At 66.4% G+C, this 41736-nt stretch carries 40 protein-coding genes, 3 pseudogenes and 1 riboswitch; of the genes and pseudogenes, 18 read left to right on the forward strand and 25 right to left on the reverse strand.

The window, feature by feature from the left end; genetic code table 11:
• The 3 genes and pseudogenes from glyA to DIE08_RS32865 all read right to left on the reverse strand — a co-directional run.
• Positions 1–146, reverse strand: a pseudogene (glyA, locus tag DIE08_RS32855) (serine hydroxymethyltransferase); the annotation flags it as partial.
• A gap of 320 nt (positions 147–466) precedes the next feature.
• Positions 467–1246, reverse strand: a complete 780-nt coding sequence (locus DIE08_RS32860) for an SDR family NAD(P)-dependent oxidoreductase (RefSeq protein ID WP_059608046.1) — start codon at positions 1244–1246, stop codon at positions 467–469.
• 33 nt (positions 1247–1279) lie between these two features.
• On the reverse strand, positions 1280–2527 hold the full coding sequence (locus DIE08_RS32865) for a D-arabinono-1,4-lactone oxidase (protein ID WP_124905942.1): 1248 nt from the start codon (positions 2525–2527) through the stop codon (positions 1280–1282).
• A gap of 261 nt (positions 2528–2788) precedes the next feature.
• On the opposite strand from DIE08_RS32865, the gene DIE08_RS32870 reads away from it, so the two are divergent.
• A complete protein-coding gene (locus tag DIE08_RS32870; RefSeq protein ID WP_124627581.1) occupies positions 2789–3814 on the forward strand; it encodes a helix-turn-helix domain-containing protein in 1026 nt (341 codons plus the stop codon).
• Positions 3815–3959: 145 nt separating this feature from the next.
• Here DIE08_RS32870 and DIE08_RS32875 read toward each other — a convergent pair whose 3' ends face one another.
• The 11 genes from DIE08_RS32875 to DIE08_RS32930 all read right to left on the reverse strand — a co-directional run bounded on the left by DIE08_RS32875 (position 3960) and on the right by DIE08_RS32930 (position 14439).
• Positions 3960–4349, reverse strand: a complete 390-nt coding sequence (locus tag DIE08_RS32875) for a 2-oxoglutarate dehydrogenase (RefSeq protein WP_260436611.1) — start codon at positions 4347–4349, stop codon at positions 3960–3962.
• An 83-nt stretch (positions 4350–4432) separates the two neighbouring features.
• Positions 4433–6283, reverse strand: a complete 1851-nt coding sequence (locus DIE08_RS32880) for a S10 family serine carboxypeptidase-like protein (RefSeq protein WP_124905946.1) — start codon at positions 6281–6283, stop codon at positions 4433–4435.
• Between the two features lie 230 nt (positions 6284–6513).
• Positions 6514–6753 carry a hypothetical protein gene (locus tag DIE08_RS35840; RefSeq protein ID WP_185715936.1) on the reverse strand — a complete coding sequence of 80 codons (240 nt, stop codon included), beginning with the start codon at positions 6751–6753 and terminating at the stop codon, positions 6514–6516.
• Positions 6754–7092: 339 nt separating this feature from the next.
• The gene (locus tag DIE08_RS32895; RefSeq protein WP_124905948.1) at positions 7093–8904 is read right to left on the reverse strand and encodes an ExeM/NucH family extracellular endonuclease; all 1812 of its coding nucleotides are present in this window, start codon (positions 8902–8904) and stop codon (positions 7093–7095) included.
• A 189-nt stretch (positions 8905–9093) separates the two neighbouring features.
• Positions 9094–10035, reverse strand: coding sequence for a copper resistance D family protein (locus DIE08_RS32900; RefSeq protein ID WP_124905950.1), 942 nt, complete (start codon positions 10033–10035; stop codon positions 9094–9096).
• Positions 10032–10412, reverse strand: coding sequence for a copper homeostasis periplasmic binding protein CopC (gene copC, locus DIE08_RS32905; RefSeq protein WP_124905986.1), 381 nt, complete (start codon positions 10410–10412; stop codon positions 10032–10034). The genes DIE08_RS32900 and copC overlap by 4 nt, the downstream gene beginning before the upstream one ends.
• A 14-nt stretch (positions 10413–10426) precedes the next feature.
• Positions 10427–10774 carry a copper-binding protein gene (locus tag DIE08_RS32910; protein ID WP_124905952.1) on the reverse strand — a complete coding sequence of 116 codons (348 nt, stop codon included), beginning with the start codon at positions 10772–10774 and terminating at the stop codon, positions 10427–10429.
• A 73-nt stretch (positions 10775–10847) separates the two neighbouring features.
• Positions 10848–12143, reverse strand: coding sequence for a multicopper oxidase family protein (locus tag DIE08_RS32915; RefSeq protein WP_124905954.1), 1296 nt, complete (start codon positions 12141–12143; stop codon positions 10848–10850).
• A gap of 1 nt (position 12144) precedes the next feature.
• The gene (locus DIE08_RS32920; protein ID WP_124905956.1) at positions 12145–13686 is read right to left on the reverse strand and encodes a TolC family protein; all 1542 of its coding nucleotides are present in this window, start codon (positions 13684–13686) and stop codon (positions 12145–12147) included.
• On the reverse strand, positions 13683–13976 hold the full coding sequence (locus tag DIE08_RS32925; RefSeq protein ID WP_124905958.1) for a hypothetical protein: 294 nt from the start codon (positions 13974–13976) through the stop codon (positions 13683–13685). The genes DIE08_RS32920 and DIE08_RS32925 overlap by 4 nt, the downstream gene beginning before the upstream one ends.
• An 88-nt stretch (positions 13977–14064) precedes the next feature.
• Complete coding sequence (locus DIE08_RS32930) at positions 14065–14439, reverse strand: hypothetical protein (protein ID WP_124627597.1); 375 nt, start codon at positions 14437–14439, stop codon at positions 14065–14067.
• Positions 14440–14705: 266 nt separating this feature from the next.
• Here DIE08_RS32930 and DIE08_RS32935 point away from each other — a divergent pair, with 266 nt between their 5' ends.
• From DIE08_RS32935 to DIE08_RS32945, 3 genes are all read left to right on the forward strand, one after another.
• A complete protein-coding gene (locus DIE08_RS32935; protein WP_124627599.1) occupies positions 14706–15377 on the forward strand; it encodes a heavy metal response regulator transcription factor in 672 nt (223 codons plus the stop codon).
• Positions 15374–16789 (forward strand): heavy metal sensor histidine kinase, encoded by a 1416-nt coding sequence (locus DIE08_RS32940; protein WP_124905960.1) that lies wholly within the window; start codon positions 15374–15376, stop codon positions 16787–16789. The genes DIE08_RS32935 and DIE08_RS32940 overlap by 4 nt, the downstream gene beginning before the upstream one ends.
• Before the next feature lie 139 nt (positions 16790–16928).
• Positions 16929–17112: riboswitch (yybP-ykoY riboswitch) on the forward strand.
• An 84-nt stretch (positions 17113–17196) separates the two neighbouring features.
• Positions 17197–18207: a sodium:calcium antiporter gene (locus tag DIE08_RS32945; RefSeq protein WP_059605168.1), complete on the forward strand. Its 1011-nt coding sequence runs from the start codon at positions 17197–17199 to the stop codon at positions 18205–18207.
• A gap of 18 nt (positions 18208–18225) precedes the next feature.
• Here the strand turns inward: DIE08_RS32945 and gstA are convergent, their stop codons facing one another.
• Positions 18226–18864, reverse strand: coding sequence for a glutathione transferase GstA (gstA, locus tag DIE08_RS32950; protein WP_124905962.1), 639 nt, complete (start codon positions 18862–18864; stop codon positions 18226–18228).
• Between the two features lie 137 nt (positions 18865–19001).
• Between gstA and DIE08_RS32955 the strand changes: the two genes are divergently transcribed.
• The 3 genes and pseudogenes from DIE08_RS32955 to DIE08_RS32965 form a co-directional block, all read left to right on the forward strand.
• A complete protein-coding gene (locus tag DIE08_RS32955; protein ID WP_124905964.1) occupies positions 19002–19358 on the forward strand; it encodes a helix-turn-helix domain-containing protein in 357 nt (118 codons plus the stop codon).
• A 21-nt stretch (positions 19359–19379) separates the two neighbouring features.
• Complete coding sequence (locus DIE08_RS32960) at positions 19380–19748, forward strand: hypothetical protein (RefSeq protein WP_059692500.1); 369 nt, start codon at positions 19380–19382, stop codon at positions 19746–19748.
• Between the two features lie 142 nt (positions 19749–19890).
• A pseudogene (locus DIE08_RS32965) lies at positions 19891–20217 on the forward strand (MFS transporter); the annotation flags it as partial.
• Between the two features lie 12 nt (positions 20218–20229).
• Here the strand turns inward: DIE08_RS32965 and DIE08_RS32970 are convergent.
• The 3 genes from DIE08_RS32970 to DIE08_RS32980 form a co-directional block, all read right to left on the reverse strand.
• Positions 20230–21150: a LysR family transcriptional regulator gene (locus tag DIE08_RS32970; RefSeq protein ID WP_124627606.1), complete on the reverse strand. Its 921-nt coding sequence runs from the start codon at positions 21148–21150 to the stop codon at positions 20230–20232.
• A 137-nt stretch (positions 21151–21287) separates the two neighbouring features.
• Positions 21288–22748, reverse strand: coding sequence for an FAD-binding oxidoreductase (locus DIE08_RS32975; protein WP_124905966.1), 1461 nt, complete (start codon positions 22746–22748; stop codon positions 21288–21290).
• A gap of 240 nt (positions 22749–22988) precedes the next feature.
• Complete coding sequence (locus DIE08_RS32980; protein WP_059447616.1) at positions 22989–23333, reverse strand: cupin domain-containing protein; 345 nt, start codon at positions 23331–23333, stop codon at positions 22989–22991.
• Between the two features lie 197 nt (positions 23334–23530).
• Here DIE08_RS32980 and DIE08_RS32985 point away from each other — a divergent pair, with 197 nt between their 5' ends.
• From DIE08_RS32985 to DIE08_RS32995, 3 genes are all read left to right on the forward strand, one after another.
• Positions 23531–24400, forward strand: a complete 870-nt coding sequence (locus DIE08_RS32985) for a helix-turn-helix transcriptional regulator (RefSeq protein WP_124905968.1) — start codon at positions 23531–23533, stop codon at positions 24398–24400.
• Between the two features lie 165 nt (positions 24401–24565).
• Positions 24566–25516 (forward strand): agmatinase, encoded by a 951-nt coding sequence (speB, locus tag DIE08_RS32990; RefSeq protein ID WP_124905970.1) that lies wholly within the window; start codon positions 24566–24568, stop codon positions 25514–25516.
• A gap of 22 nt (positions 25517–25538) precedes the next feature.
• Entirely contained in the window at positions 25539–27020 is a 1482-nt protein-coding gene (locus tag DIE08_RS32995) for an aldehyde dehydrogenase family protein (protein WP_124905972.1), read from the forward strand.
• Between the two features lie 73 nt (positions 27021–27093).
• Here the strand turns inward: DIE08_RS32995 and DIE08_RS36440 are convergent, their stop codons facing one another.
• Genes DIE08_RS36440 through DIE08_RS33015 form a run of 3 tightly spaced genes read right to left on the reverse strand, consistent with a single transcriptional unit; the run spans position 27094 to position 28987 of the window.
• The gene (locus DIE08_RS36440) at positions 27094–27447 is read right to left on the reverse strand and encodes a nuclear transport factor 2 family protein (protein ID WP_260436612.1); all 354 of its coding nucleotides are present in this window, start codon (positions 27445–27447) and stop codon (positions 27094–27096) included.
• Positions 27448–27495: 48 nt separating this feature from the next.
• A complete protein-coding gene (locus DIE08_RS33010; protein ID WP_124627620.1) occupies positions 27496–28263 on the reverse strand; it encodes a DeoR/GlpR family DNA-binding transcription regulator in 768 nt (255 codons plus the stop codon).
• A 43-nt stretch (positions 28264–28306) separates the two neighbouring features.
• Positions 28307–28987: an MgtC/SapB family protein gene (locus tag DIE08_RS33015; RefSeq protein ID WP_124905974.1), complete on the reverse strand. Its 681-nt coding sequence runs from the start codon at positions 28985–28987 to the stop codon at positions 28307–28309.
• 261 nt (positions 28988–29248) lie between these two features.
• On the opposite strand from DIE08_RS33015, the gene DIE08_RS33020 reads away from it, so the two are divergent.
• The 3 genes from DIE08_RS33020 (at position 29249) to DIE08_RS33035 (ending at position 33756) form a co-directional block, all read left to right on the forward strand.
• Positions 29249–30193: a choline ABC transporter substrate-binding protein gene (locus tag DIE08_RS33020; RefSeq protein WP_124627625.1), complete on the forward strand. Its 945-nt coding sequence runs from the start codon at positions 29249–29251 to the stop codon at positions 30191–30193.
• Positions 30194–30228: 35 nt separating this feature from the next.
• On the forward strand, positions 30229–30909 hold the full coding sequence (locus DIE08_RS33025; RefSeq protein WP_059605227.1) for an HAD family phosphatase: 681 nt from the start codon (positions 30229–30231) through the stop codon (positions 30907–30909).
• Positions 30910–31305: 396 nt separating this feature from the next.
• Positions 31306–33756, forward strand: coding sequence for a phosphocholine-specific phospholipase C (locus DIE08_RS33035; protein ID WP_124905976.1), 2451 nt, complete (start codon positions 31306–31308; stop codon positions 33754–33756).
• A 64-nt stretch (positions 33757–33820) separates the two neighbouring features.
• Here the strand turns inward: DIE08_RS33035 and DIE08_RS33040 are convergent, their stop codons facing one another.
• Positions 33821–34069: a hypothetical protein gene (locus DIE08_RS33040; protein ID WP_260436613.1), complete on the reverse strand. Its 249-nt coding sequence runs from the start codon at positions 34067–34069 to the stop codon at positions 33821–33823.
• A 291-nt stretch (positions 34070–34360) separates the two neighbouring features.
• Between DIE08_RS33040 and DIE08_RS33045 the strand changes: the two genes are divergently transcribed.
• The gene (locus DIE08_RS33045; protein ID WP_059605117.1) at positions 34361–34951 is read left to right on the forward strand and encodes a GNAT family N-acetyltransferase; all 591 of its coding nucleotides are present in this window, start codon (positions 34361–34363) and stop codon (positions 34949–34951) included.
• 41 nt (positions 34952–34992) lie between these two features.
• Here DIE08_RS33045 and tam read toward each other — a convergent pair whose 3' ends face one another.
• Positions 34993–35778 (reverse strand): trans-aconitate 2-methyltransferase, encoded by a 786-nt coding sequence (gene tam, locus DIE08_RS33050; RefSeq protein ID WP_124905978.1) that lies wholly within the window; start codon positions 35776–35778, stop codon positions 34993–34995.
• A gap of 122 nt (positions 35779–35900) precedes the next feature.
• Between tam and DIE08_RS33055 the strand changes: the two genes are divergently transcribed.
• The gene (locus DIE08_RS33055; protein ID WP_059605224.1) at positions 35901–36797 is read left to right on the forward strand and encodes a LysR family transcriptional regulator; all 897 of its coding nucleotides are present in this window, start codon (positions 35901–35903) and stop codon (positions 36795–36797) included.
• Positions 36798–36813: 16 nt separating this feature from the next.
• On the opposite strand, the gene DIE08_RS33060 is transcribed toward DIE08_RS33055, so the two are convergent.
• Together DIE08_RS33060 and DIE08_RS36445 are read right to left on the reverse strand one after the other, a co-directional pair.
• Entirely contained in the window at positions 36814–37248 is a 435-nt protein-coding gene (locus tag DIE08_RS33060; protein WP_124905980.1) for a GNAT family N-acetyltransferase, read from the reverse strand.
• A 62-nt stretch (positions 37249–37310) separates the two neighbouring features.
• Positions 37311–37589: pseudogene (locus DIE08_RS36445) on the reverse strand (putrescine ABC transporter permease PotI); the annotation flags it as partial.
• Positions 37590–37755: 166 nt separating this feature from the next.
• Here DIE08_RS36445 and DIE08_RS33070 point away from each other — a divergent pair.
• The 3 genes from DIE08_RS33070 to DIE08_RS33080 all read left to right on the forward strand — a co-directional run.
• On the forward strand, positions 37756–40308 hold the full coding sequence (locus tag DIE08_RS33070; RefSeq protein WP_124905982.1) for a type VI secretion system Vgr family protein: 2553 nt from the start codon (positions 37756–37758) through the stop codon (positions 40306–40308).
• A gap of 14 nt (positions 40309–40322) precedes the next feature.
• Positions 40323–41354 carry a DUF4123 domain-containing protein gene (locus DIE08_RS33075; protein WP_260436614.1) on the forward strand — a complete coding sequence of 344 codons (1032 nt, stop codon included), beginning with the start codon at positions 40323–40325 and terminating at the stop codon, positions 41352–41354.
• Positions 41332–41736: DUF3304 domain-containing protein (locus DIE08_RS33080; protein ID WP_260436615.1), on the forward strand; the 405-nt coding region annotated here is incomplete at its 3' end. The genes DIE08_RS33075 and DIE08_RS33080, both read left to right, overlap by 23 nt.

Consider the following 41736-nt stretch of genomic DNA (forward strand, 5'->3'; position numbering starts at 1 on the left):
CCCTGTGCGGCCATCACGGCCGGGCTCGTGTAGTTTTCCGACGCGATCAGCTCGATGTGCTCTTCCTGGCGGCGGTTCTCGTCCTGAATGGCAGTCCAGAGTTCCGGATCGACGTTGGCGACGGTGCTGGTAGTGCGATTGAACATGATGATTGATCAAAAGAAAGTGATGGATTGACCCTGGTATGCCGGACTTGCCCGGACCCGCGAAGCCGAGCGCCGGACCGGCGCTCGATGACGTCATCAACCATGCCGCCCCGCGATGCCGGCTGAACGGTGATTCGGCATTGCCATTCCAACAGACGCAAATTCGTTCAGATAGAAGGATTACGACAATCCGCTAGGACGCATCGCGCGGCGAACCCGCAAAAAAAATCGAAGGCCCGCATCGCTGCGGAACCTTCGACGGGACCTGCCGCTCCTGGAGAATTCGTGCCTGCCCTTCGGCCTCCTGCGAATATCGGGGCCTAAACAGCGGAAAAACAGTTGTCGACGAACAAATGGGTACCGTTGACGAAGCTCGATTCGTCTGACGCGAGGAACAGCGCGGCCGCAGCCACTTCCGACGGCTCGCACAGCCGGCCTTGCTGCACCGCGATAGCCGCTTCGGTCGCGTCCACGCCCATCGCCTGCAGATCCTTGAGCTCGCGCATCCCGTGCGGCGTGCGGATGAACCCGGGCGCCAGCGCGTTGCAGCGGATGCCGCGGTCGCGGTATTCGACTGCGATCGCCCGCGCGAACATGTGGCACGCGCCCTTGGTCGCGTCATACAGCACCTCGCCGGGCGTCGCGCAGACGGCCGAGATCGACGACGTGCAGACGATGCTGCCGCGCCCCTGTTCCAGCATCTGCGGCAGGACCGCCTTCGTCATCAGGAACATGCTCTTCACGTTCACGCCCATCAGCCAGTCCCATTCCGACTCCTCGATGTCGAGGAACGGCTTGACGATCAGCGTGCCCGCGTGATTGAACAGGATGTCCGCATTGCCATACTGCCGGCGTGCCGCGTCGACCGCCGCCTGCACCTCCGACTGCTTCGACACGTCGGCGCCGACGCCCATCGCCTGCAAGCCGGCATCGCGCAGCCGCGACGCGAGCGTTTCGGCCGCGTCGCCGTCGCGGTCGATGATCGCCACCTTCGCGCCCTGCGCGGCGAACAGTTCGGACGCGGCGCCGCCGCATCCGCCCGCGCCGCCGCTCACGATGGCGACCTTGCCGGCCAGGCGTCCGTCAATCTTGGCATTCATTCGTCGCTCTCCAGTCTGGTTCGTTCGGACCGCTCAGCTGAACAGCGTCCGAAGATGATCGTTGAGGAAACGGCCTTCCGGGTCCACGCTGCGGCGCAGTTCGCGGAATGCTTCGGCCTTCGGGAACCAGCGATCCACGTCATCGCGGTTCGTGAAGTGCAGCTTGCCCCAGTGCGGACGCGAACCGTAATCGCGCAGGATGTCGTCGACGTCCTTCAGGAACGGCCAGTAGTCGACGCCGTTCGGCCCGCCCGAGCACGAGATGGTTACGCTGTCCTGATTGTTGAACGGGCTGATCCACGCCGGATCGCCCTTCGTGAAGCGGTACTCGACCGGGAAGATGCAGTCGCGATGCTTCGTGAGGATCAGGTCGCGCACGCGGCGCAGCGCTTCCTTGCCGTGTTCGGCGGGCACGGCGTATTCGAGTTCGTGGAAGTTCGCGACGTAGTGAATCGCATAGACCTCGGCGCTGTACGCGATCTTCTCGTGCTCGCCTTCGAAGAACGTGCGTTCGTCGGTGATGTCCATCACCTTGATTTCGCACACGTCGTAGTCTTTCTTCGAGTTCGACACCTTCGCGGTGTCGGGCAGGCAGTACAGGTGGCGGCTTTCGGACGTCGGGCACCAGAAGAAACCGAAATGCCGGTGCGTGGCCGCGAGGTCGTCGTACTTTTCCATCAGCGCCTCGAAGTCCTCGCGCCACACGCGGTCGTGCAGCCAGAACGCGTCGGTCACCTGCAGCGTCAGCTCCGACACCACGCCGAACAGGCCGATGTTCACCTGCGTCGCGTGCAGCAGTTCGAGGTCCTGCCTGTCGCTCACCTCCATGATCGAGCCGTCGGGGCGAACGATCCGCATCCCGACGACCTGCGACGACAGATTGCTCAGCGTCACCCCCGTGCCGTGCGTGCCGGTTGCGAGCGCACCGGCAATGGCCTGCGAATCGATGTCACCCTGGTTGACGAGCGAGAAGCCGATGTCCTTCAGATGACGCGTCACCGCGTTGATCCGCGTGCCGGCCTTCACCGTGACGCGCTTTCGCTGCTCGTCGACCGCGACGATGCCCTGGTGGTCCTTCAGCGACAGCAGCAGGCCGCTCGTCGCGACGACCGGCGTGAACGAATGTCCCGATCCCGAGCATCGGACGTTCTTGCCCTGGCTCGTCGCCGCATGCACCAGCTCGGCGATCTCCGCCTCGCTGGTCGGCGACGCGATGTGCGCGGCAACGCACGACTGATTGCCCACCCAGTTCCGCCAGAATCCGCCACGTGGAAGCTCCATCGACGTCTCTCCAGAAGTGTGCCGCCGGTCCCACGCCGGCAGCCGTGTTCGGTTCGTCCGGCAACGAAGCGGGATGCTCCCGGCGCCGGCGCGATGCGATGCGTTGTGTTCCGTTCGTGCCAAAGGTATTGCGCCAGCCGGCTTTTCACTATCGGATTTCGGCAAGCGAGGGTTTCTTCGGGGAATCGGGCCATCGGGTTTTTTGACCGGCTCGTGCAGCGGCTACAATGCATCGATCCGGCCCGCCCCTTCCCGACTCCGATGACGCCGTCCGCCGATCCGAGCGATTTTTCTGGCGCCCCGCCGTTTGCGCGAACGGTGGCGTTCTGCGCGTTCACCGACGTGGAGGAACAGGCGCGGATCTTCGACGGCTGGGATCTCAACTACACGCAGATCTCGGGCGGCCTGTTTCATGGCTCGTCGTCCATCGTGTCGCTCGGCGGCATCCGGCTCCTGGTCGAGGACCTCGACAAGGTGATCCTGCAGCAGGGCGCGGTGCCGTCCGACCGCATCGCGGTGGCCGTGCCGCTGGAACTCGAAGGCCATGCACGCATGTGCGGGGAGAAGAGCGGGCGCGACAGCCTGCACGTGTTCTCGAGCCAGCCCGTGTTCGAGTTCTATTCGCCCGACCGGCACGTGCTCGTGAACGTCGAGATCGAACCCGACAAGCTGTCGACGGAGGCGATGCGCACACTCGCCGCGTCGCTGCGCGCGCGTACCTTCGCGCCGCTGATCCCGATGACGCCCCAGGTCGCGGACCGCTTGCGCGACCTGCTGCGCCACACGATGGCCGCGGCCGCGAAAAGCACGCCGATCGAGGACGTGACGACGCAGGAGCGGATCGAACTGCTCGAGCGGACCGTGCTGTATGCGATTTCCGAAGCGATGACGATGCCCGCGCCGGACGCGGACGCCCTCGCGACGCGGCGGACGAAGTATTGGTCGCTCGTGAACGCGGTGCAGGAGCGGCTGCAGGATGCGTCGACGTGCCCGCTGTCGATCGCCGAACTGTGCGTGCAGCTCGGCATCAGCCGGCGTACCGCGCAATACGCGTTCAACGACACGCTCAACCTGAATCCGATCGCCTATCTGCGCGCCGTCCGGCTGAATCACGTTCGCCGCGAGCTGCGGCTCGGCGGGTCCGTGACGTCGGCCGCGACGAAGTGGGGCTTCTGGCACCTGAGCAGCTTTGCGCAGGACTACCGCGCGATGTTCGGCGAGTTGCCGTCGGCGACGGCGCGGCGTTACGCGCACCGGGAAGCTGAACATCGATCACGTGATACGTGACGCGGCTTCGCGTTGCCTGCGCATGAACTGAGCTTCCATGAAGAAAGCCGCGGCCGGACATGCGCCGCGGCGGGTTGAAAGCAGGCCGCCGCAGCAGGGAGCGGCCGGCACCGGCCACCACCCTGCGCACGACCTCGCTACACCGTCACTCCTGTTGTTCCTGCTCCGCCTGCACCTGCCGCTGCTGGATGAACTGCCGCACATCGCTCATCGTCACGCGACCGGTGTGTTTCGCATCGATCTCGTCGAAGTGCTTCGCGACGAAGCCCAGCCCGCTGCTCTGCGCCTGCGCTTTCGTCACCGCCGCGCCGTTGCTCAGCACCGTGTTGCCGCCGAGCCGGGCGTCGACGCGCCGCTGCGCCTGCTGCTGCAGCGTCGCGCCGGTCGACGGCAATACCGGCGCCACGCGGGTCGAAGGAAAGAACGGACCGTCGACACCGTGCCCGCCGTGCGGCAGCTTCACCGGTGCCACCTCCTGCGGCGGCAGTGCATGGGCGCTGCTCATCGCGGCACCGAGGACGGTCAACGCAGACATACGCCGCATCAAGTTGATTAGGGACATGATCACTCGCATTCAATGGATGAATAGAGGGTTCCTTTTCGCAAGGAGTCCGTCGTTTACGGTGCCACCGCCAGCGTCGTCGCGGCCGTCGTGCCCGGCACGCTGCCGGTCGGCGTGCCGGCCGGGTTCTCGTCCGGCCACGGCGGCGGCAGTGTGCGCAGCGTCAGCGCCGTCGGAATCCGCCTGCCCTGATAGAAGATCTTCAGGTCGCGCTTCATCTGCGGACGGGCCACGTCATCCAGATACGTCATATGCCCGCCCTGGAAGAAGTTCACCTGCAGCTTCGGGTTCAGGCCCTTCACGGTCTGCAGCCGCGCGAGTTGCTTCTCGGTGTTGAAGAACGGCGTCGCCAGATCGTGAAGGCCGTTTTCCGCGAGCACCCGGAGCTTCGGATTGAGCTGCAGCGCGCCGAGCAGATCGGGGATCGAGTCGGGCATCGGCTGGCCGTCATGCGAGAAGTCCCACACCTGGATGATGTTGTCGTTCAGCGGCAGGTAAGTCGCGTTCGGCGCGGTGTAGCCGAGGTAGTCGGGCATCTGCGTCGCGAGCGCGTTCGTGAACGGCTGCGAGATCAGGATGTCCGACGGATCGCCGTCCGCTTGCAGTCGCGGATCCGAGTTCGGCAACGACACACGTCCGTCGTAGCGGCCGATCGTCGTGCCGGGCAGCAGGCTCGTGCCGAACGGATTCGCGTTGAAGTAGCCGCGCAGCGCCTGCTGCGTGAGGCTCGACGGCAGCGACCACAGCTTCAGCGTCGCATCGCTCGGGAACACCGGCGTGCCGAGCGCATCCGGAATGCCGAGCTGGCTCAGCACCCACGACTGCGAGTACTGCTGCAACTGGTTGTAGATCAGCGTCGTGAACAACTCGGTCTGCAGTGCATACAGATACGGGTTGACCGGCGCCGGCGACACCTGGTTGAAGTACGCCGCTACCGCTGCATAGCCGGGCAGGTAGCCGGCCACGGTATCGGTCTCGAGCAGCAGCCCTTCTGTCGACTGCGTGATCGCCACCGCTTCCACCGCATCGGCGAAGTAGTTCAGGATCGACGACTGCAGCACGATCCCGGTCAGGTGCACGCCGGCCGATTCGAGCGCCAGCGCGAGCATGTCGCTACGCGGCGTGCCGTATGACTCGCCGTACAGGTAGATCGGCGACGTGCCGCGGCTGTTGACGGTCAGGTAGCGCTGGATGAAGTCGCGCATGATGTTGACGTCCGCGTCCGAACCCCAGTACTTCTGGTTGGTGTTCGGCAGCACGGCTTCCGACAGCCCAGTTCCCGGCGGGTCGATGAAGACGAGGTCGGTCGTGTCGATCAGGCTTTCCGCGTTGTCGACGAGCGGATAGTTCGGCCAGTTGTTGCCGAACAGCGGATCGGGCGTGGCGACGCGCGTCGGCGCGAAGGAGCCGAGGCGCAGCCAGATCGACGACGATCCGGGGCCGCCGTTATAGACGAACGTGACGGGGCGCGGCTTGCCGTTCGTGCTCGGCGCGGTGTACGCGACGTATGACATCGACGCTTCCGCGTTGCCGTTCGCGTCCTGCGCGGTCAGGTGGCCCGTGGTCGTCGTGTAGCTGACCGTCGTGCCGCCGGATTTCCACTGGTAATGCATCACCGCCGCCTTCTCCGAGACCTGCGCGGCCGCGAGGCCGTCGGTCGCGTTCATCGAATAGGCGACGGGGTCGACGTAAGGCTGGTTCGCCGCCGGCGACTGGCTGTCGGCCGCCGCTTGCGCGCTGGCCTGCTGGCTGGCTGTGGCCTGCGCGAGGCTCGACGCGCCGACCGACGACGAATCGTCGCCGCCGCAGCCCGCGAGCACGAGCGTCACGACGGTCAATGCGCCTAGCCCGGCCGGCCAGCCGCGACGCGCGCGGCGGCTGCCGGTACTGCTCCTGTCTGGTTTCATCTCTGTCCTTGGGTCGGATACCGCTTCACACGGGCCGCCATCGCCGGCGAAAAACGCGCAGGCATACCCGCCACTCGCGTTGCACGGTCGGCAGACGGCGGTTGGGGACTGGATTTCTTCGAGAGACTGAACTTGATACAGACACAGCAAACTGCTGGCGGAGAATGATGCGGGTAACGCCGCCCCCTTTGCAGTTTCAACGACTTATCGTATGACCAAAATTTACGACATCACAAAAATAGGTGGTGCTGCGCTGCGTTGTCAAAGATCATTCCGATATTAAAAAATCTCTTATGATGCAAACGGCGATCAGTGTCTGGCATTTGAAAGAAAACACGATTGTTCGCGCCTGGCTTGTTATATGAGTCGTTTTTATTGGAATGCGGCGGCGTTCTCGCATGTTGGGCAACCCCTCCAGGCTTTGGCATTGCGCATGGACGCCCTTCAAATCGACAGGATTTTTCTTTCATTTTAATTATCCCGAATCGATTGGCGCGATTCATTGAATAAAAATCGGCATTATCCAAAAAATACCGATTCGGATTATCTCCCGGACACGCAATGGAATTATTTACCCGACATCGTAATTAAACCGCGGAGTGCGCCAAGCGGCATTGATGCGTAATGCGGGGGCATTCACAATGAAGAAGCCGTCATTCGCGCCACGCATTCCGGATCGCATGACAGCGATCGCGAATCGGGCACGTGACGGCCGAGGGGGAGAGAGGCAGCGCGAGCGGCACAAGCACCGCCCGCGCGACGACGTGCGCCAACGTCGCACGCCGTACTTCAGACATTCGATTCAGCCATCAGCGCCCGTTGCCCGGCAACGCGATATCGATCAGCACCGGATCGTGGTCCGATGAACGATACGCATCCGGCGCGTAGAACGTCTTCTGCTGCTCGGCCGACTTGTACGCGAGCGTGTACTGCAGCGCGAGCGGCTCGTCCGCGTTGATGTGCCATTCGTGCACGGCCTTCACGTGCGATGCGAGCGGCAGCGACGCGAGCGCGTGATCGAGGTAGCCGGCTTCGCCGTTGTACACGTAGCTGTACGCATTGGCGCCGATCCAGCGCGACACGAGGTTGCGGTAGCCGCGCGATTCGAGCAGGCGGATCGGGTCTTCATACGTGTAGCTGTTGAAGTCGCCGATCAGCAGCGTGCCCTGCCCTGCGACGCCCGTCGGGTTGCCGGCGAGCCAGTCGGCCAGCTTCGCGGCCGCGCGCGTGCGCGTCGGATTCCAGCAGCCCTGGCCGTCGCCCTGGTCGAGGTCGTCGTTCGCGGCGTCCGGGCAGTTCTTCGACTTCAGGTGGTTGACCGCGATCGTCAACGCCTGCTTGCCGCCGATCCGGCGGAACGACTGCGCGAGCGGCTGGCGGTTCTTGTCGTCGATCGCGAGCGTCGACGCGCGGCCGACGGGTTCGACCGCGCGGCTGTCGTAGATCATCGCGACCGTGATCGCGTCGCCGCCGAGGCGCGACGTGCCCGGATCGACGACGCGCCAGTTGCTGCCGAGCTTCGCCGCGAGCTGACGCACCGCGCTCAGTTCGCCGTAGCCGTTGTTCTGGATTTCCATCAGGCCGATCACGTCGGCGTCGAGCGCCTTCAGCGCGCTGACGATCTTCGCTTCCTGGCGCTGGAATTCCTGGTAGTTCTTCGCGCCGCGGTTGTTCGGATCATCGAAGCCGCCGCCGAGACCGTTGCCGTTGAAGTAGTTGAGGACATTGAACGACGCGACGCGCAGGTTCGATTTCGGATCGCGCGCCGGTGCGTTGGTGCGCGGGTTCGAACGCGTGTCGAAAGCAGGCGCGGCCGCGCCGGGCAGCGGCTGCACGCGCCATGCGCCGTAGCGCACCTCGAGCACGCCTTCGACGTCGCGCACGGTGTAGCCCGAGCGCAACGTGTTCGCGGCCGACAGTTCCGGCGCCGGATACGGCACGGTCGCCGGGTTCTGCTTGTTCGAGCCGTCGTCGAGGACCAGCCGGTTGCGTGCGTTCGCATCGATCTGCGTCTGCACCTGCGACGGCGGCACCACGCTCGTCGGTGTGCGCAGGCGGCCGTTGCTCAGCAACACGCTGCCGTAGCGGCCGAGTTCGTAATTTTCGGTGACGGTGAGCGTCTGTGGCAGGCGCACGCGCATCCCTTCATATGCGGCGAACGCGTTCGGGTTGTCGATCGGCAGCGAGAGCGTCGCCGGCGTGACCGTCTGGTTGTTCGCGCACACCGCGATCGCGCCCGACAGCGTGAGCTGCGTCTGCCCGTATTTTTCCTCGACCTTGCCGGTCACGTGCACGAGATCGCCGGCCTTCGCGCGCACTTTCGGCGCATAGACGAACAGGCCTTCGGAGACGCCCGGCTGGTTACGGCGCTGCGCGTCGGCCTGCTGGACGAAGAAGCCACCGAAGCCGTCCGTGCCACCGAAATCGGCGGTGACGACCGCTTCGATCGACACGTTCTGGCCGGCGAGCGGCGACGGCGCGCCGGGCCCCTGGATGTCGGCGATCGGCGTCGTGCTGCCGCCGCAGTTCGGACTGACCGGAGCGGCGGTGGCGGCGAAGACCGGTGCGGCAAGCGTGGGCAGCAGCAATAGCGGGGCAAACAGGCGGATTGTCGAGCGCATGACGGGGAATCCCGGTTGTGAGGATGGCGAAAGCTTAGCGGCGCTCGATGACAGTTGTTAGTAACCAGAAGATAGATGGATGTAATAATCAGACATCGCGCTCACGGTCGGAAAGCGGGAAATCGTCTGACCAAAACCGCCGCGGTTGCGACGATTTCCCGATACCGGCTTCGCCTGCCGACCGTGGCGCTAAACCGTCCCCGGCAACGCGCTCGACACGAGCACGGCGGCCACCATCAGCGCGCCGGCCAGCACAACCGCCTCGATCCGCAACACCGCGCCGAACCGTCGCAACAGGTCGGCCGGCGTCGCGGCCGCCGGGTCCTTCAGCGCGGCCAGCAGCTTCGGCATCTCGAAGAACCGGTTGTGTCCGCCGAGCGCCGCCGCGATCAGCACGAGCGCGAGCTTGAGCAGCAGGATCTGCCCGTACGTCGACCCGAGCAGGTTCGCGGGCGTATCGACACCGCGCCAGCCGTTGTAAGCGCCGGTCGCGAACAGCACGATCAACGCGTACGTCGACGCATCGGACAGCGACTGCACGAACGATGCGCCGGTCGTGCGTTCGCTCGCGGGCATGCCGGCAAGACGCGGCATCACGCCGAACGCCGTCACGAACACGAGCCCGACCCACGCGCTGATTGCCAGCAGATGCAGCCAGTCGACCCACACCGGCACGCTGAACAGGCCCGCGTCGACCGGATGCCCGCCGTTGCTGCGCGCGAGTGCGACACCTGCGAGCGCGGCCCACATCGCGAACGGAAAGCGCGTGTCGTTCGCACGCCGGAGCAACGACAGCAGCACGACGACGGCCGTGAACACCGCGCCGGCCAGCCACGCGTGGCCGAAGCCGGTGCCGGCGAGCATCGCGCGGACAGCCGGCCAGGCGTCCAGCATCGACACGTCGCTCATCAGCGCGCAGTGCGCCCAGAACGCGGTGATGCTCGCGAGCAGCGACACGATGGACGCGATGCGCAGCGTCGCGACGAGACGCCGCGCGATGCCGTGCTGCCACGCCGACTCGCCGCGCGCGAGCCAGTGGCTGCCGAGCAGCGCGCCGACGATGACGGTGAACCCGGTGTTCTGGATCGCCACCGACACGAGCCGCAGAAGGCCGACGAGGCCCTCGTTCACCCCTTCACCCTGAACGAATAGGTGCCCTTGGTGCGATGCGCGTCGGCCGTCATCGCCACCCACTGCACCGTGTACGCACCGGGCGAAAGCTTCGGTATCCCGACGGTCATCACGCGCGGATTCGACGCATCGACTTTCGCCTTTTCGTGCGCGACGGCATTGCCGTTCGCGTCCGACACCTTCACCGAGCTGAACGCCGGTTCGAGGTCTTCGTTGAACGTCAGCCGCAACGTGTCGGGCGCGGTGTCGACCGCGCTGCCCGTCGCCGGTGCGGCGCTTTCCAGCTTGCCGTGCGCGAATGCCGCGGCCGGCACGGCGGCGGCGATCGCGCCGGCAGCGGCGAGGGCGGCCAGCCGCCCGAGCGTGGTGATTTTCATGGTCATGCCCGGCGTCACGGCTTCTTCAGCTCGACGACGGTCAACGCGCCGCCCACGTCCTCGGCGACGAAGTCGACCTGGTCGCCCACCTTCACCTGCGACAGCATCGCCGGGTCCTTCACCTTGAACGCCATCGTCATCGCGTCCATCCCGAGGTTGTCCAGCGGGCCGTGCTTGATCGTCAGCTTGCCCGTGCCCGTGTCGATCTTGCGAATCTCGCCGTGCGACATCTCGTGCTTTGCGGCGGCGCCCTGCATCGCGCCGCCGCTCATATCCATGCCGGCCATGTCGCCGGCCGCGTACGACGCGGCGGACAACGCCAGCATGCAACCCGTTGCAATCGAAACCAGTTCCTTCTTCATCGTGCGTGCTCCTGAGTGAATGAAACGAAAACCGGCGGCCGCATCGTCACGGCCGCCGCATGCTGCCCTCGGCTCAACCGTCCGGCAATTCGCCGGTGTATTCGTACGCGACGGTGCCCTTCGGATGCCGGAACCAGCCCGGATCGCGATAGTCGTTGCGGCCGAGCCCCTGCCGGACCTTCAGCACCGTGAACATGCCGCCCATCTCCAGCGGCCCGAACGGGCCGGTGCCCGTCATCATCGGCAGCGTGTTGTCGGGCAGCGGCATTTCCATGCCGCCCATCGCGCCGCCCGTGCTGCCCATCGCCATGTAGTCGGGCACGAGCTTGCCGATCTTCTTCGCGATGTCCTTCTGCGGCACGCCGATCAGGTTCGGCACCTGATGCCCCATCGCATTCATCGTGTGATGCGACTTGTGGCAATGGAACGCCCAGTCGCCCGGGCGATCGGCGGTGAACTCGATCGCGCGCATCTGGCCGACGGCGACATCCGCCGTCACCTCCGGCCAGCGCGCCGCCGGCGGAATCCAGCCGCCGTCGGTGCCGACCACCTCGAAGCTGTAGCCGTGCAGGTGGATCGGGTGGTTCGTCATCGTCAGGTTGCCGAAACGAATCCGCACGCGGTCGCCCGCCCGCACCGGCAGCGGGTCGATGCCCGGGAACACGCGCGAGTTGAACGTCCACATGTTGAAGTCCGTCATCTCGTTCACGCGCGGCGTGTAGCTGCCCGGATCGATGTCGTACGCGGCGAGCAGAAAGACGAAGTCGCGATCGACCGGCATCGTCGCGCGATCCTTCGGGTGCACGATGAACATGCCCATCATCCCCATCGCCATCTGCACCATCTCGTCGGCGTGCGGGTGATACATGAACGTGCCGTGCGCCTCCAGCTGGAACTCGTAGACGAAGGTCTTGCCCGGCGGAATGTGCGGCTGCGTGAGGCCCCCGACACCATCCATCCCGTTGGGCAGCCGCAGCCCGTGCCAGTGGATCGTCGTGTGCTCGGGCAGCCGGTTCGTCACGAAGATCCGGACCTTGTCGCCTTCGACGGCCTCGATCGTCGGGCCCGGCGACTGGCCGTTGTAGCCCCACAGGTTCGCGTTCATCCCGGGCGCCATCTCGCGCACGACGGGCTCGGCCGTCAGGTGGAATTCCTTCCAGCCGTTCTTCATTCGCCACGGCAGCGTCCAGCCGTTCAGCGTCGCGACAGGCGTGTACGGGCGGCCGTTGGGCGGCACGAGCGGCGGCTGCGTGCCGGCCTTCGCCATCGTGGGCGCTTCGGGCAGCGACGCCGCGCCGGCCTTGCTGACCATCGCCGCACCGAGCAGCGCGGCGCCCGAGCCGCTGAGAAATTGTCGACGGGACACCATGTCAATGACCTTCCGGATGCGTTGCGGGCGCCGGTTGCGCCACGGGTGAAGAAGCCGGCTGCGGTGCAGCGTCGGTCGTGGGTGCGGCGGGCGCGTCCGCACGCTGCGTTGGCTGCGTCGGCTGCATCGGCTGCATCGGCTGCGTCGGCTGCGTTGGCTGCGTCGGCTGCGTCGGCTGCGCGGTCGGCAGCCGGCCGCCGACGGCCGCCTGCAGATCGGTTTCGGCGAGCCAGTAGTCCTTCAGCGCATCGATGTAGCCGTTGACCGCGCCGACCTGGTCGCGCGCATCGGCCAGCAGCTCGAACACGCTCGCGAGCATCCCGTTGTAGCGCAGCAGCAACTCGTCCGAGATCGTCTTGCGCAGCGGCACGACTTCGTCGCGATAGTGCTTCGCGACGTCGTAGCTCGTCGTGTATGCCGCGTACGATTCGCGCACTTCCGAGCGCGCGTCGATCGCCGTCTGCGCGAGCCGGTTCGCCGACTGCATGTAGACGGCCTCGGCCCGCGCGACCTTCGCGCCGCCCCAGTCGAACAGCGGAATCTCGACGCTGATCTCGTAGCCGTGCTCGTGCCCCTTGGAGGTCTCGTAGTTGTTCACGTAGCCGAGATCGACCGCGTTGACGAAGCGCGTCGCCTTGCTGAGCCCGAGCGACGACGCGACGCCCCGCGTCTGCAGCTTCGCGGCCTGGATGTCGAGGCGGTTGCTCATCGCATAGCGTTCGAGATCGGGCAGATCGGGGCGTGCCTTCGGCAGGTCGGGCAAGCGCTCGGGCAGCGCGTACCGCGTGCGCTCGCCCCACAGCCCCATCGCGCGCGTGAGCTTCTCGCGCGCGGCCACGGCCTGCTGCCGCGCCTTCGCCTGCTGCGCGACAGCATCCGCATGGAACGCCTGTTCGCGCGCGTAGTCGAGCCGGCTGAAGTTGCCGGCCTGGCGCATGCGCAGCGCGAGTTCGGCTCCGGCGCTCGCGGCGTCGCGAACCTGCTGCGCATAATTCGCGGCCTGTTCGGCCGCGACGGCTTCGACATATGCGCGGCGCGCGTCGGCCGCGACCCTCAGCATCGCGTCGGCGGTTTCGAGCCGAGTCTGCTCGAAACGGCGGCGTTCGATGTTCGTCGCGAGCGGTAGCGTCAGCAGCACGAACACGTTGGCCGAGAACGTGCGGCCGAGGCTCAGTTCGCCGTCACCGGCTCGCGTGCGGCTGAACGAGAAGCGCGGGTTCGGCAGCCGGCCGGCCTGCACGAGATCGGCCTCCGACAGCCCGAGTTCCGCGTACGACGCCTGCAGGCCACGGTTGTTCAGCAGCGCGAGCTGCACCGCGTCGTCCATCGACAGCGGTTTCTCGAGCAGTTCCTTCGTCCGCTTGTCGACGGCTGCACGGTCGGCGTCGGTCCTGACGATGACGGCGACCTTCCCGATGCGCTCCGATGCGACGGACGACACGGCGTCGAAGCCGCCGTCCTTCGAGAATGTCGTGCAGCCGGCGAGGAATGCCAGCACGAGCACGGTTGCGCCGAACCGCGGTGAAATCGCAAGTCTCGTCATTGCGCGGCCCCTCCGTGCATCGAATGGGCCGCGCCGGCTGCCGCATTTTCGGGTTTCGCGTGTCCGGTGGTGCCGCCCTTCGCGGGCCGCGCCATCACGTCCCGGTTCAGTTGCTTCCAGCCCGGGCCTGCGTCGTCCCGATACGGCACGTAGCCGTCGAACGCGGACGTCACCGTGACGTCCGGCACCGGCGCAGCCGCGTCGGCCGGATCGGGAAAGGCGGTTTGCGCCGGCGCGAGCGACGGCACGAGCGCCGCCGCGCCAAGCAGCGCCGCAGTAATCAATCGCATGGATGTTTCTCGTCGTGAGTCGTGCGGCGGATGTCGAGCGTTCGCCGGCACGGTTTGCGGATCGCGGCCGGTCGGCCACGGACACGGACTAGACGGGAATCCGGCGCGGTGGCCGGTCGATGCCGCCGGTCAAGAACGACACGACGACCGTCGACGGCGCGAACGTGACGACCGCGAGGCCGACGTCCGACGTAACGGACACGGCAGGCACCTCCGCCATGCCCGAGCCCAAACAGCAGGACCCGCAGGCGGAACAAGGCGCCTCGTGCCGCGCGTGGTCGCCGTGCTCATGCCGCTCGCCGTGCGCGCTCGGCATCGCATGCGACGCAGCCTGGGCATCGGCACCGGCCCCCGCATGCGGCGCGGCGGCACCCGCGCACTGCGTCGACACGGTCGCGAACGACTGGATCGGCACGCACAGCGCCAGCAGCACAACGAGGATGAATTTGCGCCAATACGACATGGATGCGGAATCAGGCAGACGATGACCGGATGAACGGAAGCGGCGCCGCGACGACGCGCGCCGGATACGAGACGGCCGCAGCTTATCGCCGCCGGCGTGACGACGACATGGCCGAAACATGACGGAATTTTCATGAAGTACGGCGACGCATCGCACGCGTGCTTCATGAAAATTCCGTCATCCGGCGGTCATCTTTCGCGCACCCGCTGCGCCGTAAGCTCACGCGTTACACTGACCGGCTGGAATCACGAACGGCCTGCTCCACCATGCGGATACTGATAGTCGAAGACGAACCCAAGATGGCGTCGTACCTCCGCAAGGGGCTGACGGAGGCAAGCTACACGGTCGACGTGGCCGAGAACGGCCAGGACGGGCTGTTCCTCGCGCTGCACGAGGATTTCGATCTCGTCGTGCTCGACGTGATGCTGCCGGAACTGGACGGCTTCGAGGTGCTCCGGCGGCTGCGCGCGCAGAAGCAGACGCCGGTGCTGCTGCTGACGGCCCGCGAAGCGATCGAGGACAAGGTCACGGGGCTCGAACTGGGTGCCGACGACTACCTGCTCAAACCGTTCGCGTACGCGGAGTTCCTTGCCCGCATCCGTTCGCTGCTGCGGCGCGTGCCGCGCAATTCCCGAGACATCCTGCACATCGCCGATCTCGAAGTCGACCTGATCAAGCGCCGCGTGCGACGCGCCGACGCCCGCATCGACCTGACCGCGCAGGAGTTCGCTCTGCTGCAGCTGCTCGCGGAACGCGAGGGCGAGGTGCTGACGCGCACTTTCATCACGTCGCAGATCTGGGACATGAATTTCGACAGCGACACGAACGTCGTCGATGCAGCGATCAAGCGCCTGCGCGCGAAGATCGACAACGCGTACGAGAAGAAGCTGATCCACACGATCCGCGGGATGGGCTACGTGCTCGAGGATCGCGCATGAAAGGCGGCCCCGCGCCCTATTCGCTGCTCCGGCGCCTGACGCTCGCGTTCGCGGTCGTGGCCGCGCTCGTGTTCGCGCTGACCGGCGCGTACCTGTATCGCTCGCTGTCCGCCGAGTTGACCCGGCGCGACGATATCGAGATCGCCGGCAAGCTCAACCAGTTCCTGCAGCTCGCGCGGGCGAGCGGTTCGACCGCCGCCTTGCGCGCCGATCCGGCCGTTTTCCATGAAGTGCTGCTGTCGCATCCGGGCGTCTATCTCGGCATCTACGACGGCGCGAACCGCCCGCTCGTCGAACACACCGACGAAGCCGGCCATACGCTCGCGTCGGTGATCGCGCGGCCGCAGCCGGCCGGTGCAGCGGGCGCGGCGGCCAGCCCATTCACGTGCTCGCCGCCCGGCATCGGCACGTCGCGCTGCGTCCGTGCGCGCGCCACGCTGCCGTCGGGCGAAACCATTCAGGTTGCGCTGGCGCGCACGGCGGCGGATCGCCAGTCGCTGCTGGAAAGCTATCGCGTCGACATCTGGCTCGCGGCCGCGCTCGGCGCGCTCCTGGTCGGCGCGCTCGGCTACGCGGTCGCGTCCCGCGGTCTGCGTCCGGTCGAGAGCCTCGGCCGGCAGACGTCGCGCATCGAGGCGCATAACCTGGCCGCGCGCCTCGATGCGCGCGGCGGCCCGATCGAGCTGCGCGAGCTCGCCACATCGGTCAACCGGATGCTCGACCGGCTCGAGCGCGCGTTCGTGCGGCTGTCGCAGTTCTCGTCCGATCTCGCGCACGACATGCGCACGCCGCTCGCGAACGTGATCAGCGCGTCGCAGGTCACGCTGTCGCGTGCCCGCACCACCGAGGAATACGAAGCGCTGATCGATTCGAACATCGAGGAATGCGAACGGCTGCAGCGGATGATCGAGAACATGCTGTTTCTCGCGCGCACGGACAATGCGCGGCAGCACCTGAAGACCGCCGAACTCGACGCCGGCAACGAGCTGCGCCGGCTCGCGTCGTATTTCCAGGCGCTGGCCGACGAGGCCGGCGTGCGCCTCGACGTACACGGCGCAGCGCCGGTCGTCGCGGACGCGACACTGTTCCGGCGCGCCGTCAGCAACCTCGTCTCGAACGCGCTCGAACACGCGGAAGCCGGATCGACGATCGAGCTGGCCGTATCGACCCGGCCCGGTTACGCGGTCGTCGAGGTCACGAACCGCGGCATCGCGATTCCGCCCGAACAGATCGAGCGGATCTTCGAGCGCTTCTACCGGATCGATTCGTCGCGGCACGGCGCGGCGCGCAACACCGGGCTCGGGCTCGCGATCGTCAAGTCGATCGTCGAGCTGCATCGCGGCAAGGTCGAAGTCGTGAGCCGCGACGGACGGACGACCTTCGCGCTTCACTTCCCGGCCCGCGTTTCGTGACACGCGGATGACGCCGCCGCGCGAGCATGCCGATTGCTTCCCGATACTGCATGGGCGTCCGTCACAAGGCGGCTTGACCGCACGCATGAACGGATATGACCGCACGCGCTTGCCGAAAGCGACCAGCTCGGCTAGACTGCCCTTCGTCTTTGGGGAGTAGCCTGCTTTCCATCCCCCGGAAAGCGAACGCGTCAACACACTCGGCCTGCGGCCGTGGCGCGTTCGGCCTAATCGGTCTGGCGAGACCATCGACGCATCGCGTCGTTCCTGGTCGGACGTCGGCAGATGCGTCATGGTTCGTCCACGTCCGACCACGGAGTCCCCATGTTCCTTCCAGACTTCCCCCTGCGTTTCGTTCGCTGCGTCCGTTCCGCCACTGCCTGCGTGCCTGCCTGCGGAGGTGCCGCATGACGTTGATGCTCGTCGAACTGGCGGTCATGCTGATCGTCATCCTGATCGCCGCCGAACTCTTCACGAATGCGCTCGAACATCTCGGCGAGCGGCTGAAGATTTCGGAAGGCGTGACCGGCTCGCTGTTCGCCGCCGTCGGCACCGCGCTTCCCGAAACGATGGTGCCGCTGCTCGCGCTCGCGGGCGGCACGTCGAACGCGGCCGTGAACGAGGAAATCGGCGTCGGCGCGATTCTCGGCGCGCCGCTGATGCTCGCGACGCTGACGACCTTCCTGATGACGATCGCCGTGATCCGCTCACGCGGACTGACCGGCACGATCGCGCCCGAGCGCACCGGCTTCGTGCGCGACCTGAACTACTTCATCGCCGCATTCGCACTCGCCACCATCGCGATGTTCGTTCCGCATCACGTGTGGGCGGTCCGCGCGCTGCTCGCCGCGATGCTGGTCGGCATCTACGTGACGTACGTCCTGATGACGTTCCGCGCGTCGACGCAACTCGTCGATGCCGGGCACGGCACCGAGGCGCCGCACGCGATGTTCCTGTCGCGCGTCGGGCTGCCGACCAACCTGGCGACCATCGCGCTGCAACTCGCGCTCGGTGTCGCACTGCTCGTCGGCGGGGCGAAGGGCTTCATTCACGGCGTCGAGGGAGTGTCGCACCTGCTCGGCATCTCCGCGCTGCTGCTGTCGCTGATCATCGTGCCGATCGCGACGGAATTGCCGGAAAAGGTCAACAGCGTGCTGTGGATCCGCCGCAAGAAGGACACGCTCGCGTTCGGCAACATCACCGGCGCGATGGTGTTCCAGGGCACGCTGCTGCCGGCGATCGGCATCATGCTGACGCCGTGGGAACCGCGCCCCGAAGTGCTGACCGGCGTGATCATCACGCTCGCGGCGGCGGTGTGGCTGCGCGTCAATGCCCGCGCGCGCGGGCTCGCGATCTGGGCGTTGCTGGCAAACGGGGCCGGGTATGTCGGCTATCTGTTCGTGACGCTGACGCGCTGAACGCGCGACGCGCTTCAATCACGACACATCGGGCCGGGCGTCGGCCTGCAGCACCTGCTGCACGGCCGGCCGCGCGCGCACCCGCTCGTACCACGCGCGCAGGTTCGTGTACCGGCTCAAGTCGATGTCGGCGTTGTACACCGAACGCATCCAGTCAGCCTTGCCCCAACCCGTCAGCGCGAACAGGTACGCATCGGCGATCGTGAACGTGTCGCCCGTGACGAAGGTCTTGCCGTCGAGCCGGCGGTCGATCCATGCGAAGCGGCTGTCGAGCTTCTGCCGCGCCGGGTCGACGTATTTCCCCGCCTGCACCGCGTACAGCAGCGGGATGAAGCCCTTGTGGATCTCGGTGCCGAGAAAGTTCAGCCATTCCATCAGCCGGTAGCGCGCGAGCGTGCCGTACGCGGGTGCGAGCCCCGCGTCGGGGCGCAGGTCGGCGAGATACTGCGCGATCACCGGTCCTTCGCGCAGCATCGTGCCGTCGTCGAGTTCGAGCAGCGGCACGTAGCCGAGTTCGTTGACGTCGAAATAGTCGCGACCGTCTTCGATCCGGTGCTTGCGCGCGTCGACCGTGACGATCTTCGCGTCGATGCCCGCTTCGCGCAGCACGATGCGAATCGCCTGCGAGCAGCTGCCGGGAGCGTGATAGAGCTTCATGTGTTTCCTTGGTTGGGTGGTTCGACTCTCGATTCGCCGCGACGCGGGCGCTAATATCTCGCATCGGCGCAGCGCTGAGAAGAAGGCAGTCGTTTGTGCCGTAGTCACAAAAAAGTTACCAACCGGGGTTCAGCAGGATGAAAACGAGTGCGACAGGATGTTCCGTGGAAGAAGCGATGCGCCTGCTCGGCGGCCGCTGGCGGCTGCTGCTCGTGTCGTATCTGCTCGACGGGCCGAAGCGCTTCAGCGACCTGCGCCGCGACATGCCGGGCATCTCGCAGCGCATGCTGACGCTCGATCTGCGCGCGCTCGAGGACGCCGGCTTCGTGCGGCGCACCGTGTATCCGGAAGTGCCGGTGCGCGTCGAGTACGATCTGACCGCGGACGGCGACCGGCTGCGGCCCGTCGTCGACGTCATGCGCGAGTTCGGGTTGTGGCTGAAGGCGCGCGATGCGCACTGCGAGGTTGAAGCGGAAGCCGCGCTGCCCCGATAACCCCTCATCGAGAGAAACATCATGGAACTACATGCCACCGTCGGCGCGGCAACGTCCGACATCGACGACGACGAAAGTTGCGCGAACATCTATTGCCACGACGCGGCGCAGAACTATTGCTTCTCGCTGCTGCGCTTTCCGGAGGAAACGTCGATCGAGGTGATGGTGCTCGACCAGCTCACCGCGCACGTGAAGGATCTGACGGTGCGCCTCACGGGCGACACGATCGAAGTCGAGCTCGATGAGCGCACCGCCGCGCGTCTCGACGGCAACACGCATTACGTGATTCATCTCGCGCCCGGCGAGCACGATCCGGTCGTGCTGCGTGCCGCGCTCAAGGAAATCTTCGACGGCAAGAGCGGATATCGCGACGACAGCGCAAGCACGTAACCCGCCCTGCCCGGCACGCGTTCACATCTCGCGCGTTCGCGCTTCGCGCATGGCGCGTGCTGCGCGATTCCAACCGCCTCTCCTGCGCTGCACGCTGCTGGTCGCGTGCTGCGCATCGATTGCCGCCGCGCATGTGGCCAGGATCCCGACCTGCATCATCGGCGCGAACTACGTCGCGTCCACGGGTTGGGTGATCGCGTTCATGACGATCGCGTTCTTCGGCAACGGCTTCGCATCGATCACATGGCCGCTCGTGTCGGGCCTCGCACCCGCGTGTCTGCTCGGCCTCACGAGCGGCGTGTTCAACCTCACCGGCAATCTGGCCGCGATCGCGACGCCGATCGTGATCGGGCTGCTCGTCGACGGCGCGGACTTCTCGCGCGCGATCACCTGCATCGCCGCGACGGCGCTCGCGGGCAGCCTGTCGTACGGGCTGCCGGTCGGCAAGGTCGAACGCATCGATGCCTGAGCAGGTGCCGCGCTACGCGGCCAGCGCGACCGCCTTGATGTTGAACGCGCGCAGCAAATCCTCGCAGAACGCGTCGACGATCGGCCTGTCGTTCGCGCTGCGCTTCATCGCGAGATGCAGCGGCACGTCGAAGCTGAGCGTCGCGCGGCCGATGGCCTTCACGAGCCCGCGCTGCTCGAACGGCTCCGCGTAATGCGCGGGCAGATAGCCGAGATGGCCGCCCGACAGGATCAGGATCGTCGCGGCCTCGATGCTGTCCGCGCTCGCGGTCACGCGCCGCTCCGGCAGCGGATACTGCTCCTCCGGCACCGGATAAGTGCGCCATACCCAGTCGTGCGCCTGCAGGTCGTCGGCCGACACCGGCCATGACGCATGAAACAGCGGATGGCCGCGCCCGCAGTAGATCACCTGTTCCTCGGTAAACAACGGCGTGTAGTCGAGCCCCGGCACGCGGTGCCAGAAATACCCGATCGCGAGATCGAGCTGGTTGTTGACGAGACTTTCCTCGAGTTCCTGCGGCGACGCGACCTTCATCGAAAACGTGACGGCCTGGTCGCGCTTGCGGAACGCGCCGATGGCATCGGCCAGGCGCGCGTTTTCGACGAGCGGCGCCTGCCCGATCAGGCCGATCGACAGCGTGCCGACCAGCTTGCGGTCGATGTCGCGCACACGCGCGACGAACTCGGACGTCGCCGCGACGAGCGTGCGTGCCGTGGCCGCGAAGCGTTCACCCTTCGACGTCAGCCGAAAGCCGCCGCGGCCGCGATCGCACAGCTTGAAACCGACGCGCGCTTCCAGCGCGGACAGCTGCGTGCTGATCGTCGACTGCCGCACGCCGAGCGATGCCTCGGCGGCCGTGATGCCGCGTGCGTCGACGACGGCGAGAAAGACCCGGATGAGCCGGAGATCGAGATCGGTGGTATTCGAAAACATGCTTCGAGCCGCTGCGCCTGAGCGCGTTGTCGGGCCGGCGCGATACCGGCCGTCTTTGCCGATGAACCTTGCCGGACGCGTGCCGCCATCGGCAACGGCACGCGCCATACGCGTCGCTCGCGGACATCGCGCGTCGCCTACATCGGGAAGCCCATCGCCTTGATCCCGTTTATCCACGCGCGCTTCCAGCCGCCTTCGGCATCCGCGCCGTCGAACGCATGGAACGTGATCTTCGCGGCGACCCAGCGCATCGGCTCGGGCGGGATGTAGCTCGGGCTCTGGTTCGCGATGTCGAGCTTGCGTTCCGGGCTGTCGCGATCGAACAGGATGTTCAGCCCCATGAACGCGCCGAACCGGCTCGCCGCGACGCCGAAACCCGTGTAGCCGGCGACGAACACGGCCTTGTCGCCGAGATAGCGCTTCGCGAACACCGAGCCGCGCGAGCAGTAGTCGATCGGGCCGCCCCACGCGTGCGAGAAGCGCACGTCGGCGAGCTGCGGGAACGTGCGGTAGAACGCCTCCGCGAGCCGGTAGTAGGTTTCGCGCTCGCCGTCCTGGTGCGGCTCGGGATCGCCGTCGAAGTGATAGCTGACCAGCCCGCCGAAGATGATGTTGTTGTTCTTCGTCAGCCGGAAATAGTTCAGCTGTGTGCGCGTGTCGTACACGCCCTGGCGATTCTTCCAGCCGATGCGCGCGAGCTGTTCGTCGGTGAGCGGCTCGGTCGCGAGCACGTGGTCGCGCACCTGCATCACCCGGCGGTTGATGTCGGGAATGCCGACCTTCGCCGTGCCGCTGCCGAACACGACGCGCGGCGCGCGCACGCTGCCCTTCGGCGTCTTCACGTACACCGTGCCGCCTTCGTCGGTCACCTTCGTGAGCGGCGTGTGTTCGTACAGCTTCACGCCGAGCGACAGCGCCGCGCGCTTGAGCCCCCACGCGAGCTTCGCCGGATGCACGATGCCGCTGCGGTTGCGCGACCACAGTGCGCCCGCGAACAGCGGCGAGTTCAACTGTTCGAGCGTTTCGTCGCGATTCAGCAGCACGACGTCGTGTCCGTATTCGCGATGCAGGTCGTAGTCGCCCTTCAGGTGCGCGAGGTGCTCGGGGTCGACCGCCACCGTCATCTCGCCGTTCCACTCGACGTCGGCGTCGATGTCGTAGCGCTTCAGCGTTTCCTCGAAGCCGTCGAGGTTGCGATGGCCGAAAGCCTCGAGCTGCGCGATGTCGTTCGGGAACACGCGCACCGCGTTCGGCAGCCCGTGCATCACCGACGTCGAGATGATCCCGCCCGCGCGGCCCGATGCGCCGTGCGCGACCTTGCCGGCCTCGATCAGCACCACGTTCAGGTGCGGCATCTGCTCCTTCGCCTGCACGGCCGCCCACAGCCCCGTGAAGCCGCCGCCGACGATCAGCAGGTCGGCCGTCGCGTCGCCGACGAGTTCCGGCTCGGTGGCCGGTGCGGCCGGGTTGTCGAGCCAGTACGGGAACAGCTTCGTATGCGCGAGCGCCTCGGCGGCGCTCAGTGCGACCGGTGCGCGACGCGCGGCGTGTGCGTGCGCCGGTGCGGCCCGTGTTGCTTCGTTGACTTCCATTTCCATGATCCCAGCCATCCCACGTGATCGCGGCCCGCACGGGTCGAGCGTGCGCGGCGTGCAGCATTCGCCGATTTCGCCGATCGCATCGCTTCCGCCGATGGCGACTTGCGGCGCATGCACCGCAAGTCGCGATGCGTCCCGTCGGCAAAAGCGCGACGGACTTCGCTAGCGGTCGATCGAAAACGCAACCGCCGGCGGGCCCGCGTCAATCCGACGACGACACCCCGGCGGCGGTCGCTCGCATCACGACTTCTCGAGCAGCACGTAGAACTTCTTCGCGTCCTCGATCGTCTCCCAGCGGCCCGCGAAACCGGCCGGCAGCAGGTACCCCTGGCCCGGCGTGAATTCCTTCCGGTTGCCCTCCACGTCGGTCAGCGCGATCCGGCCCTCGACGAGCCACACCGCCTCGTCCGCCGCCGTTTCCGGAAACTCCACCGAGCCGACCTTGCCTTCCCACCAGCCGATGAGGTAGCTGCCGCTCTTGCCTTCGGCCGCGCGCCAGTCGCTTTCGTCCATCCCGAAGTCGAGCTTCGTGAATTCGCCAATGCCTGCGCCGAGCGGCAGGATGTCCTTGATCAGTTTGGTCATCTGAATCTTTCGTCTCTGGATTGAAAAAGCAGAGATAAAGTTACTCATTTACACTGCCCCGGTATGCCCCCCTTCGGGGGGGACAAGTCGCGTTTTCCGGGGTGCGCCAGGTCGCAGGACGCCATACCGCATTTCCCCTTAATGACGTTTCGGACTTCGGACGCTAAAATCGCGGCCGCTTTTCACCGGGGAACCGCATGCTGCTCAACGTGAACCCCTCAGACCGCGACACCGACCGCTTCGTCGTGTCGTTCAAGGCGCTGGGCGAGCTGATCGAGACGGTCGGCACGCCGCACTTCGTGCCGCGTCTCACGCAATTGCTGAACGACGTGGTACCGCTCGACGTGGCGCACGTCGAACGTTCGCGCGTCGACGGCACGATGCCCACCGGCTACCGCTGCGAATGGATCGGCAGCAGCGGCATCGGCACCGCGACCGCCGAGATCTCCGACGTGATGACGCTCTACTACGAGCGCTTTCTCGACAGCGACCCGCTGTTCGCGGGGCTGCGCGGCAAGACGGGCACGATGCTGGTCGTGCGCGATATCGCGGCGATTCCGCCCGGCGAATTCCGCCAGCGGCTGTTCGACGACGTGCGTATCGGCCACGAATGCGTGCTCGCGCGCGGCACCCGCTACGCGCAGCATTCGATCGCGCTGGAACGCGGCCGTGACCGCCCGCCGTTCACGCTCGCCGAGATGAACCGCTTTCGCAACGTCAGCGACGTGCTGTTCCCGCTGCTCGAGCTGCACGCGTCGACCACCGCCGCGCGGCGCGTCGCGCATCCGACACCCGAAGTGCATCCGCTCGCGCAGTTCGATGCGCGGATCGCGGCCGACGGCGTGAAGCTGTCGAAGCGCGAATACGAAACCTGCAAGCATCTGATCTCCGGCAAGACCGTGCCGGAAACCGCCGACATCCTCGGCGTGCGAGTCGCGTCGGCCGAGTCGTACGTGAAGCGCGCGTTCGCGAAGCTCGGTGTGCGCACGAAGCGCGAGCTTGCTGCATGGGGCGCGGCCGCGGCGCGCGACGGCGACGGCGCGCCGCCGCCCGCGATCGCGCGCTGATCCGGCCCGACGCCGACCATCCGCCGATAGTCACGTCGCGTCGATGCGGCGGCGCCACTCGCATCGAGCGCTGTCGATGTAAACGTTGCGACTTCACGATCTTCGCGTACGCGTTCTCCTCTACCATCGGCCGATCGCTTTTCACTAGAAAGAGGAGACGGCCCGATGCAACGCGAACTGAACCAACCCATGGGCGGCAACGAGATGCCGCGCTTTGGCGGCATCGCCACGATGATGCGCCTGCCCCAGACCGACACGACCGACGGCCTCGACGTGTGCTTCGTCGGCGTGCCGCTGGACCTCGGCACGTCGAACCGCTCGGGTTCGCGCTTCGGCCCGCGCCAGATCCGCACCGAATCCGTGCTGCTTCGCCCGTACAACATGGCCACGCGCGCGGCACCGTTCGATTCGCTGCAGGTCGCCGACATCGGCGACGTCGCGACCAATCCGTACGACCTGAAGGATTCGGTGCGCCGCATCGAAGAAGCGTATGACGAGATCGTCGCGAACGGCTGCCGGCCGATCACGCTCGGCGGCGACCACACGATCGCATGGCCGATCCTGCGCGCGCTGCACAAGAAGTACGGCAAGGTCGCCGTCGTGCACGTCGACGCGCACGCGGACGTGAACGACACGATGTTCGGCGAGAAGATCGCGCACGGCACGCCGTTCCGCCGCGCGGTGGAGGACGGCCTGCTGCAATGCGACAAGGTCACGCAGATCGGCTTGCGCGGCACCGGCTACCACGCGGACGATTTCGACTGGTGCCGCCAGCAGGGCTTCACGGTCGTGCAGGCGGAGGCATGCTGGAACACGTCGCTCGCGCCGCTGATGACGCAGGTGCGCGAACGCATCGGCGACACGCCGGTCTATCTCAGCTTCGACATCGACGGTCTCGATCCGTCGTTCGCACCCGGCACCGGCACGCCGGAAATCGGTGGGCTGTCGGTGCAGCAGGGTCTCGAGATCATTCGCGGGATGAAGGGGCTGAACATCGTCGGCGCGGATCTCGTCGAAGTGTCGCCACCGTATGATCCGACCGGCACCACCGCGCTCGTCGGCGCGAACCTCGCGTTCGAGATGCTCTGCGTGATGCCGGGCGTCGCCTGCCGCTAACCCGATCGACAGGAAAACGTTCATGTCCACCGCTGAGCTTTCCCCTTCCGCCACCGCCATCGTGCTGCCCGCCGCGCGCATCGCCGGCCAATCCGTGCGCACGCATTCCGCTGAAGCCGGTGCGCCGATCTTCAATGCATCGACCGGCGAGACGATCGGCTGGCAGGAATTCGCGACGGCCGCGCACGTCGACGCCGCGGTCCGCGCCGCGCGCGACGCGTTCGCCGGCTGGCGCGACACGCCGCCCGCCGAGCGCGGCCGCCTGCTCGCGACGATCGCCGCGCGCGTCGACGCCAGCCGCGAACGCCTTGCGGCGCTGCAGATGCAGGTGAGCGGCAAGCCGCCGTTCGAGGCCGACGCCGACGTCGGCGACGTCGCCGCGACGTTCGCGTACTACGCGCAGCTGTGCGAGAACCCTGCGCTGTTCGCGGCCGAGCCGATCGCGCTGCCGAGCGACACGGTCGCGGCCGAACGCTTTCACGATGCGGTCGGCGTGGCCGCGCTGATCATGCCGTGGAATTTCCCGATGGTCACGACCGCGTGGAAGCTCGCGCCCGCGCTGGCGGCAGGCTGCACGGTCGTGATGAAGCCGTCCGAACTGACGTCGCCGACCGAGCACGCACTGCTCGACATGATCGCCGAAGCCGGCGTGCCCGACGGCGTCGTCAACGTCGTCAACGGCGGCGCGGAAGTCGGCGCGGCGCTGACCGCGCATCCGCTGGTCGACAAGATCTCGTTTACCGGCAGCACGGCCGCCGGCCGCAAGGTCATGCAGGCCGCGGCCGAGGACATGAAGCGCGTGACGCTCGAACTCGGCGGCAAGTCGTCGCTGATCGTGCGCGACGACGCCGATCTTGACGTCGCGGTGTCGCTGGCGGTGGCCGGTGCGTTCACGAACGCGGGCCAGATGTGCTCGGCCACCGCGCGCATCCTTGTGCACGACAGCGTGTACCGCCGCTTCATGGCCGCGTTCGAGACGGCCGTTCGCGCGCTCGTCGTCGCGCCGCCTTCCGCCGAACACGTCGCGATGGGGCCGCTGATCTCGGCCGCGCAGCGCACGCGCGTGGAGGCGATGCTCGAGCAAGGCATCGCGGCCGGCGCCCGCGTCGCGTTCAGCGGGTGCGTCGCCGAGGGGGGCGGCAACGGCTTCTTCATGGCGCCGGTCGTGGTCGCCGAACCGGCCGTCGACAACCTGCTGTGGACTGACGAGGTGTTCGGCCCGGTCGCGTGCGTGAAGTCGTTCCGCACCGACGACGAGGCGATCGCGCTCGCGAACGACACGCGCTATGGGCTCGTCGCGACCGTCGTGACGCGCGACGCGGAAATCGCGAAGCAGTTCCAGGCACGCGTGCGCGCCGGGCTCGTGTGGATCAACGCACCGCAGCTCATCTACCCGCACGTGTGCTGGGGCGGTTTCGGGCTCAGCGGGATCGGACGCGAACTCGGCGTGACGGGCCTGCGCAGCTACCAGGAACTGCGCCACGCGATGCGCGCGATCGATTGACCGGGGGCGGCCGGCCGAAGCATGCGATGCACGCTTCCGATGACGACGATTCCCGTGCGCGAATACGGCGTCGTCACGGTCGATGTGCCGCCGCTTCGGCCTCGGTATCGTGATACTCGACAAACGTCGCGATCTTCCCGCTTTCGATCGTGAACAGATGCACCCAGTCGTCTTCGTACGTGCGGCCTGTGGCATGGACATGCCAGCGTTGCGTGCCGAGCACGACGACCCGGTTGCCGCTGCACACGAGCCGCCGCGAGGCGGCGGAACACGCAAGCGCGCGTGCGATGCGCGCGCGGCTCGATGACTTGATGGCGATGGTGAAAGCGCTGCGCGCCGAGGCGAGCGCGATCGAACGGACGGTGCAGGCATCGACCGACGATCCGGCCGCACCCGCGGCGCAGTCACTGTCGATGCTGCGGCGCAAGCGCGTCGTGCCAGCCACTCCACGCGACGCGGCGCGCCGCCGCGCGCATCACGACAGCACGATGTTCCGGATGACCTTCTTGATGCTCGGGTAGCTGTCGACCGACTCCGCCTTCTGGTCCGTCACGAGCGTGCCGATCCGCGCGGGTTCGCAAAAGCCGATCCGGCTATTCGTGCCGAGCTTGCTGAAGTCGGCCAGGATCGCGACGTCCGCCGCGTTGGCGACCATCGCGCGCGCGACTTCCGTTTCCATCCGGTCGTAGTTCGTCGCGCCGCGCACGTGATCGACGCCGACCGGCGACAGCAACGCGAGATCGGCGCGATAGCGGAAGATCTCGGCGATCGTCCCGTCGCCGACTGTCGCGGCCGCGCGGCTGCCGATCATCCCGCCGAGCAGAATCGTTTCGTTCTTCGCCTGCCCGGGGTCGCTCGAGCGCATCTTCAACGCGACGTCGATCGAATTCGTGACGACCGTGAGGCCGGACAGCTTCGCCAGTTCCTCGGCCAGCAGCGTGGTGGTCGTGCCCGCGTCGATGAACAGCGTCTGCGAGCCCGTGACGAGCCGCGCCGCGGCGCGCGCGATCGCCTGCTTCGCCTTCACGTGCGTCTGCGCGCGTTCGGCGATCGGCGCTTCGTCGCCCACCTGCACCGCGCCGCCGTGCACGCGCTTCAGTTCCCCCATCGCCTCCAGATCGACGAGATCGCGGCGCACGGTTTCCCGCGACACGTTCAGATCGGCCATGATCCGGTCGGTGGAGACACGCTGCATCTTCGATAACAGAAGCCGGATCCTCTGATATCGCTCTTCTTGCCACATGAAATGTCCTTGGAAATGAACGTCAATGGTATTCGAACCGCGGCTACGCGGCGCTCTCCTCCATCTTTTTGACCCCGCCGAGGGTCTGCAGGGATTGACGGACCACCTGGAATTCGCGGCTCGTCATCTTCGAGAACACCACATGGATCCGGTCGTCGTCCGGTGTCGCATCGTCCTGTTCGATGACGAACTGGACGATGCGCGCCTGGTCGATCCCGGGCATCGCCTGCAGCGACGTCAGCTTCACGGCGCCGCGGCTCGCGAGGATGCGCACGCCCCAGCGCTGCCGCGCGGCGAAGAAGCGCTTCTCGATCGGCTTCAGGCCGGCGAGGATCGTCAGCACGATCGCCGTTGCAGCGATCGCGGCGATGTACATGCCGCCGCCCACCGCCAGCCCGACCGCCGCGACGACCCACAGGCTCGCCGCCGTCGTCAGCCCTCGGATGATCTCGCCGCGCAGCATGATCGACCCGGCGCCGAGAAAGCCGATGCCCGATACGACCTGCGCGGCGACCCGCGACGGGTCGAGCGACACGTTCTTCGCGTTCTGGATGTCCGCGAAGCCGAACGCCGACACGACCATCACGAGCGCCGCGCCGACGGCTACCAGCATGTGCGTGCGCAACCCGGCCGCCCACGACAGCCGTTCGCGCTCGATGCCGATGATGCTGCCGAGCAGCGCGGCCAGCAACAGGCGGGAGATGATTTCCATCTGACTGATCATGCGATGCCTCCATTCTTCGACCGACTTGACGAAACGCGACCCGCCCGGACCGCCGCCCGACATATTCTGCTTTCGTCCGGCTGACGGTTCGCACGCGCCGCAGGTTGTATTTTTGTGCGAACTTGCGAATTTGTGCTTTCTAATATACGTTACGAAAAACCGCACGGCTAGACCCAAGTTCGTTCGTTTCATCCGATCAATACGATCGATCGTCGGACCACTCACGCAACCCGATCCGGAACACTTGCTTAGGAGACCAACATGATGAAGAAGGCATGGATGCTGGCCGCAATGCTGCTCGCGTCGATCGCGACGGCGCCCGTTCACGCATCCGAAGGCGACGTCTGCAGGAAGGTGACGCTCGGCGATGTCGGCTGGAGCGACATCGCGGCCACGACCGGCGTCGCGATGATGCTGCTCGACGGGCTCGGCTACGAAGCCAGCAAGACGATCGCGTCGCCGCCGATCGTGCTGGCCGGCGTGAAGAAGGCACAGATCGATGCGTTCCTCGGCTACTGGGATCCGAGCATGACGCCGACGGTGAAGCCGTTCGTCGACGCCGGCGCCGTGCACCTGCTGCCGCAGCCGAACCTGGTCGGCGCGCGTTACACGCTGGCCGTGCCGCAATACGCATCGGACAAGGGCCTGAAGAGCTTCGCCGACATCGCGAAGTTCCGCGACCAGCTCGACGGCAAGATCTACGGGATCGGCGCCGGCAACAACGGCAACGCGCTGATCCAGCGGATGATCGACAGGAACGAATTCGGGCTCGGCGGCTTCAAGCTCGTCGAGTCGAGCGAGGCCGGGATGCTGGTGCAGGTGACGCGTGCGGTGCAGGAACACCGGATGATCGTGTTCCTGGCGTGGGAGCCGCATCCGATGAACATCAACTACAAGATCGCGTACCTGGAAGGCGGCGACGGCGTGTTCGGCCCGAACTACGGCTCGGCGAAGGTCTACACGCTCGTCACGCCCGGCTACCTCGAACGCTGCCCGAACGTCGGCCGCCTGCTGACCAACCTGAAATTCACGACCGACGAAGAAAACCAGTTGATGGTGCCGATCATGAATCACGCGGATCCGGTCGCGGTCGCGAAGGAATGGGCGAGGAAGAACCCGGGCGTGCTGTCGAAGTGGCTCGACGGCGTCACGACCATCGACGGGAAGAACGCGAAGGACGCGATCGAGAAACTCATCGGCGCATGAGCACGCCAGCAGGCACGCAATACAAGGACTTTCACATGCACAGGAATCTCGCGCTGTTCGATCTCGATCACACGCTGTTGCCGCTCGACAGCGATCAGGCCTGGGGCCGCTTCATCACTCGGGTCGGCTCGCTGGAAGACGACACGCACGCGGCGCTGATCGACGAGCACTACGGCCGCTACGCGGCCGGCACGCTCGACATGGACGCGTATCTCGCGGTGACGCTGGCGCCGCTCACCCGCTATCCACGGGCCCAGCTCGAACGCTGGCACGCGCAGTTCATGGACGAGGTGATTCGGCCGGCCATCACGCCGCAGGCGCGCGCGCTCGTCGATCGTCATCGCGAGAGCGGCGATCTCTGCTGCATCGTCACCGCAACCAACGTATTCGTGACGGGGCCGATCGCCGCCGAGTTTGGAATCGAGCATCTACTCGGCATCGAGCTCGATACCGACGACGGCACGCCGGGCGGACGGTTCACCGGACGCAGCACCGGCGTGCCGAGTTTTCGCGAAGGGAAGGTCGTGCGCACGAACGCCTGGCTCGATTCGCTCGGCTACGCGCCGTCGGATTTCGAACGAACCTACTTCTACAGCGATTCGATCAACGACGTGCCGCTGCTCGACTACGTCACGCATCCGGTCGCGACCAATCCCGATGCAAGGCTGTCGCATGTCGCCGGCACGCGCGGATGGCCTGTCATGAAGTTGTTCTGATACGGGCGCTATTCTCCGCTGTTCATTTCATTTCTGGAGGGGCAATGAAAGCAGGAACAGGAACGACGCACGTCAATCACTCAGGAATCCGACTTGAATCGAGTCGCGACAACCCCGCTCCGCCCGCCGGCAAGGAAAGTCATTTTCCGCGCTGGCGCGGCGCTTTGATGATCGCACTCCTCTGCACGCTGGTCGGTTGCGGCGATGGCGATTCCGGCGCGACCGGCAACCTCGCCGCGAACCGCGCATCGGCATCGGGCCCGGCCGCTGCGCCGGTCCTGCATTGCGCCACGGCTTGCCACTGACGGGCACCTGCCCTTGTCCGGCGCGACTGCCATTGCAACGCGCGGCGTTTGAAGCGCGGCGGCGTCCGGCCATTCATGACAGAGAGCGAACATGCAAAACAAATCCACGACACGACGTCAGTTCCTGGCCGATGCGCTGAAGCTCGCGGGCGCCACGGCAGTCACCGGCATGCTGCCCGAGAGCATCCTGCGCGCGCAGTCGATTCCGGCGGCAACCGTCACCGGCACGCTCCAGGACGTGAAGCACGTCGTGATCCTGATGCAGGAAAACAGGTCGTTCGACCACTACCTCGGCACGCTGCGCAGCGCGCGCGGCTTCGGCGATCCGCGCCCCGTCGTGATCTCGAGCGGGTATCCGGTCTGGCGCCAGCCGTGGCTGCTGTCGTACGTGTTCCCGTTCAATCCGTCGCCGCCGGCCGGCAGCGCGAACGGCGACACCTATTACGGAGACCTCGACCACAGCTGGAACGGCACGCACAGCGCATGGAACAACGGCCGCTACGACAACTGGGCCGGCGCGAAGACCAGCGGCACGATGTACTACTTCACACAGAACGACATCCCGTTCTATTACGCGCTGGCGAGCGCCTTCACCGTGTGCGACAGCTACCACTGCTCGATGCTCGGGCCGACCGACCCGAACCGCCTGTATCTGTGGACCGGTTGCTGCGGCAACGTGCCCGGCTACTCACCGTACACGACCAACACGATGACCGGCACCGGCTGGACTACGATGCCGGAACGGCTGAATGAAGCCGGCGTCACGTGGAAGTTCTATCAGGACAAGGGCAACGGGCTCGATGCCGCTCACGGTTACGGCGAATACAACGGCTCCAGCAAGGATCTCTGGTGGAACGGCAACTACGGTGACAACGTCATCCTCAACTTCAGGCAGTACCAGAACCTCGGCGCGAACGATCCGCTTGCGCCGGCGCTCAACGGCACGCAAATCGACCCGACGGGTGGCGGCACCGAATACGACACGCGCCTGTTCAGCCAGTTGCAGGCCGACGTCGCGAACGACACGCTGCCGCAGGTATCGTGGATCGCCGCGCCCTACGCGTACTGCGAACATCCGTCGTGGGCCGCGAGCGGCGGCGAATGGTATGTGAGCAACGTCCTCAACGTGCTGACGTCGAATCCGAAGGTATGGGCCAGCACGGTGCTGCTCGTGATGTACGACGAGAACGACGGCCTGTTCGATCACGTGCCGCCCGCCGTGCCATCCAGCGCCTACGCAGGCACCGGCCTGTCGACGGTCTCGACCGCGGCCGAATTCGTCGGCAGCAGCGGCGCGGCGTCCGACGGCTCGGCCAGCGGCGACGTGCCGATCGGCCTCGGCCCGCGTGTGCCGATGTTCGTGATCTCGCCGTGGTCGAAAGGCGGCAAGGTCAACTCGCAGGTGTTCGATCACACGTCGGTGATCCGCTTTCTGGAAACGCGTTTCGGGCTGCAGGAAACGAACATCACGCCGTGGCGGCGCACCGTGTGCGGGGATCTCACGTCGGCGTTCGACTTCACGAATCCCGACCAGACGGTGCCTGCGATCCCGAGCCCGGCCAGCAACATGGACCCGAACGGCTGGACGGTCATCATCCCGCCGGCGACCACCACCGCGGTGCCGGCACAAACGACCGGCCGCAATGCGGCATGCCGGCTGCCATATGAGTTCTTCGTGCAGGGCAAGGTCAAACGGTCCGGCAAGGCGCTCGCGTTGACGATGACCAATACCGGCACGGCGGGCGTGCATCTGCAGGCGTGGGTCGACGGCACCAGCACGATCCCGCGGCAATACACGATCGGCGCCGGCGCGAACGCGTGCACGACCCTGTCCGATTCGCTCGCGCTGAATTCGGCCGGCGGCTACGACTATTCGGTCTACGGGCCGAACGGATTCCTGCAGACGTTCCGTGGCAACGTCGGCGCGTCGGGAAATACCGGTTCGTCGGCCGAAGTGAGCCTCTGTTATGACGTGCAGAACGGCAACGTGCAGATCACGCTCGACAACACCGCCGGATCGACCCCGACGACGTTCCAGCTCGTCGACAACGCGTACGGCATGAACACGCCGCAGTCGGTCAGCGTGCCGGCCGGCGCGACGCAGGCCGTCACGTGGTACGGCGACGCAGGCTGGTACGACGCGAGCATCCGCGACGCGAACGATCCGAACTTCCTGCGCCGCGTGGCCGGCTGCGTGCAGACGCAAGCGGGCGCGCTGCTGACCGATTCGGCGATTGGCAATACGAACGGGAAGTTCGTGCCCGCGCTGTCGTCGCAGGGGTCGTCGTATGGCACGCTGCGATTCGACTACGTCGTGCCGCCCTGGCGCCACAGCCCGAAGAACTGGGTCGGCATCTACCCGCGCGGCGCGCAGCCGACCAAGGGCGGCTACAAGTCGTGGGCGTATCTGCCGAAGAGCACGGGCTCGCTGCTCTTCTCGTCGACGGCGAACAGCGCGCTGGCGTCGGGCCAGTACGATGCGTGGTTCCTCTTCGACGACGGCTACACGCCGCTGGCAGGCCCGGTCGCGATCAGCATCTGACGAGCGGCCGGCGACGCGCGCTCACGGCGCGCGTCGCTCGGCTGGGGCTCGCATCAGCAAGTCTTCACGGAGCGCGCCGAACGGCCGTGTCGGATGCGCGTTCTCGGGTTTCCAGGATCCACAGCCCGGAGGCCGGTGCGCCGTCGAAATCGCCGAGATTGCCCGCCTTGTCGATCGCGTGCGGAAAATCGCTGACGCGATGCCCCGTATCCGCGATCGCGTCGACGGCGTGCCACGTCATCGTTCTTGCGTGCCGCTTCGCGTCGAGCGAAAACGCTTCGCCGACGGCTTCCCGCTGCGTCGAATTCAACATGGTGTTCCCGTGCCGGTGAATGTCGGTCGGTGCAGTCGATCATCATTTCGATACGCACCGCCGACTATCTCGCGTTCCGCGCCGATGCATGGCGTGGTTGCATACCCGTTCCAGGTGCGGCGTCGCCGCCGATATCCCGCATAATCGGGCGTTGAACCGCGCCGCGAAGGGGAGCATTGTGCGAGCGCAGCAATTCGAATCAGGAACGGGCGCGATCCGGCTCGCCGCAAGGCGGCGGCGCTCGCCCCGGGGGAATACCCGGCAATCCCGCTGAAGACAGGACACCGACACATGGACCGAGCCGAGCACATCAGCATCGAACAGGCGGGCGACCTGCCCGCCGACGAACTGAACGGATGCGACTTTTCGTTCGAGATCGCGTGGGAGCTGAATGCGCCGTACCAAGATCTGCTCGATTTGCGCGCGCTGCCCGTGCGGCGCAAGGACTACGGATTCGACCCGGCCGGCTGGGCGCGCGAGGCGTCCGGCGGCACCGCGCTGTTCCGCGCCAGCGCGGGCGGGCGCCTCGCGGGATTCGTCGCGATCACCGAAAGCTGGAACGGGATGGCCGAGATCGCGGAACTCGCGGTCGACCGCGGTTGCCGGCGGCAAGGTATCGGCCAGTTCCTGCTGGCGGCCGCGGAAGCCTGGGCGCGCAACCGCGGGTTCGGGTTCATGCGGCTGGAAACGCAGGCGAACAACGTCGCGGCCTGCTGCACGTACGCGCGCGCCGGCTTCGTCATCGGCGGCCACGACCGCTTCCTGTATGCCGACGGCGCGAATGACGGGGAAGTCGCCCTCTTCTGGTACAAGGATCTGCGTGACGGGCAGTCCGCAAAGAGCCGGACGGTCGATCCGGAATCGATGCGGCCGCTGTCCTGACTGACGACCGGCCGCCGCACCGCCCCGGTCCTGGTTTCGCCTTACTTCCGCGTCGCGACGATGAACAGGCGCGGGAACGGCAGCAGCACGGTGCCGTCGTCGAGCAGCGGATAGCCGTGCGGACCAGCGAGCGCATCACGATAGCGCGCGACGAATGCGTCGCGTTCGCTTTCGTCCAGCGCCGCGAGGAACGGCCGCAGCGCGCTGCCCTTGAACCATTCGACGACCGCATCGGCCCCGCCGCGCAACGGATGGTAGTAAGTCGTGCGCCAGACATCCACCCGCGAACACAACGGCGACAGCAGCGCGTAGTAATACCGTGCGTCGAACCGTTCGGTGCGCGCCGCGCCCTTGAGCTTGTCCGCCCATCGCCCGCCCGCGGCGACCTCGCGCATCAGCCGGTGCGCGGGTTCGTCGAGGTTGTCGGGCATCTGCACCGCGAGATGGCCCCCCGGCGCGAGCCGGCCGACGAGCGACGGAAACAGCGTGTCGTGCGCGGGCACCCATTGCAGCACCGCGTTCGACAGAATCAGGTCGTAGCCGCCCGGATCGTCCCAGACCGAGACATCCGCGAGATCGAAACGCAGCGCGGGCAGGCGCTTGCGCGCGGCCGCGATCATGTCCGGCGACGCGTCGATCCCGCGAACCGTCGCGTCGGGTGCGCGCGCGATCAGCGCTTCGGTCGAATTGCCGGGCCCGCAGCCGATGTCGATCGCGGTATGGATCCGCGTATCCGGCACGGCAGCCAGCAGGTCGCGCACGGGCCGCGTGCGTTCGTCTTCGAATCGCACGTACTGGTTGGCGTATTGATCGAGTGGGGTCGTCACGGTATGCCTCCTGGTCGGCGTGGACGGCGTCGGAATACCGACAGCCATCGATGCAGCGCATTCTGCGATCTCGCTGTTCTTCAGTAAAATGAATTTAATATCGTTATTGATTCATGTTTCTGATGAAAATCGATACGCTCGGTGTCCAGGCTTTCGTCGCGATCGCTGACGGCGGCAGCTTCAGGCAGGCGGCCGACACGCTGCACGTCACGCAAACGGCGATCACGCAACGGCTGCGCAAGCTCGAGTCGTTTCTCGGCGTCGCGCTGATCGAGCGCACGACACGCCGCACCACCCTCACCGAAATCGGCCGGCGTTTCCTGCCGCAGGCGCGCCGGCTGCTGAACGAGCTGTCGGATGCGCTGACCGAAATCCGCGAAACGGGCCTGAGCCAGCGCGGCGACGTGACGATCGCGTGCGTGCCGACGGTCGGCGTTCAGTATCTCCCCCGTATTCTGCGAGCATTCTCCGGGCACCGGCCGCACGATCGCGTGAAGATCCTCGACCACGCGTCGGCGTCGGTATTGCAGGCCGTGCTGCGCCGCGAAGCGGAATTCGGGATCAGCATCGCGGGCGACCAGCACCCCGAACTCGTCAGCGTGCCCCTCACGCATGATCCGTACGTGCTCGTCTGCCGCGACGATCACCCGCTCGCGAAGCGTCGGCGGATCCGCTGGGCCGCGCTGCAGCCGCATCCGCTGATCTTCGCTGGCGAAGTGAGCGGCAATCGCGGGCTGCTCGAAGGTGCGCTGAAGACGAGCGGCGTGACGCTGCATTCGTTCTACGAAGTGCAGCGCAGTTCGACCGCGCTCGGACTCGTCGCCGAAGGCCTCGGCGCGGCCGTGGTGCCGAAGCTCGCGATCCAGAAGAACGCGTATCCGATGATCCGCACGATCGAGCTCGTCGAGCCGTCGGTATCGCGTACGCTCGTGCTGGTCAAGCGCCGGGCCGCGCAGTTGTCGCCCGCGGCGCAGGCGCTGTACGACATGATCGTCGAGCGCGCGACGCCGGCGCGGTGACGTCAGGCAACGTCGTTCATAGCGTCTTGACCATGAACACACGCGCCGCCCCTTCCGGCTCGCACGGCACTTCGCCGAACACCTCGTACCCGTGCTTCCGGTAGAAATCCGGCGCCTGGAACGTAATCGTGTACAGCACCGCGCGGGCACATCCGCGCCGCTTCGCCTCCGCTTCAGCCTCGCGCAGCAGCCGGCTGCCGAAGCCGCCGCCACGCAGCGATTCCGGCAGATAAAAGAGGTCGACGAAGAAGAGACCGAGCGAGGTTCGGCCGGTGAGCCCGCCCAGGACCTCGCCGGTCGCGGGATCGGTCACGTAGACGTCGAGCGCCGCCGTGTCGCTGCGGCCCGTCATCGCGTGGTTGAATTCGCCGAGCTTGCGGCTGATGAAATCGCGGGCAGCCGGTTGTTCGGTGTCGGTGAGCTGAAGGGAAACGGCGGGATGCGCGGTCATGGAATGGAGACGTGCGTGAATGAGCCGCCGAACGTGCAGGGTTCGCGGCGGGCGTCGCACGACTATAGCGCGTTCGCCCGCAGCGCGAGACTGTGCCGATCTTGACGAACATACAAACGACGGGCACATCCGGAACCCGCCGTTTCGTGACGCCGGGAGCCCGCTCGAGCCGCAGCAAACGCCGCCTTCAAGTCGGCCACCCCGCACCGTTCGTGCGCGATCAGCATCTGGTTCACGACGTTCACGCCGATCGTCACCGCCGTGATGAACCGCGTCGCCGGCGCGTTCATCTCCGGATTCGGCTCCAGCCGCACGCGCGAGAACACGACCAGCGGCAGCGTCGCCACGAAGCACTCGGTCAGCCGACTATGTCCCCATATACAAGCAGCCACCCGTATGCCGAAATGTTCCGATTTATCCGGTAGAATCGCCAACCGAGAGCATTCCTACGATAAATCCGGCGAGAGAGACGCCGCTCATCGTTCTCGATCCAAGAGGGCCACGACGGTGAATTCACAAGAACTCGTTCGCGCAATCGGCGGCGGCTTGTTTCAACAAGGTCGCCTGCTCAGGCTCGATACACCGCTGGGCCAGAACGTGCTGCTGCCCCAGACAGTTCACGGCGCGTCGCGGCTCGGCCGCGATTTCACGATGACGGTCGATGCCGTCTCGACCCGCGACAACATCGAGCTGAAGAAGCTCATCGCGCAGCCCGTCACGCTATGGGTCGAACAGCACGGCGACGCCTGCCTGCCGTGGCACGGTTACGTGCAGACCGCACGCCGGCTCGGCTTCGACGGCGGCATCACCGCATACCAGATCCGTTTCATGTCGTGGCTCGGCTTCCTGCGGTATCGCCGCGACCAGCGCATCTGGCAGGACCGCACTGCCGACGAAATCATTACCGACGTATTCAATCAGCATCCGCAAGCCGGCGGGATGTTCCGTTTTGCACTCTCCGCGCCGCTGCGAAACCGTTCGTTTTGCATGCAATTCGAGGACGACTGGAATTTTGTCCACCGCCTGCTCGAGGACGAAGGCTTGTTCGGCTATTTCGAGCAGGCCCCGGACGGCTCCCACCACACGCTGGTGATCACCGATTCGCTCCACTCGCTGCCCGCCGCGGTACCGTCGCGCGTGCCATTCCAGCGCGCGGCCGCCGGCGACGAGACCCAGGCGCTGATCAAGTGGTCAGGCACGCGCACACTGCAAAGCAACCGTTACACGACGCGCACGTTCGACTACAAGTCGCCCGGCTCCGCGCTCAATCCGAAAGGCACCGACATCCCGGCCAGGCCGAACCAGGGCGACCTGCCGGACCAGGCCGAGGTCTACACGTACACGGGCGCCTATACATACGGCGCGCAAGGTGACGGCAACCGCCAGTCGACCATCCGGATGGAAGAATGGGAATCGCGCGCGAAGCGGTTCCACGGGATCGGTGGCATGCGCGGCATCGACGCGGGCCGGGTGTTCGAACTGACCGACCATCCTGCCCATCCGCCCGCCGAACAGGACGGCAACCGGTTCGCCGTCGTCGAGACGGTCTGGTGGATCAGGAACAACATCCCGGCCACGCCGACGCATTTTCCGCACGGGCTGGCCGCGCAGTTCGACGCGATGAAGGCGCAGCTCGGCGACGCGGCCGGCGCGATGACCGTGCGCCACGCCGACGGCAGCGAGGGTTTCTATCTCATCGAAATCGAAGCGCAACGCCAGACGGTGCCGTTCCGCAGCCCGTTCGAGCATCCGAAACCCGAGATGCACCTGCAGACCGCGACCGTCGCGGGGCCGAAGGGCGAGGAAGTGCATACCGACGAACTGAACCGGATCAAGGTCCGGTTCCACTGGGATCGCCTGAACGAAGGCGACGAGCGCGCGTCGTGCTGGCTGCGCGTCGCGTCGTCGGACACGGGCGGCGGGTACGGCAGCGTGCACGTGCCGCGCATCGGCGAGGAAGTGGTCGTCGACTGGATGTCCGGCGACTGTGACCGGCCGATCGTCACGGCACGGCTCTACAACGGCGCGACCCAACCGCAGTGGCACACGAACGGGCTGCTGTCCGGCTTCCGCTCGAAGGAATACGCGGGCAGCGGCTACAACCAGCTCGTGATGGACGACGCGACCGGGCAGAACCGCGCACAGCTCTACAGCAGCACGGCGAACAGCCTGCTGCATGTCGGCTATCTGATCGAACAGTCCGGCAACACGCGCGGCGCGTACGTCGGCAGCGGCTTCGACCTGAGGACCGATGCATACGGCGCCGTGCGCGCGAACCAGGGCCTGTACGTCACGACGCATCCGCAGACCGTGTCGAGCCAGCCGCTCGACGTGCGCGAGACGCAGCAACAGCTCGTCGGCGGCGAAAGCCTGCTCGAATCGCTGTCCGACGTGAGCGAGACGCATCAGGCCGACACGCTGAAACCCGGTCGCGACGCGCTGAAGACGTTCACCGACGCGACCCAGCAGAGCGTGCCCGGTACCGCATCGGGCGGACGCACGGCAGGCGGCGGCACAGGCAACGCGAACGCGTTCACGCAGCCCGTGATGCTGTTCGGCAGCCCGGCCGGCATCGGGATGGCCAGCCAGCAATCGCTGCAGATGGTTGCCGACCGGCATGTCAACGTCGTCAGCGGCCAGAACACCCACATCGCGGTGGGGAAATCGCTGGTCGCGAGCGTGATCTCGTCGATCAGCCTGTTCGCGCAGAACGCCGGGATGAAGCTGTTCGCCGGCAAGGGCAAGATCGAGATCCGCGCGCACGACGACGATGTCGAACTCACCGCGCAGAAAACCGTGAAGATCGTCGCCGCCACGGCGCAGATCGACCTCGCGTCAAAGCAGCCGATCCTGTTGACGTCCGGCGGCGCGTATATCCGCATCGGCAACGGCAACATCGAGATCCACGCGCCCGGCAAGGTGGATTTCAAGGGCGGCAACCACAGCTTCTCGGGCCCGGCCAGTACCGACTACCCACTGCCGCGCCTGCCCGAAGGCGTGTGTTCGGAATGCCGGCGCAGCGCTGCGAAAATGAAGTCCGCGTTGACGCCCCGCACATGAAATCCGCCGCCTCCATGAAACCGTTTCACGATCTGACGCGCGCGTTGCCGCTGCCGGCGCAGTGGCCACGCACGACCGCCGCACAGCGGCACGACGGCCTGCGCGACTGGCATCGCACGCGGCAAGCCGCTCACACGCGCCCGCTGCGCCTGCTGGCGCTCGTCGACGGCGCGCTGGACGACACGATGCTCGATGCGGCCCGAGCGCGGGGCATCGCGTGGCAGTCGCTGTATCCCACGACGATGCTCGAGGCGTCGCGGCCTGAAATCGGCCCGTTCCTGCTCGACCTGACCACAGACGACGACGCATCGCGCGCGACGATGCTCGACCTGTTGAATGCCGGCGGCGATTCGGATCTCGTCGTCTGGCTCGCGACCGGCCATGCGTTGCCCGAGCTCGCCGCTTATCTGCACCCGCTTGCCGAGGCGACGTTGCCCGATACGCGCAAAGCGCTGCTGCGCTACTACGATCCGTCGATCCTCGAAATCCTCGTGCCGGTCCTGACGCCTGCGCAACGGCGCGAACTGCTGGCCGCATTCGTCGAGCTGCGTTACCGGTTCGATCCGTGGGAGGCGGTGGCGGGCGAGGAACATGGGCCGCGGCCCGCGCCCGCCGCGACGCCGATCGTGTTCACGGACGCGCAGTACGACGCGCTCGCGCGCGAAGGGTACGCGGAAACGCTCTATTTCCAGTTGCGAGACGAATTCCTGCCGCCGATGTCGGCCGTGCCGGACCGCTGGGGCATTCGCTATGTGAAGGATCTGGTCGGGCGGGCGCGGGAGCGGTACGGGCTCGCGAACGAGAACGATCTCGCGTACTTCGTGCTGGTCGGGATGAACGTGCATCCGGCGTTCGACGTGCATCCGGCGATCGCCGAGCAGATTGCGGCGCGCGGGGACGATCCGCCGCCATTGTCGGACACCCTTGCGGCTGTCGACGCTGATGTGTGGACGGAGTTGCTGGATGGGCATCCGCTGGCGGGTTATGCGGCCGAGCGGCAGCAGGCAATGACGGCGGCGGTGGATGCGCAGCCCGAAGCCGGTTGAGTGGCGGGAGACGCGGATGTTGAGGGGAATGCGTCGGGTGGCTGCAATAGGGATCGCGATCGCTGGCGGCCTGTGGGGTATGCAGGCACATGCCGAGCGCGACGGGCCGTATCGCGTCGCGGGTTTCAACTACACCGACCGGGATGTGTACAACTTCGTAGTCGACGGTTTCGGTGACGGCAGTGTGCACGCCCGTCAATTCGGCGTCGGTGGAGGCATGGCCTGTTGCATGGAGGTGCCGCGCGACAAGAACACCTGGCACCTCAAGGTCACATACGACCTGACGCCTGAAGAAGATCCCAGGAATCTGTCGCCGGAAATCTACGAGACGGACCTTGCCATCCCGAAGCTGCCAACCAAACGCGACGGCTATATCGCGTTC

The sequence above is a fragment of the Burkholderia sp. Bp9004 genome (genome assembly GCF_003858025.1).
GTDB classification, from domain to species: domain Bacteria; phylum Pseudomonadota; class Gammaproteobacteria; order Burkholderiales; family Burkholderiaceae; genus Burkholderia; species Burkholderia diffusa.

Coding starts and splice junctions, on each gene's coding strand:
- DIE08_RS32995 (WP_124905972.1), top strand. CDS start 25,539: ATGTCCACCGCTGAGCTTTCCCCTTCCGCCACCGCCATCGTGCTGCCC.
- DIE08_RS32920 (WP_124905956.1), bottom strand. CDS start 13,686: ATGACGAGACTTGCGATTTCACCGCGGTTCGGCGCAACCGTGCTCGTG.
- DIE08_RS32940 (WP_124905960.1), top strand. CDS start 15,374: ATGAAAGGCGGCCCCGCGCCCTATTCGCTGCTCCGGCGCCTGACGCTC.
- DIE08_RS32860 (WP_059608046.1), bottom strand. CDS start 1,246: ATGAATGCCAAGATTGACGGACGCCTGGCCGGCAAGGTCGCCATCGTG.
- DIE08_RS33075 (WP_260436614.1), top strand. CDS start 40,323: ATGAAACCGTTTCACGATCTGACGCGCGCGTTGCCGCTGCCGGCGCAG.
- DIE08_RS32865 (WP_124905942.1), bottom strand. CDS start 2,527: ATGGAGCTTCCACGTGGCGGATTCTGGCGGAACTGGGTGGGCAATCAG.
- DIE08_RS32880 (WP_124905946.1), bottom strand. CDS start 6,283: ATGAAACCAGACAGGAGCAGTACCGGCAGCCGCCGCGCGCGTCGCGGC.
- DIE08_RS32870 (WP_124627581.1), top strand. CDS start 2,789: ATGACGCCGTCCGCCGATCCGAGCGATTTTTCTGGCGCCCCGCCGTTT.
- DIE08_RS33020 (WP_124627625.1), top strand. CDS start 29,249: ATGATGAAGAAGGCATGGATGCTGGCCGCAATGCTGCTCGCGTCGATC.
- DIE08_RS35840 (WP_185715936.1), bottom strand. CDS start 6,753: ATGAAAGAAAAATCCTGTCGATTTGAAGGGCGTCCATGCGCAATGCCA.
- DIE08_RS33055 (WP_059605224.1), top strand. CDS start 35,901: ATGAAAATCGATACGCTCGGTGTCCAGGCTTTCGTCGCGATCGCTGAC.
- DIE08_RS33035 (WP_124905976.1), top strand. CDS start 31,306: ATGCAAAACAAATCCACGACACGACGTCAGTTCCTGGCCGATGCGCTG.
- DIE08_RS32915 (WP_124905954.1), bottom strand. CDS start 12,143: ATGGTGTCCCGTCGACAATTTCTCAGCGGCTCGGGCGCCGCGCTGCTC.
- DIE08_RS32960 (WP_059692500.1), top strand. CDS start 19,380: ATGGAACTACATGCCACCGTCGGCGCGGCAACGTCCGACATCGACGAC.
- DIE08_RS32875 (WP_260436611.1), bottom strand. CDS start 4,349: ATGTCTGCGTTGACCGTCCTCGGTGCCGCGATGAGCAGCGCCCATGCA.
- DIE08_RS33025 (WP_059605227.1), top strand. CDS start 30,229: ATGCACAGGAATCTCGCGCTGTTCGATCTCGATCACACGCTGTTGCCG.
- DIE08_RS33015 (WP_124905974.1), bottom strand. CDS start 28,987: ATGATCAGTCAGATGGAAATCATCTCCCGCCTGTTGCTGGCCGCGCTG.
- DIE08_RS33010 (WP_124627620.1), bottom strand. CDS start 28,263: ATGTGGCAAGAAGAGCGATATCAGAGGATCCGGCTTCTGTTATCGAAG.
- speB (WP_124905970.1), top strand. CDS start 24,566: ATGCAACGCGAACTGAACCAACCCATGGGCGGCAACGAGATGCCGCGC.
- gstA (WP_124905962.1), bottom strand. CDS start 18,864: ATGAAGCTCTATCACGCTCCCGGCAGCTGCTCGCAGGCGATTCGCATC.
- DIE08_RS32975 (WP_124905966.1), bottom strand. CDS start 22,748: ATGGAAATGGAAGTCAACGAAGCAACACGGGCCGCACCGGCGCACGCA.
- DIE08_RS32945 (WP_059605168.1), top strand. CDS start 17,197: ATGACGTTGATGCTCGTCGAACTGGCGGTCATGCTGATCGTCATCCTG.
- DIE08_RS32930 (WP_124627597.1), bottom strand. CDS start 14,439: ATGTCGTATTGGCGCAAATTCATCCTCGTTGTGCTGCTGGCGCTGTGC.
- DIE08_RS32895 (WP_124905948.1), bottom strand. CDS start 8,904: ATGCGCTCGACAATCCGCCTGTTTGCCCCGCTATTGCTGCTGCCCACG.
- DIE08_RS33060 (WP_124905980.1), bottom strand. CDS start 37,248: ATGACCGCGCATCCCGCCGTTTCCCTTCAGCTCACCGACACCGAACAA.
- DIE08_RS32910 (WP_124905952.1), bottom strand. CDS start 10,774: ATGAAGAAGGAACTGGTTTCGATTGCAACGGGTTGCATGCTGGCGTTG.
- DIE08_RS33045 (WP_059605117.1), top strand. CDS start 34,361: ATGGACCGAGCCGAGCACATCAGCATCGAACAGGCGGGCGACCTGCCC.
- DIE08_RS32925 (WP_124905958.1), bottom strand. CDS start 13,976: ATGCGATTGATTACTGCGGCGCTGCTTGGCGCGGCGGCGCTCGTGCCG.
- DIE08_RS32955 (WP_124905964.1), top strand. CDS start 19,002: ATGAAAACGAGTGCGACAGGATGTTCCGTGGAAGAAGCGATGCGCCTG.
- DIE08_RS32970 (WP_124627606.1), bottom strand. CDS start 21,150: ATGTTTTCGAATACCACCGATCTCGATCTCCGGCTCATCCGGGTCTTT.
- DIE08_RS32985 (WP_124905968.1), top strand. CDS start 23,531: ATGCTGCTCAACGTGAACCCCTCAGACCGCGACACCGACCGCTTCGTC.
- DIE08_RS32980 (WP_059447616.1), bottom strand. CDS start 23,333: ATGACCAAACTGATCAAGGACATCCTGCCGCTCGGCGCAGGCATTGGC.
- DIE08_RS32935 (WP_124627599.1), top strand. CDS start 14,706: ATGCGGATACTGATAGTCGAAGACGAACCCAAGATGGCGTCGTACCTC.
- DIE08_RS33040 (WP_260436613.1), bottom strand. CDS start 34,069: ATGTTGAATTCGACGCAGCGGGAAGCCGTCGGCGAAGCGTTTTCGCTC.
- copC (WP_124905986.1), bottom strand. CDS start 10,412: ATGAAAATCACCACGCTCGGGCGGCTGGCCGCCCTCGCCGCTGCCGGC.